51 protein-coding genes are annotated in these 52,347 nt (G+C 63.4%); 22 read left to right on the top strand and 29 right to left on the bottom strand.

All coding sequences use genetic code 11. From position 1 onward, the window contains the following. Positions 1-101: 101 nt before the first annotated feature. From ACE03M_RS14825 to ACE03M_RS14815, 3 genes are all read right to left on the bottom strand, one after another. On the bottom strand, positions 102-1,316 hold the full coding sequence (locus tag ACE03M_RS14825) for an HTTM domain-containing protein (RefSeq protein ID WP_485934780.1): 1,215 nt from the start codon (positions 1,314-1,316) through the stop codon (positions 102-104). Next, positions 1,306-2,097: a DUF5819 family protein gene (locus ACE03M_RS14820; protein WP_485934779.1), complete on the bottom strand. Its 792-nt coding sequence runs from the start codon at positions 2,095-2,097 to the stop codon at positions 1,306-1,308. Before ACE03M_RS14820 ends, ACE03M_RS14825 begins: the two co-directional genes overlap by 11 nt. Before the next feature lie 275 nt (positions 2,098-2,372). After that, positions 2,373-3,548: a CaiB/BaiF CoA transferase family protein gene (locus ACE03M_RS14815; protein ID WP_485934778.1), complete on the bottom strand. Its 1,176-nt coding sequence runs from the start codon at positions 3,546-3,548 to the stop codon at positions 2,373-2,375. A gap of 247 nt (positions 3,549-3,795) precedes the next feature. Between ACE03M_RS14815 and ACE03M_RS14810 the strand changes: the two genes are divergently transcribed. Continuing rightward, the gene (locus ACE03M_RS14810; RefSeq protein WP_485934777.1) at positions 3,796-4,830 is read left to right on the top strand and encodes an agmatine deiminase family protein; all 1,035 of its coding nucleotides are present in this window, start codon (positions 3,796-3,798) and stop codon (positions 4,828-4,830) included. Positions 4,831-5,012: 182 nt separating this feature from the next. Continuing rightward, entirely contained in the window at positions 5,013-5,402 is a 390-nt protein-coding gene (locus ACE03M_RS14805) for a YtxH domain-containing protein (RefSeq protein WP_186293189.1), read from the top strand. Between the two features lie 67 nt (positions 5,403-5,469). On the opposite strand, the gene cls is transcribed toward ACE03M_RS14805, so the two are convergent. Together cls and ACE03M_RS14795 are read right to left on the bottom strand one after the other, a co-directional pair. Continuing rightward, positions 5,470-6,966, bottom strand: a complete 1,497-nt coding sequence (gene cls / locus ACE03M_RS14800) for a cardiolipin synthase (protein ID WP_485934776.1) — start codon at positions 6,964-6,966, stop codon at positions 5,470-5,472. Positions 6,967-7,034: 68 nt separating this feature from the next. Continuing rightward, positions 7,035-7,157 carry a hypothetical protein gene (locus ACE03M_RS14795; protein WP_485934775.1) on the bottom strand — a complete coding sequence of 41 codons (123 nt, stop codon included), beginning with the start codon at positions 7,155-7,157 and terminating at the stop codon, positions 7,035-7,037. 42 nt (positions 7,158-7,199) lie between these two features. On the opposite strand from ACE03M_RS14795, the gene ACE03M_RS14790 reads away from it, so the two are divergent. Next, positions 7,200-7,898, top strand: a complete 699-nt coding sequence (locus ACE03M_RS14790; protein ID WP_485934773.1) for an NUDIX hydrolase — start codon at positions 7,200-7,202, stop codon at positions 7,896-7,898. A gap of 57 nt (positions 7,899-7,955) precedes the next feature. Here the strand turns inward: ACE03M_RS14790 and ACE03M_RS14785 are convergent, their stop codons facing one another. Then, positions 7,956-8,810: an enoyl-CoA hydratase-related protein gene (locus tag ACE03M_RS14785; RefSeq protein ID WP_143923934.1), complete on the bottom strand. Its 855-nt coding sequence runs from the start codon at positions 8,808-8,810 to the stop codon at positions 7,956-7,958. Between the two features lie 32 nt (positions 8,811-8,842). Continuing rightward, positions 8,843-10,102, bottom strand: coding sequence for an MFS transporter (locus ACE03M_RS14780; RefSeq protein ID WP_485934771.1), 1,260 nt, complete (start codon positions 10,100-10,102; stop codon positions 8,843-8,845). Positions 10,103-10,276: 174 nt separating this feature from the next. Between ACE03M_RS14780 and ACE03M_RS14775 the strand changes: the two genes are divergently transcribed. The 4 genes from ACE03M_RS14775 to ACE03M_RS14760 all read left to right on the top strand — a co-directional run bounded on the left by ACE03M_RS14775 (position 10,277) and on the right by ACE03M_RS14760 (position 14,296). Further along, entirely contained in the window at positions 10,277-10,708 is a 432-nt protein-coding gene (locus tag ACE03M_RS14775; protein WP_485934769.1) for a TM2 domain-containing protein, read from the top strand. A 107-nt stretch (positions 10,709-10,815) separates the two neighbouring features. Then, positions 10,816-12,381: an FMN-binding glutamate synthase family protein gene (locus ACE03M_RS14770; RefSeq protein WP_485934768.1), complete on the top strand. Its 1,566-nt coding sequence runs from the start codon at positions 10,816-10,818 to the stop codon at positions 12,379-12,381. Positions 12,382-12,436: 55 nt separating this feature from the next. After that, positions 12,437-13,006: a dienelactone hydrolase family protein gene (locus ACE03M_RS14765; protein WP_485934767.1), complete on the top strand. Its 570-nt coding sequence runs from the start codon at positions 12,437-12,439 to the stop codon at positions 13,004-13,006. Positions 13,007-13,372: 366 nt separating this feature from the next. Beyond that, positions 13,373-14,296, top strand: coding sequence for a hypothetical protein (locus ACE03M_RS14760; protein WP_485934766.1), 924 nt, complete (start codon positions 13,373-13,375; stop codon positions 14,294-14,296). A 124-nt stretch (positions 14,297-14,420) separates the two neighbouring features. Here the strand turns inward: ACE03M_RS14760 and ACE03M_RS14755 are convergent, their stop codons facing one another. Continuing rightward, on the bottom strand, positions 14,421-15,224 hold the full coding sequence (locus ACE03M_RS14755) for a 3-oxoacyl-ACP reductase (RefSeq protein ID WP_222103671.1): 804 nt from the start codon (positions 15,222-15,224) through the stop codon (positions 14,421-14,423). 214 nt (positions 15,225-15,438) lie between these two features. Between ACE03M_RS14755 and ACE03M_RS14750 the strand changes: the two genes are divergently transcribed. The 4 genes from ACE03M_RS14750 to ACE03M_RS14735 all read left to right on the top strand — a co-directional run bounded on the left by ACE03M_RS14750 (position 15,439) and on the right by ACE03M_RS14735 (position 21,464). Further along, a complete protein-coding gene (locus tag ACE03M_RS14750; protein WP_485934764.1) occupies positions 15,439-16,533 on the top strand; it encodes a hypothetical protein in 1,095 nt (364 codons plus the stop codon). A gap of 127 nt (positions 16,534-16,660) precedes the next feature. Then, positions 16,661-17,689: a 3-oxoacyl-ACP synthase III gene (locus ACE03M_RS14745; protein ID WP_485934762.1), complete on the top strand. Its 1,029-nt coding sequence runs from the start codon at positions 16,661-16,663 to the stop codon at positions 17,687-17,689. A gap of 7 nt (positions 17,690-17,696) precedes the next feature. Beyond that, the gene (locus ACE03M_RS14740; protein WP_485934761.1) at positions 17,697-20,471 is read left to right on the top strand and encodes an alpha/beta fold hydrolase; all 2,775 of its coding nucleotides are present in this window, start codon (positions 17,697-17,699) and stop codon (positions 20,469-20,471) included. A gap of 24 nt (positions 20,472-20,495) precedes the next feature. Then, a complete protein-coding gene (locus ACE03M_RS14735) occupies positions 20,496-21,464 on the top strand; it encodes an NAD-dependent epimerase/dehydratase family protein (protein ID WP_485934760.1) in 969 nt (322 codons plus the stop codon). Here ACE03M_RS14735 and ACE03M_RS14730 read toward each other — a convergent pair whose 3' ends face one another. From ACE03M_RS14730 to ACE03M_RS14720, 3 genes are all read right to left on the bottom strand, one after another. Then, positions 21,465-21,680, bottom strand: a complete 216-nt coding sequence (locus ACE03M_RS14730) for a ferredoxin (RefSeq protein WP_143923926.1) — start codon at positions 21,678-21,680, stop codon at positions 21,465-21,467. Positions 21,681-21,742: 62 nt separating this feature from the next. Further along, positions 21,743-22,786, bottom strand: a complete 1,044-nt coding sequence (locus ACE03M_RS14725) for a fatty acid desaturase family protein (protein WP_485934758.1) — start codon at positions 22,784-22,786, stop codon at positions 21,743-21,745. Positions 22,787-22,933: 147 nt separating this feature from the next. Continuing rightward, positions 22,934-23,668, bottom strand: a complete 735-nt coding sequence (locus tag ACE03M_RS14720) for a hypothetical protein (RefSeq protein WP_485934756.1) — start codon at positions 23,666-23,668, stop codon at positions 22,934-22,936. A 261-nt stretch (positions 23,669-23,929) separates the two neighbouring features. Between ACE03M_RS14720 and ACE03M_RS14715 the strand changes: the two genes are divergently transcribed. Then, the gene (locus ACE03M_RS14715) at positions 23,930-25,861 is read left to right on the top strand and encodes an acetate--CoA ligase (protein ID WP_485934755.1); all 1,932 of its coding nucleotides are present in this window, start codon (positions 23,930-23,932) and stop codon (positions 25,859-25,861) included. Positions 25,862-25,889: 28 nt separating this feature from the next. Here the strand turns inward: ACE03M_RS14715 and ACE03M_RS14710 are convergent, their stop codons facing one another. After that, positions 25,890-26,759 (bottom strand): hypothetical protein, encoded by an 870-nt coding sequence (locus ACE03M_RS14710; RefSeq protein WP_485934754.1) that lies wholly within the window; start codon positions 26,757-26,759, stop codon positions 25,890-25,892. A gap of 86 nt (positions 26,760-26,845) precedes the next feature. On the opposite strand from ACE03M_RS14710, the gene ACE03M_RS14705 reads away from it, so the two are divergent. Continuing rightward, positions 26,846-27,520, top strand: a complete 675-nt coding sequence (locus ACE03M_RS14705) for a MarR family winged helix-turn-helix transcriptional regulator (RefSeq protein ID WP_485934753.1) — start codon at positions 26,846-26,848, stop codon at positions 27,518-27,520. A 13-nt stretch (positions 27,521-27,533) separates the two neighbouring features. On the opposite strand, the gene ACE03M_RS14700 is transcribed toward ACE03M_RS14705, so the two are convergent. The 4 genes from ACE03M_RS14700 to ACE03M_RS14685 all read right to left on the bottom strand — a co-directional run bounded on the left by ACE03M_RS14700 (position 27,534) and on the right by ACE03M_RS14685 (position 31,596). Then, positions 27,534-28,055 carry an SRPBCC family protein gene (locus ACE03M_RS14700; RefSeq protein WP_485934752.1) on the bottom strand — a complete coding sequence of 174 codons (522 nt, stop codon included), beginning with the start codon at positions 28,053-28,055 and terminating at the stop codon, positions 27,534-27,536. Positions 28,056-28,185: 130 nt separating this feature from the next. Beyond that, on the bottom strand, positions 28,186-29,655 hold the full coding sequence (locus ACE03M_RS14695) for an LssY C-terminal domain-containing protein (protein ID WP_485934751.1): 1,470 nt from the start codon (positions 29,653-29,655) through the stop codon (positions 28,186-28,188). A gap of 9 nt (positions 29,656-29,664) precedes the next feature. Beyond that, positions 29,665-30,720 carry a MerR family transcriptional regulator gene (locus tag ACE03M_RS14690; RefSeq protein ID WP_485934894.1) on the bottom strand — a complete coding sequence of 352 codons (1,056 nt, stop codon included), beginning with the start codon at positions 30,718-30,720 and terminating at the stop codon, positions 29,665-29,667. A 162-nt stretch (positions 30,721-30,882) separates the two neighbouring features. Continuing rightward, positions 30,883-31,596, bottom strand: a complete 714-nt coding sequence (locus ACE03M_RS14685) for a HEAT repeat domain-containing protein (protein ID WP_485934750.1) — start codon at positions 31,594-31,596, stop codon at positions 30,883-30,885. A gap of 119 nt (positions 31,597-31,715) precedes the next feature. On the opposite strand from ACE03M_RS14685, the gene ACE03M_RS14680 reads away from it, so the two are divergent. Further along, positions 31,716-32,357, top strand: a complete 642-nt coding sequence (locus ACE03M_RS14680; RefSeq protein WP_485934749.1) for a GyrI-like domain-containing protein — start codon at positions 31,716-31,718, stop codon at positions 32,355-32,357. A 15-nt stretch (positions 32,358-32,372) separates the two neighbouring features. Here the strand turns inward: ACE03M_RS14680 and ACE03M_RS14675 are convergent, their stop codons facing one another. After that, positions 32,373-32,597, bottom strand: coding sequence for a hypothetical protein (locus ACE03M_RS14675; protein ID WP_485934748.1), 225 nt, complete (start codon positions 32,595-32,597; stop codon positions 32,373-32,375). Positions 32,598-32,771: 174 nt separating this feature from the next. On the opposite strand from ACE03M_RS14675, the gene ACE03M_RS14670 reads away from it, so the two are divergent. Both ACE03M_RS14670 and ACE03M_RS14665 read left to right on the top strand, forming a co-directional pair. After that, the gene (locus tag ACE03M_RS14670) at positions 32,772-33,359 is read left to right on the top strand and encodes a peptidoglycan-binding protein (protein WP_485934747.1); all 588 of its coding nucleotides are present in this window, start codon (positions 32,772-32,774) and stop codon (positions 33,357-33,359) included. A 39-nt stretch (positions 33,360-33,398) separates the two neighbouring features. Next, positions 33,399-33,758 carry an ArsR/SmtB family transcription factor gene (locus ACE03M_RS14665; protein ID WP_143923918.1) on the top strand — a complete coding sequence of 120 codons (360 nt, stop codon included), beginning with the start codon at positions 33,399-33,401 and terminating at the stop codon, positions 33,756-33,758. Between the two features lie 30 nt (positions 33,759-33,788). On the opposite strand, the gene ACE03M_RS14660 is transcribed toward ACE03M_RS14665, so the two are convergent. The 3 genes from ACE03M_RS14660 to ACE03M_RS14650 are packed head-to-tail and all read right to left on the bottom strand — an operon-like array spanning position 33,789 to position 36,550. Beyond that, the gene (locus ACE03M_RS14660) at positions 33,789-34,766 is read right to left on the bottom strand and encodes a DMT family transporter (RefSeq protein WP_485934746.1); all 978 of its coding nucleotides are present in this window, start codon (positions 34,764-34,766) and stop codon (positions 33,789-33,791) included. Then, positions 34,763-35,968 (bottom strand): pyridoxal phosphate-dependent aminotransferase, encoded by a 1,206-nt coding sequence (locus ACE03M_RS14655; RefSeq protein WP_485934893.1) that lies wholly within the window; start codon positions 35,966-35,968, stop codon positions 34,763-34,765. The genes ACE03M_RS14660 and ACE03M_RS14655 overlap by 4 nt, the downstream gene beginning before the upstream one ends. Before the next feature lie 9 nt (positions 35,969-35,977). Next, on the bottom strand, positions 35,978-36,550 hold the full coding sequence (locus tag ACE03M_RS14650) for a peroxidase-related enzyme (protein ID WP_222103669.1): 573 nt from the start codon (positions 36,548-36,550) through the stop codon (positions 35,978-35,980). A 126-nt stretch (positions 36,551-36,676) separates the two neighbouring features. On the opposite strand from ACE03M_RS14650, the gene ACE03M_RS14645 reads away from it, so the two are divergent. Next, positions 36,677-36,973, top strand: coding sequence for a cupin domain-containing protein (locus ACE03M_RS14645; protein WP_143923914.1), 297 nt, complete (start codon positions 36,677-36,679; stop codon positions 36,971-36,973). A 25-nt stretch (positions 36,974-36,998) separates the two neighbouring features. On the opposite strand, the gene ACE03M_RS14640 is transcribed toward ACE03M_RS14645, so the two are convergent. Further along, positions 36,999-38,477 (bottom strand): glutamate-cysteine ligase family protein, encoded by a 1,479-nt coding sequence (locus ACE03M_RS14640; protein WP_485934744.1) that lies wholly within the window; start codon positions 38,475-38,477, stop codon positions 36,999-37,001. A 136-nt stretch (positions 38,478-38,613) separates the two neighbouring features. Here ACE03M_RS14640 and ACE03M_RS14635 point away from each other — a divergent pair, with 136 nt between their 5' ends. Further along, positions 38,614-39,780, top strand: coding sequence for a M20 family metallopeptidase (locus ACE03M_RS14635; RefSeq protein ID WP_485934742.1), 1,167 nt, complete (start codon positions 38,614-38,616; stop codon positions 39,778-39,780). A gap of 90 nt (positions 39,781-39,870) precedes the next feature. On the opposite strand, the gene ACE03M_RS14630 is transcribed toward ACE03M_RS14635, so the two are convergent. After that, positions 39,871-40,815 carry an FkbM family methyltransferase gene (locus ACE03M_RS14630; protein WP_485934740.1) on the bottom strand — a complete coding sequence of 315 codons (945 nt, stop codon included), beginning with the start codon at positions 40,813-40,815 and terminating at the stop codon, positions 39,871-39,873. Positions 40,816-40,849: 34 nt separating this feature from the next. Then, on the bottom strand, positions 40,850-40,993 hold the full coding sequence (locus ACE03M_RS14625) for a hypothetical protein (RefSeq protein ID WP_485934738.1): 144 nt from the start codon (positions 40,991-40,993) through the stop codon (positions 40,850-40,852). 144 nt (positions 40,994-41,137) lie between these two features. Between ACE03M_RS14625 and menC the strand changes: the two genes are divergently transcribed. Beyond that, entirely contained in the window at positions 41,138-42,262 is a 1,125-nt protein-coding gene (menC, locus tag ACE03M_RS14620) for an o-succinylbenzoate synthase (protein WP_485934737.1), read from the top strand. A 217-nt stretch (positions 42,263-42,479) separates the two neighbouring features. Here the strand turns inward: menC and ACE03M_RS14615 are convergent, their stop codons facing one another. The 4 genes from ACE03M_RS14615 to ACE03M_RS14600 all read right to left on the bottom strand — a co-directional run bounded on the left by ACE03M_RS14615 (position 42,480) and on the right by ACE03M_RS14600 (position 48,110). Further along, entirely contained in the window at positions 42,480-43,388 is a 909-nt protein-coding gene (locus ACE03M_RS14615; protein ID WP_143923909.1) for a cation diffusion facilitator family transporter, read from the bottom strand. Between the two features lie 257 nt (positions 43,389-43,645). Then, positions 43,646-45,418 carry a flotillin family protein gene (locus ACE03M_RS14610; RefSeq protein WP_485934736.1) on the bottom strand — a complete coding sequence of 591 codons (1,773 nt, stop codon included), beginning with the start codon at positions 45,416-45,418 and terminating at the stop codon, positions 43,646-43,648. A gap of 120 nt (positions 45,419-45,538) precedes the next feature. Next, entirely contained in the window at positions 45,539-45,997 is a 459-nt protein-coding gene (locus ACE03M_RS14605) for a DUF3817 domain-containing protein (protein ID WP_485934734.1), read from the bottom strand. Positions 45,998-46,103: 106 nt separating this feature from the next. Further along, the gene (locus tag ACE03M_RS14600) at positions 46,104-48,110 is read right to left on the bottom strand and encodes a M28 family peptidase (protein WP_485934733.1); all 2,007 of its coding nucleotides are present in this window, start codon (positions 48,108-48,110) and stop codon (positions 46,104-46,106) included. 413 nt (positions 48,111-48,523) lie between these two features. Between ACE03M_RS14600 and ACE03M_RS14595 the strand changes: the two genes are divergently transcribed. After that, positions 48,524-49,630, top strand: a complete 1,107-nt coding sequence (locus tag ACE03M_RS14595; protein ID WP_143923942.1) for a VIT1/CCC1 transporter family protein — start codon at positions 48,524-48,526, stop codon at positions 49,628-49,630. A 75-nt stretch (positions 49,631-49,705) separates the two neighbouring features. After that, complete coding sequence (locus tag ACE03M_RS14590) at positions 49,706-50,590, top strand: aminotransferase class IV (RefSeq protein ID WP_143923905.1); 885 nt, start codon at positions 49,706-49,708, stop codon at positions 50,588-50,590. Here the strand turns inward: ACE03M_RS14590 and ACE03M_RS14585 are convergent. Continuing rightward, a complete protein-coding gene (locus tag ACE03M_RS14585; RefSeq protein ID WP_143923904.1) occupies positions 50,577-50,879 on the bottom strand; it encodes a hypothetical protein in 303 nt (100 codons plus the stop codon). The genes ACE03M_RS14590 and ACE03M_RS14585 overlap by 14 nt on opposite strands. Positions 50,880-51,076: 197 nt before the next feature. On the opposite strand from ACE03M_RS14585, the gene ACE03M_RS14580 reads away from it, so the two are divergent. Beyond that, positions 51,077-51,376: a DUF4235 domain-containing protein gene (locus ACE03M_RS14580; protein ID WP_143923903.1), complete on the top strand. Its 300-nt coding sequence runs from the start codon at positions 51,077-51,079 to the stop codon at positions 51,374-51,376. 71 nt (positions 51,377-51,447) lie between these two features. Here the strand turns inward: ACE03M_RS14580 and ACE03M_RS14575 are convergent, their stop codons facing one another. Then, positions 51,448-52,326, bottom strand: coding sequence for a type I 3-dehydroquinate dehydratase (locus tag ACE03M_RS14575; protein ID WP_260848245.1), 879 nt, complete (start codon positions 52,324-52,326; stop codon positions 51,448-51,450). Between the last annotated feature and the right edge of the window lie 21 nt (positions 52,327-52,347).

Genomic DNA, 52,347 nt, shown 5'->3' with positions numbered 1-52,347 from the left:
GAGTGGGTTGCAACCCACTCAGTCTGACTTCGACTGTTGATTCACCAACGTTTCCGCAGACCGCGAGCCTCAGATGCAACGCACTCACGACGCTTACGCGGTCAGCGCGATGACTTCGCCTTCGCGCGTTCCATGCCGTCGGTCGTCGACGCCCACCAGCGCCCCACCAGCCTGTGGAGCTTTTCGAAGCTGCGATCGCGGATGAAGATGGCGTCGACGGCGATCATCGTCAGCGAGAACCAGGGCAGTCCCATCAGCAGGGCGATTCCCAGGTGGAAGGAGAGGATGCCCACCAGGCCGACGATTCGCGTGTAACGGTTGAACAGCATGAACGGGAACGCGCACTGGAACAGGACCGAGGCCCACGAGACGGCGACGACCATCGGCCCCCAGGCCGTGAGCAGGTCCGAGAGCACCGGCCAGGTTCCGAACTGCTGGGTGTGCAGCGGGTTGTACACCGCGAATCCGTGCTGCCAAGCGGCCCCGCCCGCCTTGTACAGTCCACCAGACATGTAGATCGCACAGACTTGGAAGGCCAACACGACGATCGCGAGGTTGTTGGCCATGATGAGGGCCCAGCGGTAGCTGCCGCCGTCGGCCTCGGGGAACTCCGGGTTCTGCTGTCTCTTTCGTCTGGCGTCCAGCGACCACCGCCGTGTGGTGTCGGCGAAGAGCATCGCGATCATGAACATGCGATAGGCGTTGTCGCCCTGATCACCGGCACCGTCGTTGAGCTCGATGAAGCTCACCCACAGGACCAGGTAGAACGGCAGAACGATGCGGGTCCGCCATCCGAGGATGATGACGACGGCGAGAATAGCCAGACCGATGATCATGGCGGTGAACAGCGGCGGGTTGGTCACCGCTCTGTGGAAGAGCGAGAACAGCCAGATGTTCGGGAAGTCGCTCTTGGGTTCTGCGATCTCCCCGTTCCAGGCGCTGCCCACGCCGAAGGCATAGTGCCTGGCATTGAAGTTCGTCAGCAGCAGGCCGAGTCCGGTCACGCCGATGAGGATACGAGTCACCGCGAGGCCGTATGTCGCGTGATAGCGACCGGTCAGCATCTCCTCCAGCCAGTTCCAGCCCCGCGAGATACTCCCAAGGACGCGGGAAGAGATCGGAATAGGCTCGTTCGAATCCGCTGCCGTCTGCGAGGTCGCACCTGATTCAGCCGTCAGGTTCTTGCCAGGCGCTGCAGCCTTCGTCGACGCTGCTGTCTTCGTCTGCGCTGTCTTCCCGGACTGCGATCCGTGCACGCCGATGTCTTCACCTTTGACTTCTTCACCTTTGACGCGGGTGTCTTTGTCACTGCTCATCTGCGCACCTCACTTCGTCGGAGGCACAGAAGTACTTCGCGAACTCCTCATCGGACTGGTGTGGTTCTGTCACCAGTGCTCGCCAGCCGACCGGAACCGGCTGAACGTTCGGCCGTTCGGCACCGTCGTTGTTGCGCTGTGCGAACGGCACAACATTCTGTCTCGACGCCTGGTACTGGACGCGCTGAACGTCCTCGCCCCAGATCGCTTTGGCCACCTGAGTCGCATAGGCGGTGGCCAGGTGCTCGCTCTCCAGATATCCGTCAACGGCGCCGTCGGGATCGTCGTACTCTTCCAACTTCGTCGTCAACCGGTCGACGGAATCAGCACCTTTGAAGTAGTCGAGCTTGACGATCGCCTTCTGGTCGTTGGGCAGGTCCTCCCACGATCCCTTGATGTCGGAGGCGACCCCGATGCCCAATCCGGCCGAGCGTGGCGGGAAGAGCTTGTAGGTCGAATGGTCGAGTTCGACATCGGTGGCGCGGACCCAATCAGTGACCTCTTCTCCACCGTCGGGAGTCTTCACGACCGCGCGAACATCGAAGTAGTAGTCGCCATTGATCGGCTCGGGAGCGAAGACGCTCCATGACTGCCCCCACAACGGAATCATGTACTCGGAGAGGAGGTTCCCCGGGAAGACTTCCCGCGCCGTCGACGACGGAGCTATCCAAAGGAAGCTTGCGAGCAGGTGAAACGCTGTCAGCAGCATGGCCACAACCATCAGCACGCGTTTGACGACCGGCCGCTTGGCGGCCTTCGTCTCAGTCTTGTCTGTGTCCATCTCAGTCCTGGAATCTGGTGCGCCACTTTGCGAAATCCGCCTTGACCAGAACTGGACTGCTCAGGATCTCCCCAGTGGCTAGGGTGCATTCATACAGACTCTAGGGTACGTCAGTGAATCCGGAAGTTCAGCCCGAGCATCCCCTGTGTTTCACGAACCCGACCTGCGCGAACAGCTGTGGGAACGCATAACTGGCATCAACCGGAGCCGGCACACGGGCAGCACTGGGCATGACTCCGGGTATGACCCGGGTAATGACGGTGAAATGACTGCACTCAGCGCTGGCTGCGCAGCCAGTCCTTGACTGCCTCCGTACTCTCCCCCAGCTGCGGGGGCGCGAGATCGTAGCTGGGCGGGGTCTGGGACAGACGGATCGGATTTGCCACCGTCGGGATCACACGTTCCCCGGCCCCCGCCTCGGCGACGGGCTCGAGACCCAGAGAGGTCGCCAGGTCGACGCCCTGGGCGATCGTGTTGATCGGAGCGCACGGCAGACCAGCGGCCGACAGGATGTCGAACCATTCCTGATTCGTCTTCTCGCTCAGCGCAGCGATGAGTTCGGGCTCGAGTTCGGCCCGGTTCTCATTGCGGTCGGAGAAGTTCGCGAAGCGTTCATCCTCGGCCCACTCGGGATGGCCCAACACCGCGGCCAGGGACCGAAACTGGTTGTCGTTGCCCACGGCGATGATGATCTGCCCCTCGGCGGTGGGCATCGGCTGGTAGGGGTACAGGCTCGGGTGGGCGTTGCCCATCGCCTGCGGGACGACACCGCCGGCCACGTACGCTGAGGTCTGGTTCGCCAACCCCGACAGTGCCGAGGACAGAAGATTCGTCTCCACCAGCTGCCCTTCACCGGTGTCCTTGCGGTGGGCGAGCGCGGCGAGGATGCCGACGGTCGTGTGCAAACCGGTGAACACGTCGACGACGGCGACCCCTGCCTTGACCGGGCCCGACTCCTGCGAACCGGTCACGCTCATGAAACCGGACAGTCCCTGGATGAGCAGATCGTAACCGGGCTGCGGGTTGTCCCTGCCGAATCCAGTCACCGAGGCGTAGATGATGCCCGGATTCGCGGCCTTGACGGCGTCGTAGTCGAGCCCGTACTTCGCCAGCCCGCCGGCTTTGAAATTCTCCACCAGAATGTCGGCCCGTCTGGCCAGCTCCTGCGCCAGGCCCAGCTCCTCATCGTCCTTGAAGTCAAGGACCACGGAATGCTTGTTCCGATTCGCCGTGAGGAAATACGTCGCATCTTCGCCTCGCCGAGGTGGCGCCCAGTGCCGTGTATCGTCACCGGTCCTGCCCTCGACCTTGATCACTGTGGCACCGAGGTCGGCAAGCATCATCGTCGCGTAGGGCCCCGCCAGCACCCGCGAGAAGTCGGCAACGACCACTCCCGCCAACGGACCGGTCCCGGACCGACCGAACAATTCCTGCAGATCCTGCTGTTCCACGTGCTGCCTCCCATGGCGCGTTCGAACCCTGATTTCCAGGCGTCCTGTCTTCCACGCCAGACTATACGGACTCCCCCCGCCGCAGACGGGTCCCGGGAGGTACGGAATCCGTTGACCCCCACGAGCCGAACCTCGCTACACTCGGGACAAGCCAACTGCTGTCTGCGGCACCGGGGAGGGTTCACTGCGGTGCGAGGCTCAACCGACCACGAGGCTCAACAGTCAGCCAGACTCGAAGGGATGAACGATGACGTTTCACATGCCCGCGGAAACCGCTGCCCATGACCGCATCTGGATGGCATTCCCATCTTCCGGCTATGCCTTGGGCGACACCGAGGACGAGGCCGAAGCCGCACGCCGCACCTGGGCCGCGGTGGCGCGTGCCACCAGCGAGTTCACTCCGGTGACCGTCGTCGTCTCGACCTCGCAGACGGACAATGCCCGCCGCCACCTCGGCGAGGGGATCAGCCATCCGATCACTGTGGTCAATGCCGAACTCGACGATGCGTGGATGCGCGATATCGGACCGAGCTTCGTCGTCGACGACAACGGTGCACTGCACGCGGTGGACTGGGTGTTCAACGGCTGGGGTGCCCAGGAGTGGGCAAAGTGGGATCACGATCAGCACATCGGGCGCTTCGTCGCGAACCAGGCAGGCGTCCCGATCGTGGATTCCCAGCTGCGCAATGAGGGCGGCGGCATCCACGTCGACGGACAGGGCACCGTGTTGGCCACACGCAGCGTGCAGTTGGATCCGGGCCGCAATCCCGACCTGACCGAGGCCGAGGTGGAAGCCGAATTCGCCCGTACCATCGGGGCGAAGAAGGTCATCTGGCTCGACCACGGCCTCTACCGCGACAACCAGACCTTCGGCACGCGCGGCCATGTCGACATCGTCGCGGCCATGCCCAGCCCGGGCGTCATCCTCATCCACGATCAGCGCAATCCCGAGCACCCGGACTTCGAATTCAGTCAACAGCTCAAGACCCGATTCACCGCCGAGACCACTGCCGAAGGCCAGCCTTTCCACGTCGTGCCGATTCCGGCCCCCGAGGTGCTGCGCGATGATGACGACTGGGTCGACTACTCCTACGTCAACCATTTGGTCACCAATGACGGGGTCATCGCCTGCACCTTCGACGATCCGATGGACGCCGAAGCGGTCGCCGTCCTGGAGAAGGTGTACCCAGGGCGCAAGGTCGTCGGCGTCGATGCACGCGAACTCTACGCCCGCGGCGGTGGGATCCACTGCATCACCCAGCAGCAGCCCACGGTGGACTGAACGCCGTAGAGCTGTATCTTCTCCACAAATCTGAGACGATGTCCTTTCACTGTGGAACCATCGGCAGTATAAGGTGGTGAACCAGGGCACTGTGCCGATGCGCACGATCGTCGATCGTCGTCGGTCTGCGCACTCACACGTGTTGCATGCAGTCACGGCAAGCTGAGAAGGAGAGCAGGAAAATGAAGAAGCGATTGATTCTCCTGGCAGGTCTGGGAGTCGGATACGTGCTCGGATCACGCACCGGACGTCAGAGCTACGAAAAGCTTAAGGCCCAGGCACAGGATCTCTGGGCCGACCCGCGAGTGCAGGACACCGTCGAGAAGGCCAACCAGTCGATCCGCGACAAGTCACCGGCCGTCGCCGATGCCGTGCAGACAGCAGCCGACAAGGTCAACTCCGCCGCAGGAGCCGGTGCGGCAGGAGCAGGTGCAGGCGCCGCGGGCAGCAAGTCGGCTGGGACCCCAGGTGCCACGTCCACCGGCACCCCTGAGGTCAAGGACGATGTCGTCGCAGACCCCATGCGCGATCTCGATGACGAAGGCCCATCCGGACTCTCCGAAGACACCTGAGGCTCTGAGAAGACAACGCTCCCGCACACTGATCGGTGTGCGGGAGCGTTGTCATATCCGGTGCAGTTCAGAGCAGCGAGCTCGTGAGCCTGGCGACGTTCTCCACATACTTGTGCAGCAGCGGCCGACCGTTCCAGCGTTCGGCGTCGAGCTCGACGGAGTTCGGCGCGTACCGCTGCGCTTCGAGGTCGTACATCCGCTGGGTGAACTCCTTGTCGACGATGAACATAGTGACCTCCATGTTCATCGCGAACGATCGCTCATCCATGTTCGAGGATCCGATGATCGAGACTTCATCGTCGATCATGAGGAACTTCGAATGCAGAACGGTCGGGGCGTGGTACAGGAAGATCCGGACACCGGCTCGCACCAGATCAGCGTAATAGGACTGCTGGGCCCGTTGCGTCACCCAATGGTCGCTCGTCTCCCCCACATACAGGCGCACGTCGACCCCGGACCGGGCCTCTGTCGTGAGCGCGTGCATGAGCGATTCGTCGGGCACGAAGTACGGTGAGCAGACGACGACGCTGCGGTTCGCGTTGTAGATGAGGTGGTTGAACAGACGCAGATTGTTCTCGTCTTCGAACCCTGGTCCCGACGGCACCACCTGCGCCTGGATGCCGCCGTTCTGCGGTGCCCGGGGTTCCTCCTGCGAGGCTTCGTCGAAGAGTTCCCCCGTCTCCGAATACCAGTCCGTGATGAAGACCGCATTGAGTTCATCGACGACTGGGCCGCTGCACTTCAGCGACAAGTCCATCCATTGGAAGCCCTTCCGCCGGTTGCGTCGCTTGTTATAGGACCGGTCGATGATGTTCTGCGACCCGGTGAAGGCGACCTCGCCGTCGACGACGAGGATCTTCCGGTGGTTGCGCAGATCGGGTCGCTGGTATTCGCCCTTCCAGGGACGGATCGGCAGGGCTCGGCGCCACGCCACTCCCGATGAGTTGAGCCGCTTGACCAGATCCGAATAGCCGGGATATCCCAGTGACCCCAGATGGTCGATGAGGATTTTCACCTGAACCCCGCGCTCGTGCGCGGCCAGCAGCGATTCGAAGAGCCGCCTCGTCGTGTCATCGATGGCGACGATGTAGAACTCGAAGTGAACGAACCGGGTGGCCGCATCGATCTGGTCGGCCATCGCCTCCATGCAGGCATGGTTGTCGATCTGCAGGTCGAAGGCGTTGCCGTGCGTCATCGGCAGCGCGCCCAGTTCGAAGTTCAGCTGCGCTGCGGTGCTCAGCGGTTCGGTCATTTGGGCGGAGTCGCCGATGATCGCCCGATCATCGGTCTGGTCCCGAAAGATGTCGTTGACGAGCACCTGCTTGTCCCGCCGCCTCTTCGGCAGCTTCGCTGAGCCGAGCAGCAGGAACGCGAGAATTCCGACGTAGGGGATGAGGAAGATTGCGAGCAGCCAGCCGAGCGCGACTGATGGTCTGCGGTTGTGCGGAATCCAGCCCAGCGCAACGATGCGGATAATCATGTCGATCGCCAGAAGTGTGAAAATCAGCCAGTTTGGCCACGCCTGATCGATTGAGAAGAAAAGATAGTTCTCCAATCCGGTCATGTCCTTACTCTTCCGGTCTGCGGGCCGTCAACGCCGGGTGCCGCGCTCAGACTCTCAGGCACCAGAGCTCAAGCTGCCTTGAGAAATTCGCCGTCGGCCTCGTCTGGCACCATCGTATCCTGCCGCATGATTCCCAAGGAGATCGCCCTGCGGCCCACCCCGCCTCCGCCGAGGACAACAGTCACAGTCATAATGGAAGGTGACGACCAGACACAGAGGCGAAGGTGCTGACAGTGATTCGAGATATCTCCCCCGAGGGGTCCGACCGTTCGGACCTCGCCGATTCCTCCAGCCGCGGACCTGATGTGCCCGACCCTTCGGCCGTGCCGATCAAGCCCGCCGTCAGCGTGCTCATGATCCGCGACGGTGCCACCGGGCTCGAGGTCTTCGTCCAGCACCGGGTGTCGACGATGGACTTCGCCGCCGGCGTCGTCGTCTTCCCCGGCGGCCGCGTCGATCCCATCGATGAGCAGACCGCAGCCTCCATCGCAGTCCCCGATCCGCAGAGTCATCAGGCAGCGTGGAAGGACTCCACCATCGCCGAGGTGGCCGATGGTTGGCGCATCCTGCTCGCCACCGCTGTGCGTGAGGTCGAAGAGGAGACAGGAGCCGTGCTCGACCCGGCAGGGCTGAAGCCGTGGGCGAACTGGGTGACCCCGGCAGGGCGCCCGAAGCGATTCGACACCTACTTCTACGCGCTTTCGGCCGGCGACCTTGAGTCGGCCCGTCATCAGACCACCGAGGCGCATTCGAGTGAATGGATGTCGGTGGCTCAGATCCTGACCGCCGAAGCCGAGGAGCGTCTTAAGCTGATGCGCCCAACACTCGTGCTCATGCGCGAGCTCGACACGTTCGACACCGTCGCCGAGGTGGTCGGATCCGAACGGAGCATCGACCCGGTCCGCCCGGAGTTCCCCGGCAGACACGGCTGAGCCGCGCCAGCCCGTCGCGGGTGAGCAGTCCGCACATCACAACTGCCTCGCTGCGCCTCAGCCCTTCGTCCGATTGGCCATGCGCGCCAGTCGTTCCGTGACGACCTCGCGCTGCTCGTCGGTGCCGATGAGGGAGGCCAGCGCCTCCTGCTCCGCATCGAGACCCGTGGCCAAGTCGGCCTCATAGGAGAGGTCGACGAGCTTCTTCGCCCACACGAGTGCCGAACGTGATTTCCCCGCGATGTCGGCGGCAAGTTCGAGAGCTCGCTCTACCGGGTCCTCGGCCAGCTCTTCGACGAGACCGATCCGCAGCGCCTCCTCGGCGCCGATTGCCTCGCCTGTGGCGATGAGCTTCTTCGCCGTTCCGGGCCCGACCAGGCGCGGCAGCAGCTGGGTCCCGCACATGTCCGGGATGATCCCCCATTTGATCTCCATCAGCGAAAGCTGGACGTCGGGTCCGGCGATGCGGATGTCCGTGCCCAGCGCGATCTGCATCCCGCCGCCGAGCGCCGGACCCCTGAGCCCGGCGATGACCGGAACCTCGATCAGGGACCACACGTGCACTGCCTTCTGCGCCAGTGCCCGAGCGGACCCGAGCCGCTCACCGACGTCGACGGCGCCTTCGGTCGATGACTCGGATCCCGCACCCGCCTCGGCGGAGGTCGTCGCGGTGCCTTCCTCCGCGAGCCTGGACATCTCGGTGAAGTCCAGGCCAGCACTGAATGCCCGCCCGCGACCGGAGAGCACGACGGCCCTGACCTCAGTCGATTCCCTGAGCGCGAGGCCGACCTCGACGAGGTCCTCGAACACCTCTCTGGTCAGTGAGTTGAGCTTCTCGGCGCGGTCGATCTCCACATGGGCGACCCCCCGGTCGATCGTATAGGTGACGTTCGAATGTGCTGCGTGGGGCATGAAGTCCTCCGGTTCCAAAGCTGAACGAATGATCAGCTGCGTTTCTTGAACCCTATCGAAGCCCCGGTCAACGTCAAGATCAGAACGGCGAACAATGAGGTCATGCACATGACGACCACGCCCGGCCACGCGAAATCGGTGAACAGAACCGCCGACAGCCAGGCGCCCAGGCTGGTGCCCAGATAGTAGACGGTGAGGTAGATGGCCGCCGATCGGGTGGAGTCGACACCGGGCCGTGAGGCGCTGGCTGACGCGGATGCGCCCGTGTGGCCGAGGAAGAAACCGCCGGTGAGCAGGGACATGCCGATGACGATCACCGGCAGATTGTCGACGAGAGTGAGTCCGGCGCCGACAAGCGCTGTGACCATGCCGATCAGCGTCAACGAGGTGCGCGAGAGTTTCGTGACCAACCGACCGTAATACGTGGTGACGACGGTGCCGACGAGGTAGATGAGGAAGAACAGTGCGACCGCACCTTCGCTCAGTCGCCAGGGATCGTGCTGCAGCCGAGTGCCGAGCATCGTGAAGGACCCGCCGAAGACGATCATGCACAGGAAGCCGGTGAGGTAGATCCGCCACAGCCCCGATCCCAGCGGAATGATCGCCCGCCGAGGCGGCTGTGCGGTCTCCGCTGTCTCCGACGGTTCCGGCGTGGTCGCCGACTCCAGCTCGGTCGCCGACGATTCGCGGGCGGCGATCACTCGTGAGGTGGTGAAGAGATCGTGGCGGAGCAGCCAGACCACGATGAGCCCGAAGACCAGAGAGACTGCCGCGGTGAACGCCAGGCCGCCGTGCCAGCCGAGGCCCTCCGCGGCAAGACCGGTCAGGAGCCGGGAGGCGAGTCCGCCGATCGTGTTGCCGGCGATGTAGACGCCGATCGCGCCGGGCAGTGCCTTCGCCGGCAGCCGCAGCGAAAGATAGGCCATTGCGGTGGCAGGCACCGAGGCGATCGCCACGCCTTGGAGGAAGCGGACGGCGATGAGCAGTTCGGGGCTCGGCATGAACGGCAGGATGAGCGCGAGGATTGCGGCCAGGACCACGCCGCCGGCGATCTGCCTGGCATGCCCGATGCGCGGGGCGAGCATGGAGAACGGGATGAGGAAGACGGCCATGGCAACATTGGTGGCAGAGACCGTCAGGCTCGCGGTGGGAGCGTCGATGCCGTAGGCGCCGCGGATGGCGGGGAGCAGTCCCTGCGTCTCATAGAGCACGAGGAAGACCGAAACTCCGGCCAAGAACACCGCCACGATGGTTCGCCGAGTACTCGTCGCGCTCGGCTCACCAGTACTCATAGACCCAACGCTATGCCGATACTGGGGAAAACCCCAATGCGCGAACACTCACCCGTTTCCTAGGCTGTACTCAGGTCCCCCACCTGACGTCCATCCCCCGGTTCTCCGCGGCACGTCGATCACATCACGTCGATCGCTCCACGGAGAGCGGCGACGCAAGAGAAGGAGAACACCGTGTCCGTGTCGCCTCTGGTCCCCGAACTGCCCTCCATCGGCCCCTTCGATTCCCTTGACTCCCTTGAACGTCCGGGTTCCGTGAAACGACCGAACTCCGACAATGAGGCCGAGCACAACCATGCCAACCGCTCCTTCTTCGTCACCTGGCTCCTATCGCTCCTGCTGGGATTCCTCGGTGCCGACCGCCTCTACACGGGACGTTTCCTCACCGGCGGGCTCAAGCTGGTCAGCCTCGGCGGACTGGGCCTGTGGTGGGTCATCGACCTCGTCATCGTCATGGCCGGCGGACTTCGCTACGACAACCGCCCCCTCCGCGGTTACGACTCCTGGAAGGAAGTCGCGTGGATTGCCACAGGGTTCCTGCTCATCATCGGCTACTCCCTCCAGCTCGATGAACTGGTCCAGGCGCTGCTCACACGACTGTTCTGAGTCAGACGCTCGGAAATTTAGCCCACCCTTTCCTGAAATCCCCGTGTTCTCGGTTTAGGCTCGCATCAAGCACAGACCGAAGAAGTTCAAGGAAAGGTCGGTACCCCATGGTCAGCCAGCTCGGAGGAGACTCAACAGGGAAGCGCGTGGCTCAGGCCGCTGCCGCCGTCTCAGCGCTCGGCCTCGGCGCCCTCGCCGCCTGGGATGTGACCCAGAAGAAGCATTCGATCCTCCGCAACTATCCGGTCGCCGGTCACGCACGGTATCTGCTCGAGTCGATTCGCCCAGAGATCCAGCAGTACTTCATCGAGCGGAACTGGGATGGCCGTCCGTACAATCGCAACACTCGCGCAATAATCTACGAACGCGCCAAAGGCAAGCACTCCGAAAGCGCCTTCGGCACTGAACGCGACGTCAATCGCACGGGCTACGAGGCCCTCATGCACTCCACGGTTCCGATCACGAACTCCCCGACTCCCCCGCGGATCCGTGTCGGCGGTGCGGAATGCACACAGCCCTATGACATCTCGCTCCTCAACGTCTCGGCCATGAGCTTCGGATCGCTGAGCGACAATGCGGTGCGCTCGCTCAACAAAGGCGCCGCCCTGGGTGGGTTCGCCCAGGACACCGGAGAAGGCTCGATCACGCCCTACCACCAGGAGTTCGGCGGCGACCTGATCTGGGAGATCGGCACCGGCTACTTCGGCTGCCGAACCCCCGAGGGCGAATTCGCTCCGGATGTCTTCGCACAGAAGGCACAGGACCCACAGGTCAAGATGGTCTCACTCAAGCTTTCCCAGGGCGCCAAGCCCGGCCTCGGCGGCGTCCTGCCCGGCCCGAAGGTCACCGAGGAGATCTCAGAGATCCGCGGCATCCCCGTCGGCAAGACCTGTGTCAGCCCGCCGAACCACACCGTGTTCTCGACGCCGATTGAGCTCCTGGCGTTCATCGAGCAGATGCGAAAGCTCTCCGGCGGCAAGCCTGCTGGTTTCAAGCTCTGTGTGGGTTCGCGCACCGAATTCCTCGGCATCTGCAAGGCAATGCTCGAGACCGGCATCACTCCCGATTTCATCATCGTCGACGGCTCTGAGGGCGGCACGGGAGCGGCACCGCTCGAATTCGAGAACCACGTCGGCCTGCCCCTGACACAGGGCCTGATGATCGTGCACAACGCGCTCATGGGTGCGGGACTGCGTGATCGCATCAAGATCGGTGCGGCAGGGAAGATCGCGGCCGGCTCCGACATCGTCAAGCGACTCATCCAGGGTGCCGACTTCACGATGGCAGCTCGCGCCATGATGATGGCCGTCGGCTGCATTCAGGCTCAGGTCTGCCACACAGGCAAGTGTCCCGTCGGCGTGGCCACGCAGGATCCCCGTCGAGCTCGCGCCATCGATGTTCCCGACAAGTCGACCCGCGTGAAGAACTACCACGACGGCACTGTCACCGAGGCCGTGCGCCTGATGGCTTCGATGGGCGTGGCCCATCCTGATGAGTTGGAACCGACGATGCTGCGCCGCAATGTCTCGGAGTCTGAGTCGTGGTCCTACGCTCGGCTCTACGACTGGCTCAAGCCCGGCGAACTGCTCAACGGCGCTCCTGATGACTGGGCTGCCGACTGGGAGACGGCACAGGCTAACTCCTTCGCCATCCCGCACGGCCGCAGCCGCTGAGTCATACCTCGAGCCTCGGCAGAGCTGTATTCAACTGAGATAACAGGAGATCGCCATGGCAGCCCTCGTTCTGCTCCATTCCGCACTGGGCAAGACTCCCGGCATCGAAGCGATCGCCGATCGCTACAGAGCCGCCGGGCACACCGTGCTCGCCCCTGATGTCTACGAGGGACGCACATTCACCACCGCCGAGGCCGGGGTCGGCCACTCACAGGACGTCGGGTTCTCTCAGCTCGTCGATCGGGCTGCCGCGGCCTGTGCTGACCTGACTGGTGAGATCGTCTTCGCCGGGCTCTCCCTCGGTGCCAGCATCGCCCAGCAGTTGGGCAAGAACGACGCGCGGGCACGCGGCGCGCTCCTCTTCCACGGTGGCGGCTTCCCCAAGCCCACCCGATGGCAGGAGAATGTGCCCGTCCAGATCCATTTCTCAGTCGATGACGAGTGGAGAGACGCAGCGGCGCCACAGACTCTGTTGGAGTCGGCTGCCCGAGCGGGGGCACAGGCGGAGTATTTCCTCTACCCGGGCGGGAGTCACCTCTTCAGCGATCCGCTGGTCGCTGACTTCCGAGAGGACAGCGCGCAGCTGCTCCTCGACCGAAGTCTGGCGTTCCTCGACCGATCCTGAGCCCGGCTCGCCTCAGCCCATCACCAGGCCATTGTCGACGACGAGGTTCTGACCCGTCACCGCTGGTTCTCACCTCAACGAAGGCCCAAGCCACCAAGACAACCGCCCACCAATCCCCTCTCTCACCCAACAAACGTCGAAAGCGGACCGTGGCGCCGAGAGCCGAGCGCACCGACCAAAGCCGACTCCCTGAAGTCGCCCGACGGCGCTCCGGTCTGCTCTCGACGACTTCCCGGCTATAAATGGAGCGGGATCTGTGGATGTGTTGACGTCTTTTTGTGTTGTTTAATTGCGTTTGATGTGGTTTGATGCCATTATCTTTAAATGGTTCAGGTTTACATCAAGCAGAACCTGCTCAGATTCGGCTTGACCGACGACGATGTCCGCCGAGCGCAGCAGTGTTGCCTGCGAAGAATTCGGCGCGGGCACTATGCCGTGGTCAGCCCCTGCAATTCACCGCAACATGCCGTTCTCCACTCGCCTGGCGCTGCCGAGCCGATCTCTTATCCCAAGACTTTTGGCGACATCCGAGACCGGACCGAAAATCTCAAGCCATTGATTCGTTCGCGACTGCTCGAGCTCCATTCCGGTGATGTCTACTCCCACATCTCTGCCGCACTGATTCACGGCATTCGCCCGCCGTTCCCTGCAACCGACCAGGCCGAGATCATCCGCACCGGATACCACGAAAACTTCCCCACATTGCGCATCTATGACCGCACGGTTCCCCTGACGGACCGGATCACCGTCGGCGATTTTGCGGTCACAGGTCTGTCGCGCACACTTTCCGACATCGCCCATGACTACCCGCTGGAGATTTCGGTTCCGATGATTTCCGAGGCCCTTCGGGTCGGCAACATCAGCAAGCCCGAGCTTCTCGAGCAGATGAAGATTCGGCGAAGAGGGTGCAGAGTTGCGCAACAAGGCCTCGCACTGTCCGATCCGCTGCACGAATCCCAGGGCGAGTCACTCTGTGCAGTGAAGTTCCACAGATTCTCGATTGCATATATGTTCCCGCAGGTAGCGGTGCACGATCGCACTGGGAAATTTCTCGGCAGATGCGACTTCAAGCACGCACGACTTCCGCTGATCGTGGAGTTCCACGGTCTGGGCAAGTACTACCTCAATGAGAATGGACCAGATCGAGCAAGCAAGGACAACCACGCTCGGCACATGCGGCTCGCCAATGCCGGGTTCGCGGTATTCAATTTGGTCTGGGCCGACCTCTTCCGCAGCGACATGTTTTCTGCCATCAAGAAACACATTGCCGAAAGCCGACCGCGCCGTTGAGGGCCGACTCCCTGAAGTCGCCCGCCGCCGCTGGAGTCGGCTCTCAACGTTAGGGTCGGCCCTCGCCGGCGGGATCGGCTCCGGCGACGATTCAGCTGAATGTGTTGGGATTGCCGTTGGCGCCTCAGCCCATCACCAGGCCATTGTCGACGACGAGGTTCTGACCCGTCACCGCTCGTGAGGCCGGTGATGCGAAGAACACCACCGCCGAGGCGAATTCCTCCGGAGTCGTCACATGTCCCAGCGGAGTCTGGGCCGCAATCTGGTCGAAGACCTCTTCCGGAGTCGCCGAGGAGGCATCGGTGGTGCGCAGCAGCCCACCGGAGACCATATTCACCCTGACTCCCGCTGGCCCGAGGTCCTTGGCGAAGGTCCTCGTCAAGGACAGCAGGGCTGCCTTCGCTGCGGTGTAGTCATGGTAGGGCACAACGGGGTTCTGCACGAGGTTCGATCCGATGTTGATGACCCGTCCCGAGCCGATTTCGCGGAATCCGCTCATTGCCGCCTGGACAGTGTTGAGCGCCGCTCCGACGGCTCCACGGAACTGGTCGGTGAAATCGGAGAAGTCGATTTCGTCTGCCGGCTGCCGTTCCTCGCCGTTGAAGGAGAAGTCGACAAGTGCGTTGTTGACCACCGTCGACACGGGCGCCCCGAACTCGGCGTGTGCAGCTGCGAGCATGGCGTCGACTGCGCGCGAGTCGGTGACATCGGCCTCGATGGCCACTGCACGACCACCGCGAGCACGGATGGCCTCGGCGAGCTCCTCCGCGGCCTCGGCAGAGTAGCGATAGTTGATGACGAGCGCCGATCCCTCATGAGCAAAGGCCTTCGCGATGGATGATCCGACCCCGCGGCCGGCCCCGGTGACCAGGACGATCTGCTGGTCCAAGGGCATGGCCGATGTCGTGAATGCCTGGGCGTTGCTCATCGCGATTCTCCTTCGAATGCTGGGCGGTCCTCGGCGGTGCCGAGGTCATATCCGGTGGTGATCTCACCCTACCCGCGCGTTGGGGCACCGATGCCATTCTCGGGTGCGTCTTCGCCGGTCTCCGGGTGTGTTGCGGCGCTCAAACGTGATTACCTGGCCGATCCTCCTTAGACTGAGCACACGACCATCGTTGTCCATCCCCAGGAAGTCCCTCATGAGCGAGCTCGGAGCCAGCATCTCAATCGGAGTCCTCGCAGCACTCGTCGTTCTCATTATCTACCTGATCGCGTCGCGTATCGGGCGATGGCAGCCGGCTCCGCAGCGTCGATCCCAGGGCGGACAGGCGCCGCAGCAGCCTGGGTACGGCCCCGGTGGCTACGGTCAGCAGGGATACGCGCCGGGCGCGCGACCGCGAGGCGGCACCTACGACCAGTCGACGCGTGCCTACAATCAGCCGACGCAGGCCTACGATCAAACGACCCGCGCCTATCCCCAGCAACCCGAGCGCGTCTACGGTATGAGCGAGGACGAGACTCGTGTGCTTCCCGCGACAGGGGCCGACACCGATTCGCGGGCCACGAAGGCGGAGCTCAGAGACAACATCGGCCAGTCGGGGCAGATGGTCGAGACGAACCGTCGCGCGGCCACCTCCTCGAACGGTGACACTCTGGCGGTGTTCACGTATATCTTCGGCGCTGCCCTCATCGCCGTCATCGCGTTCGTGTTCTTCAACAATCTCCTCCTCCCCGCTACGGTCGGCGCACTGGCCGGCGCGATCATCTGTGTGGCGTTGGCATCGACCTACACGCTGAAGTCCCTCGATTTCTGGCCGGACAATTCGACGATCACGATCATCAATCTCCTCGTGGCTCTTGCCGCCTCCGTCGCCATGTTCATCGGCGCCGAGCAGACCGAACGCGACGGATTCACGCTGGGCCGCATCACCGATTCCTTCGCCGCATTGCCCTTCAGCGAAGGATTCACCGGTTTCGCCACCGCCATCGCCGATCGCGTCGTCGAGTTCTTCCGCGAATTCGGGTTCATGGGCTTCATCTTCCTGATCCTCATGGGCGTCGGCTGCATCATCGTCTTCACTCTGGCGGCCAAGTCACTCATCGACGTCATGGACTGGCGCATCTTCGTCCAATTCGGACGCTTCGTCACCGACCGTCCCATGTCCCATTCGCGTGCCGTTCGCTTTCAGTCTTCGAAGGTTTCGCACACCGTGACGTCGATCATTCTGGCCGGGATCGCGGTCCTCTGCGCGACCGGAATGGCCTATGACGGATTCACCTGGTTCACTCGCTGAGAAACAATTCAGCTTGAGGGATATAAGATAGTCTCCGGACTTCCCCGTCGTGGCGCGCTTCAGGAGTGCGTCGCATCGGCCTTCAGCAGACGACGACGAACGACCCGCAAAGGGATGAGAACCTCAATTGGCGAATGGCAACGCAACATTCCGGCACTCGAACGTGGCGCTTCTCGGCCTGACTGAGATCCTCGCCCCGAACGAAGTGACCTCTCAAGAATTCGACGAGCGCCTCGCCGATACCCTGTCCATGCTCAACCTGCCGACCGGGCTGCTGCAGCGCGTCGCGGGAGTCTACGCGCGACGCAACTGGGATCAGCCGAATCAGTTCGCCGACGGTGCGATCGCCGCTGGCAAGAAGGCCCTCGCCGAGGCTGGGGTCTCCCCCGACTCGATCGGACTGATGGTCAACACCTCGGTCACGCGTGAGCACCTCGAGCCCTCTGTGGCCGTCGGCGTGCACGCCGGCATCGGCCTGGGCACGCAGGCGATGAACTTCGACATCGCCAACGCCTGCCTGGGCTTCGTCAACGGAATGACCCTGGCCGCGAACATGATCGACGCCGGCCAGATCGAATACGCTCTCGTCGTCGCCGGCGAGGATGCCTCCCGCGTCCAAGAGGCCACACTGCGCCGACTGACGCGCCCCGGCATCAACCGCGAGGAGTACCTCAACGAGTTCGCCTCCCTGACACTGGGATCCGGTGCCTCCGCCGCCGTCCTCGGGCCAGCCGACAAGCACCCGGAAGGCCACCGCATCCTCGGCGGCATCACCCGCGCCGCGACCCAGCACCACGAACTGTGCGTGGGCGATCACAACGGAATGTTCACCGACACCAAGGGTCTGCTGGCCGGCGGCATGGAACTCGTCGTCGCCGCGTGGGAAGAAGCCCACGAGGATGGCTGGAACTGGCGCGACATGGACCGCTACGTCATGCACCAGGTCTCCGACGTGCACGTCAACTCGATCACGAAGGCCGCGAACCTCGATCCCGATCGGATTCCGGTCACCTATCCCGAACTCGGCAATGTGGGACCTGCTTCCCTGCCGATCACGCTCAGCCGCGAGGCATCACACCTCAAACCCGGCGACCGCATCCTATGCATGGGTGTCGGGTCGGGACTCAACACCGCAATGACCGAAATCGAGTGGTAGAGGTTCGATGATAATTCCTGCACGGCCGGCTCAGGCTCCCCCGAAGCTGCCCGAGTGGGACCCCGCCTGGTCCCGAATCGTCGAGGCCAAGACATCCGACGGGCCGCATTCCTTCCATGTCCTCGACACCCTTGAGGTGCTGCGCGCCGAAGGGCTTGAACCCAGCGGCACGATCCTTGCCCTGCACGGCAATCCGACCTGGTCGTACCTGTGGCGACACCTTGCCCAGGCGACGGTGGACGCTGCCCGTTCCGGCGGACGAGTGTGGCGGCTCGTCGCCCCCGACCAGCTCGACATGGGCTTCTCGGAGCGGCTGGCGCATGAGTCTCTGCCGACTCCCCACGGCACCCAGGTGCGCCGGATGTCCCAGCGCATCGATGACTTCGATGCCGTCGTCACGTCTCTTCTCGCCGAGGTGGCCGGCAGTTCCGCACCCCACAACGAGGCGGCAGGCGCCGCGAGCGCCGCACCCGACGACGCAGCCTCGTCGGCCGATCATCCGATCGTGACGATCGGTCATGACTGGGGCGGCGTGCTGTCCCTGGGGTGGGCGGCACGCAACACCGACCTGGTCTCCGCGTCGATCAGCTTGAACACGGCCGTCCACCAGCCCGAGGATGCCCCGATACCGGCACCGCTGCGGGCAACCTTGGCCGGACCCATGCTGCCGACCGCCACCGTGGTCACCGACGGATTCCTGCGGGTGACGATGGGCCTCGGCGATCTCGACCCGGAGATCAAAGACGCCTTCCGCTCCCCTTATGCGAACGCCTCACAGCGCCACGGGATCGGCGGCTTCGTCGCCGACATCCCCGTCAACGAGAACCACCCGTCCTACTCGGAGCTGCAGCGCGTCGGTGCCGATATCGCGGCCTACGAGCACCCTGCTCTCCTGGTGTGGGGACCGAAGGACCCGGTCTTCCTCGAACGCTATCTGCGTGACCTGCGTCAGCGCCTGCCCCAGGCCGACGTGCACCGCTTCGAACTGGGCTCCCACCTAGTCAGCGAAGACTACGACGTGGCAGGCGTCGTCATCGACTGGCTGAAGACACAGTTCCCCGTCGGCGATGCTGGAGCAGACGCCGCCTCCGGCACAACTGCTGCCGAGAACACGTCTGCGGCAGCCCCTGCGCGTGGAGTCACCGCGATCCTCGACGCACGCCACGACGACGAATCCATCGCCTCGGTGGACTTCGCACAGAATCCTGCGCAGCAGATCACCTGGCGTCATCTCTGGCACGTGACGACGAGCATCGCAGGCGGCCTGCTCGAACTCGGCGTGCGCCCCGGAGATCGGGTCTCCATGCTCGTCCCGCCCGGCAACAACCTCACTGCGGCCCTCTACGCGTGCCTGAAGATCGGTGCCGTCGCGGTCGTCGCCGATGCCGGACTGGGGCCGAAGGGCATGACCCGGGCGACCACCTCGGCGGATCCGCAGTGGATCATCGGGGAACTGCCTGGACTCGGCCTCGCCCGTGCCTTCAACTGGCCCGGCCGGCGCATCTCCGTGTCCCCTCTGGGACCGGTGCAGGCCAAACTGTTCAAGGTCGAGACCAGCCTGACCGCGCTTTCGCGCACCACACACCACGCGCAGCTGCCCACACCGGCAGCCACCGACGATGCCGCGATCCTCTTCACCTCCGGATCGACGGGACCGGCCAAGGGCGTGCGCTACACCCATGGCGACATCTCCGCCCTTGCAGCAGTCCTGACCCGAGTCTTCGACGTACACGAAGGCACCGGCCTGGTCGCCGGCTTCCCACCCTTCGCTCTCCTGGGACCGGCCATCGGGGCTACCTCGGTGACTCCGGACATGTCCGTAACCAAACCGAAGACACTGACGGCCAGCGCCATCTCCGATGCGATCATCGCCGGTCATTCCACGATGGTCTTCGCCTCACCCGCTGCGTACAAGAATGTCGCCGCCACCGCCTCTGACCTGGATGAGGAGCAGAGGGCCGCATGTGCACGGGTCGAGCTCGTGCTCTCGGCTGGGGCTCCCGTACCGCTTGATCTGATGGATTCCATCGCCGAGGTGTTCCCGAACGCGAGCATCCACTCGCCGTATGGGATGACCGAGGGCCTCCTACTGACCGACATCGACCGCGCCGGTGTCACCGCGGCGGCTGCCACGTCCAATCTCGGCGTGTGCGTGGGCCGACCCATCGACGGCGTCGAGCTGGCACTGGCTGCGATCGACGACTCTGGTTCGTCTGCAGACACGCTGGAACAAGGCGTTGAGGCACAGGGCCACCTGGGCGAGTTCGTCGTCAGCGCCGCCCACATCAAGTCCGGCTACGACAATCTCTGGGCGACCACCGCTGCCTCGGCTCGGGATGACCTCGACGGTCGGACCTGGCACCGGACGAACGACATCGGCCACATCGACGCCGAGGGCCGAGTCTGGCTCGAAGGCCGTCTGCAGCATGTGGTCACCACACCTCGCGGGCCGGTGGGCCCCGGTGGTCTCGAGGCGCTCATCGATTCCGACGAGCAGGTCAGGCGCAGTTCGATCGTGGGCATCGGCCCGACCGGGACACAGTCTCTGGTGGCCGTCCTCGATGCCGAAGGCACCGATCTCTCCCCTGGCCTGGCACCGTTGGACCTGACGTCGAGACTGCGGGAGCTGGTTGCCGAGGTCCTCGGACACGACCTCACCGCGGTGCTCGTCGCTCCTGCGTTCCCGACCGACATCCGTCACAATTCGAAGATCGACCGATCCCGGTTGGCCACCTGGGCCGATCACGTCCTATCCGGCGGTTCGGTGCGTACCAAGGTCTGAATCCCGACCGTCTGAGGAGTCCTCATGAAGATCACCGTCACCGGGGCCTCCGGGCTCCTGGGTTCGTCCGTCGCTCGCGCACTGATGGCAGGCGGCCACCAGGTCACGACTCTGCAGCGTCGCCCCTCCTCGGTGGCTGGCGTCCATGATGTCATCGGGTCGGTCACCGATCCGAGCAGTGTCACCGAAGCCCTCACCGGCGCCGAGGCTGTTGTGCACTTGGCGGCGAAGGTGTCAATGATGGGCGACCCCAGTGAGTTCGAGGCCGTGAACATCGGCGGCACGCGCACCCTCGTCGATGCTGCGCTGGCAGCGGGTGTGAAGCGGATGGTGCATATCTCCTCACCGTCTGTGGCCCACACCGGTGATTCGATCATCGGCGCAGGAGCCGGTCCGGCCTCACCTGAGCAGGCGCACGGTGAGTATGCGCGAACCAAGGCCGCCGGTGAACTCATCGCCCTGGACGCCGACTCCGAGGACTTCAAGGTCCTCGTCCTGCGCCCACACCTCATGTGGGGGCCAGGCGACACCCAACTGACGGAACGCGTCATCGATCGCGCACGGGCCGGCCGGATGCCGGTGCTGGGGTCGGGTGCACCACTCGTCGACGCCCTGTTCGTCGACAATGCGGTCGAGGCAATCGTTGCCGCCGTCGACGCCGTCACGTCCACGCACGGTGAATCGCTGGTGGTGACGAACGGTCAGCCGCGCCCCATCGGGGAGCTCATGTCACGCATCGCCATCGCCGGCGGCGCCGGGGTGCCGAAACTGCGCGTTCCCGTGGGTCCCGCGCTGGCGGCCGGATCCATTGTGGAGAAGGTGTGGGATCTGGGCGAGCATGACGATGAACCTCCCCTGACGAGGTTCTTGGCCGAACAGCTGTCGACTGCGCACTGGTTCGACCAGCGCCGCACCCAGGAGGTTCTGGGGTGGACACCGCGAGTCAGCATCGAAGAGGGACTGAAGATCCTGGCAGACCACTACCGGGGTTGATCAGCGAGGTGGTATCTGGTGTCTGTCGATCTGGATCGCCTTGGATGGGCACAGGAATTCTGCTTCATCGGCAGCCTCCCATTCCGATTCGGGCGGGGCGGAGTCATTGAGATGGGCGAAACCGCCGTTGCCCTCCGGGTTGGAGAAGACCTCGGGGGCGACGAACCCGCAATTGCCTGAAGCAACGCACATGCTCGCATGAAGAGTGATCTTCATCGGAACTTTCCTCTCGTGGCCTGCGGCGTTCGTGTCTGTTCGGTCGGAGCTCGGCAGGAGCCTCAGCCCCGATAGCGTCGCACAAGAGGACACGTATAGGGGTCCTGACCCTTCACACCGACCTGACTGAGATAGGCGATCACCGTGGCCGCAGCCTCGGTGAGAGTTCTCTCCGTATACGGTATGTCGTGCTTGGCGCAATGCTCACGGACGATCTTCTGCATCACGGGAAGACTGGGACGCGGAGCCGCCGGGAACAGGTGGTGTTCGATCTGGAACTGCAGGCCGCCCAGCAGAAACCGTGCCACCGGCCCGTCTTTGATGTTCCGGGACATGACAACCTGACTGCGCAGGAAATCAATATGCATGCCCTTTTCCACAGTGGGCATTCCGATGTGATTGAGCGCGAAGGCACCGCCCAGCAGGATTCCGAAGAATCCGACCTGGACCCCGAAGAACGCGCACGCCATTCCGAACGGCAGCACCAGAAAGAGCAACGTCAAGTAGGCACCGAATCGGATCGCGATCAGCACGATCTCCGTCACCCGGTGCGGCACGTTCGGGGCAGTGAGTAGAGTCTTCAATGACGCAAAGTGAAGATTCGCCCCTTCCAGAAACAGAAGCGGAACGAAGAAGGCACCCTGATGACTGGCAAGGAAGGCACCGAACCCCCTCCTCCGGCCGGCCGCATTGGGAGTCATGGCAATCAGGTTGGACTCGATGTCCGGGTCCTCACCCTCCTGATTGGGGTAGGCATGATGCGTATTGTGCTTGGCCATCCACCAGCTGAAGCTCAGTCCCATGAACAGTCCGGCGATGATGCGCGACGTCCACTCGTTGAGCTCCCTGGACGCGAAGACCTCACGATGAGCGGCCTCATGCGAGAGGAAGCCGAGCTGCCCCATGACCATTCCGATCAGGCCGGCAGTGATCAGCTGAAACCAGGTGGCGCCGAAGATGACGACGGCGGCGAGCAGAACCGCCAGCGCCAGCAGCCAGATGATGATTCTGGTGAGATAGAAGCCCCGGCGTCGTCGCAGCAGGCCGGAATCGTGGATTGTCCCGCTCAGCTGTCGATACGATTCGACATATCGTTCAACCGCCATGGCCGCCCTCCTCGTCCAGAAAAGGCCGACGGGCTGCACCTCGTTGCGCCCGTCGTGGAGATCCGTGCGCTGTCTCTAGATTTTAGATCGGTCGACTGCCCACATCAACGGGCGATCGCGTCGCACTGCGAAATCTGGGAAACCTCTTCAGTACTTCGAGGTTCCGTCATTCGCAGAAGGGTCGTCGGTATCATCGACGCTCTCGAGTTTGTCAGCCGGTGCGGGCTCCGAACCGTTCAGCGCATCGACGGAGATTCCCGGTTCGCCGGTCGGAGGGTTCTCCAATGACGACCCCGCCGTCTCTGCATCGACTTCATCCTCTGTCCGATCCCTCGGCTCATTGACCGTCGACTCATCGTGCCTGAGACTATCGGGCTCTTCTGACCTGCCGACCTCTGGGACTTGCGACCCGCTGTCGTTTGACCCGTTGCCGTTATGGTCGCTGCTGCGTTCGGTGTCTTTGGGTTCGGCTTCGATCGAGGACTCGTCTGCATCCGGTGACACCTCAGCCTTCTTCGCCACTGCTTCGTTCGCCGCGGGTGGTATCGGTGGGACCTTCGGCTCCGTGGAAGAGGCTTTCGCCTTCGCCCCTGATCCTTCGTCATCATCGATGCTCACGCCCGCATCGGCAGCCAATCGAGCACGCCTTTCGGCGCGTGCATTCGCGCGCTCCTCCTCGCTCATCGCGGGCGTCGCGGGAGCTGTGTCCCTGTGGCTCGGCTTGACGACTTCCCAAATCAGGAGGACGACCACCATAGTGATGCCGACTATGGCACCCATCAGCAGCGAACCCCACGGACGGGGCATGGAGAAGAGGTCGGCAAAGAAGTTGATGCCGAACAGGACGCCGATTCCGATGATCAGAGCAACGAGGTATCTCATGTCTCCATTGTGCCTTGTCTGCGAACACAATCAGGCGAAGTCGGCAGATATCTGTCGTGAGCAGTCTGAGCTCAGCCAATTGCTGTGGCGACCGTGCAGTTGGCCGGCCTGTCCGAACCACCACCGGACGCAGATCGGTCGGGCCCGCTGCGGAGGCGGGGCTGCCCTAACCTCCAAACGGCTCCCGCACAACCATCGCGGTCCCCACAATCGCCTGACCCCGCGCCCCCTGGCCGCTGTGCCATGGGTCACAATGGAACCATGAACACCATCGCACAGGACCAGTCCCCCAGCTACGACGATGTCATCGCTCGCATCGATGCCGATCCTGAAGAGTTCTGGCTCGACCAGGCCAAGCGACACATCGACTGGGTCACCGAACCGACTCGCGCCGTCGACGACGCGAACGCCCCCATCTACCGCTGGTTCCCAGACGGCGAGCTCAATGTGTGCTTCAACGCCGTCGACCGCCATGTAGCGGCCGGACGCGGAGATCAGGCGGCCATCATCTACGACTCGCCGGTCACCGACACAATTCGCACGATCACATACTCAGAACTCCTCGATGAGGTCTCCCGTTTCGCCAGGGCGCTGTCCGACAAGGGCGTGGTCAAGGGCGATCGGGTCATCATCTACATGCCGATGGTCCCCGAGGCCGCCGTCGCCATGCTCGCCTGTGCCCGCATCGGAGCGATCCACTCGGTGGTCTTCGGCGGGTTCGCCCCCAACGAGCTGGCTGTTCGCATCGACGACACCTCTCCGAAGGCCGTCATCTCCACCTCATGCGGGGTCGAGAAGAGTCGCATCCTCGAGTACAAGCCCATGGTTGACGAAGCGATCGACATCGCCGAGAACAAACCTGAGTTCACCGTCATCGTCCAACGAGACGAGCACCGCTGCGAGATGGGCGAGAACGATCTCGACTACGCCGAACTGCTCGCGAACACTCCCGAGGGCATTGAACCGGTCACCGTCAAGGCCACCGATGAACTCTACGTCCTCTACACCTCCGGCACGACGGGCAAACCGAAGGGCATCGTGCGTGATTCCGGAGGCTACGCGGTGGCATCTGCGTTCTCGATGCCCAATGTCTTCGGACTCAATCCCGGCGACACGATGTTCACCGCATCCGACGTCGGCTGGGTCGTCGGCCACACCTACATCGTCTACGCGCCGCTGCTGGCCGGAGTCACTTCGGTCCTGTTCGAGGGCAAACCGATCGGCACACCCGATGCGGGCACCTTCTTCCGCATCATCGAAGACCACGGGGTCAACGTTCACTTCACGGCGCCGACGGCCATGCGCGTCGTCCGCAAGGAAGATCCGAACGGCGAGCTCATCAAGAAGTACGACCTCTCCAGCCTGCGGGCCTCATTCCTCGCCGGTGAACGCCTCGACCCGGGCACCTATGAGTGGACGACGAAGATCCTCGCCGAGGCGACCGGTCGGGACATTCCCGTCGTCGACAACTGGTGGCAGACGGAGACCGGCTGGCCGATCGCGGCCAATCCGCTCGGACTCACTCAGTTCCCCCTCAAAGCCGGGTCCCCGACGAAGCCGGTGCCGGGCTTCCAGGTCGAAGTCCTCGATCCAACCGGTCAGCCGAAGCCGGCCGGCGAGGAGGGCCTCATCGTTATGAAGCTGCCCCTGCCGCCGGGGACGATGGCCACCGTCTGGGGCGATGACTCCAGATTCGTGTCCTCGTATCTGTCCGCGTTCGACGGCTACTACCTCACCGGCGACTCGGGCTACCTCGACGAAGACGGATACGTCTTCGTCATGGGCCGCACCGACGATGTCATCAACGTCGCAGGCCACCGGCTGTCCACGGGCATGATCGAGGCCGTCATCGCCTCCCATCCTGCGGTCACGGAGACCGCCGTGATCGGCGTTCACGATGATACGAAGGGACAGAACCCGCGCGCACTGGTCGTTCTCGGTGATTCCGCCGAGGCGACCGATCCTGATGCGGTCATCGCCGAACTCGTGGCGCTGGTGCGCAAGGAGATCGGCCCCGTCGCCGCCTTCAAACAGGTCGATATCGTCTCTGCTCTGCCGAAGACTCGGTCGGGGAAGATCCTGCGCAAGACGATGCGCGAGATCGCCGACGGCGTTGACTCCCCGGCCGTGCCCTCGACGATTGAGGACCCTGCAGTGCTCGAGGCATTGGAGTCGGTGCTCCAGCGCGGCTGAGCACTGACTCCCCTGAGTCCTTGAACGTTCAGGACCGGACACCGCGCTTGTAACCTGCTGCGAATCCGTGGTCGAAGGCAGCCCCGACCATCCTGCCCATGCCTCGGCGTCGGCTGCCAGCGCGGTGGTCATGTCCGCGGTGGCCGTGTCCACAGTGGTCACGGGCTTGATAGTCACGAACATCGTGGTCACGACCTCGGTGATCACGACCTCGGTGGTCGGCGCCGCGAGTGCCTGGTCCACACTCTTCATGACCGCGGTGGTGGACGAAACGGCCTTCGTCTGCGATGCCTTCACCCCATTCCTCGCGTGAGTCCCAGCCACCACGCGAGGCCCACTCATGACGCTGGCCCCGGTCGCGGCGAGGACCGAATCCATGTCCGCGCCCGGGTCCGAACTTGGGCCCGAACTCGGGTCCGAACTCGGGTCCGAATTTTGGCCCGAAGCCGCGCCGACCGGCGAATTCTCGGCGATCATTCCATTCATCGCCTGCGCCCCTTGCGTCCCTGCCGAGCGCGTCAACGATTTTGCCCAGATTCTCTGTCAGAGATTCAAGCTCCTCATCCGACAGCGCCTCGTCGATCACCGCATCGACCTGTTCACGGATCGCCTGGCCGCGGCTTCCCAACTCCCCCGCAGCAGCCGCAGCAAGGACCTTTCGGCGCAGCAGGCGGCTCGCCTGCTTGAGAAGGTCCGACAACTCCGGGGTCTCGGCACGCATGTCGGAATCGCCACTCTCGGCAGGGCCGGCCTCGTCGAATTCGTGTCCATCATTCATATTCATGCTCTCCTGACTGGGAATATCACTTCGATCACCTGCACGGTCCTCGCGACCTTCTGGGCCGCTGCCGGTGTTGGCGTTGTTGTCATTCTGTTCGCTGTTGCTGTGCAAGTTCATGTCGTCTCCTTTGTTTGTCATCTGACATGTACATGTAGCATGACATGCATTTAGAGTGCATGTCAATCAACATGTAAAATCGGAGCATGAGCAATCAGGGAGACAGCGATCAGGGCACGGACAATGCCAGTCAGAGGATCGCCGAGGCGCTGACACGCCTGCAGTGGAGGCGCGGCCCCGGCGGTGGCCCGCGCGGATTCAGACCGCCAGGCGGTGCGGCTGGTTTCGGTGGCCATCCCGGGTTCGGCGGTCCAGGACGGGGCGACTTCCCGTTCGGTCGCGGCCGCCATCCCCACAGCAGCGGGGATGAGCGTCCCCCACAGAGCCAGCACGATCGACACGAAGAGGACGCACGCGAGGATGGCGGTGATCGCGGTCGGCATGAGGACGAACACGACTGGAAGGGGAGATTCGGCGCCCACTTCGGCGGGCGAGCGCAGCTGCGACTGCTCATCGCCCTTGCTCAGGCCGACCGATCGCTTGGCGTCAGTGCGATCGGCGAGTCCATCGGCGTCGACCAGCCTCGCGCCTCCCGCCTCGTGTCACAGGGCGTCGAACTGGGGCTGCTCCAACGTGAAGCCGATCCCGATGATGCCCGTCGCACTCTCATCGCGCTGACGGAGAAGGGTCGCGCGATCTCGAACAGGTTCCGGGGAGCCCAACGTGAGAGTGTCGATCTGGCCCTTGACGGGTTCACCGATGAGGAGCGTGCACTCCTGGCTCAGCTGCTCTCACGCTTGGCAGATGCGTGGCCTCGGTGAGGAGCTTCTCGCTTCAGCTTTCGGCGAGTGTCTTGAGCCTCTCAAGCGACGCCAGGAGATTCTCGGACGTCGTCGACTGCGCACGAGGCAGTCGCAGGGGGTCTCTCAATTCGGTCCAGTCATAGGTTTGGCGAACCAGGCTTGAGCGTTCTCCTGTTGCTTCGATCTCCCATGTCCACTTCTGGCCGAACGGTTCACCACCGACTTCGGAGGGCTTCCAGGCGATGAGCCTGCCCTCCTCGAAGGCCACGATATGGTTCTCTCGATCCACACCTTTGGTCAAAGTAGTGATGAAGGATCCGCTGGCGCTGGTCGGTCGCTGACCTTGGGCGGCTGTGCCCAGATTGTCGTTGCCGTCCCATTCGGGCTGGCGGACAGGGTCCGCGATGAGGTCGAAGACCTCCGAGGCGGGTGCTGCGATCTCGATTTCCGCACTGACTACCTTAAGCGCCGGGTCAATCGTGTCGAAGATCTTGGCGTCGGGGGCAGCCTTCCCCTCAGTGGTAGCAGGTGAGTTGGATGTCGGTTCGGTCATGGGGTTCCGCCTCTTCGCTGGTGTCCGGTTCCGACGGCAGCTTCGCCCCGCCGTCATGCAGTCGCCGTCAGGATACACAGCTTTCTGCTCGGTCCAGGTATTTCCGTGCCGGCGAATCCGGAACTGGCGCTCAGTCCTCGAGTGCCTGCTCCTGACGTTCGGCTCGCAGCTCCGCGGTGCTGAAACGAGTGAAGAGCCGCGAGGAATCGCTGGACAGCGACAGCAGCACGGCGACTTGCATGGCGATCGTCGTCAGAGCGTACATGTTGGTCGCGAGGTCGCGGTCTCCCGTGAAGTAGTTCGTCATCGACACGATCACGGACACCGTGGAAAGAGTCAGGATCCACAGTCGCGCCCGATTGCTGCCGCGGAAAACGGAGATGCTCGCGATCACCTGCAGGCATCCGATGAGGAGGCTGAGTCCGATGAGAACTCCTGCCACGATCCGTGTTGCCGTTTCATCGGCGAGGGTTTCGATGTCTTCGCTGTAGTCAACGACCTCGGTGCGCAGTCCATCCCAGTCGAGCACTGTGCCCAGCACATCCCACGCCTGAAAGATGAGCAGGACCAGGACGAGGGCGGCACCGACGACCGTCTGCAGCGGCCGCTTGTGCCACAGGGTCTTCGTCACTTCTCGGACCGACCGTGCGTCGGAATAGATCTGAGTCGCATCGAGGGCGAGTTCGAGTCGGTCAGGAGTATCTGTTTCGTCGGCGGCCACCTCGGTGACTTCGATGATCGGCAGATCCCCGTCCGTGATGATCGCGTCCCCACCGCCGTTGCGTGAATGATAACCAGTCGAGAAGTCCTGAATGTGCTGGACGACGATCGCCTCGTCGGCCGAAGCCACCGTGTCGACGATGTAGTCACGTTCGACATCGGTGTTCTCTTCGATCTTGTGGGTGAACTGCAGTGTGAATAGTGAGATCCCGACGCTCTTGTCATAGGTGCCCGCCGCCAACCAGTCCGCCTGATGCCCACCGGGCAGCATCCAACCGGCGGGACACTTCCAGAACCGCACATGGTGACGCTGGCCGGGGTCGCCGTCGACCTCCTGCTGATAGGCGAAGTCCTGGCGCCTGCCGAACAGCAGCAGGGGCGAGACCGGCGCCTTGGGATAGCTTCGCCGCGTCAGAGTTGACCTGATGATCTCCCAGGTTGAGGCTGGTGTGATGCCATCGGCAAGAATCCAGCCCGCGGCCTTCATCGCGTGATGGATCTGCGTTTCATCACCGCGCCATGCGAGGTTGACCGGGTCACCGAGCAGTCCGTCCGAGGTCCGTGCCCGACCGATGAAATAGTTCGGGACGTAGATCTGAGAGAGGATGCGATGCAGCCGTGGAAGCGCCAGGTACGAGACCACTCCCCAGAACACGAGGAGGGTCAGCACCTGCCACCACCCGAGCGAGAACCCCTCGAGCAGGATCAGCATCGCCAACCACGTTGATGAAGCACCCCCGAAGAGGAAGAAGAGATAATCGAGAACCCCGGTGACGGTGAAACGATGGCGCCGGAATGCGAACGGCTGCCTCTGCCGTCGCTTCAACGAGGCATCCGAGCGGTCGGGCCCAGGTTCGGGCGTCGTTATTCCGGAGGTCATGGGACAAGTTTAATGATCGCGGCGGCGATTCAGGGTCGCAGTCGCCGTCGCCGCAACCTCAAGATTCTCGTCGGTGCTGAGTTCGGCAATGAAATCATCGACCTCGGCACCTGGAATCTCAATGAGGACCTGCAGCACTCGGAACCGCATAGTCGCCTCTGGCGACCGCGCATGCCGCCGCAGATCCGACATGATCCGCGCCGCGACCTCAGCACGCTCCCCTTCTTCCGGAGCGTCGTTGACGAAGGCAGCGAGTGCCTCGGCGGCCTCGATGTCTTTGGGGCCCTCCATCGCGATTTCGAGCAGGTCCGCGACTGCAGCGAGATCCCCCATCTGCCCCAGAACTAGAGCGGCGCCGCTGCGCACTTGAAAATCAGTGTCTCCGAGGCCGGAGTGCAGCGCCTCGGTGATGGCCGCCTCAGCGACGGGCCCGAGCTCGTCCTTCGCTGTATTGCGACGAATCTCGTCGAGCGCTAAAAGCGCGTTGCGACGAACGTCGACGGAGAGGTCGTCCATTCCCTTCGCCAGATAGCGGACCGCTTCGGGCCCCGACTGGACCAGGGCCCAGCGCATGGCCCCGGCAGCGTTGAGCACAGGTTCGTTGAGAACGGCTGCCGACAGGGACTCCACGGGCACAGTTCCGTCGACGCCGCTGCCCAGTGCCGCCTTATGCCGCTGGATGACGTCGCCGGATTCCAGCGAACGCAGGAGATCGATGGTCAGCAGCAGTGCCTCCCCATCGGCATGGTGGAGACGGTCGATGCGCTCAAGATGGGAGAGCAGCTCCTGTTCGGCTGCGATGCGTCGCCTCGACGTCTCGACCAGCTCGCGAATCAGTCGACGCGGATCGAACGCAGGATCATCGAGGAGGGTCCCGATCTCTGCCAGCGACATTCCGAGCTTGCGCAGCCCTTCGATGTGGAAGATGCGTCCGATATCGGCCGCGGAATACTCCCGGTACCCGCTCGAGGTGCGCCCACTGGGATCGATGAGCCCCAAGGATTCATAGTGCCGCAGCATGCGGGCGCTCACGCCTGACCGTCTGGCCACCTCGCCGATCAGCATCAGCACCCCTCTCCCTCTTCCACTATAGACAGCTCACGCTGTCGCGGCTGCGCCATCAGCGCATCCAGTTCATGAGAAAGGAGCCCGAGGTGCCACACGCAGCACTGCGCGAGCTTGCCCCGCCCGGCAGTGCCGCCTCGGTCGACCCTTCCCGAAATCGACCTATGCTGACGCCTCGGACCCCAGTGCGACCACGCGCTTGGCTTCACCCAAGGCGTGAGCGAAGCCGGCATCCGGGTCGGTGAACATATCCCGAGTCGCCATGGCGTGTGCCCGCACTGTTTCTTCCTCTGCCTGCAGTCTTCCATCGAGCACTGACACGAGATCCTCACCCAGAGAGACGATGGCTCGGCTGAGGCTCTTCTGTGTTTCCATGTCACCCTTCCCAAGCTGTGTGACCAGGGACAACGCCAAGCGCTCTCGATCATCACCGGGGACAAGTGTCGCTGCGGCCCTCCACGCACTGCGGGCCACCTCGGTGTCGGCATGAGCGATCAGCCTCTCTCCGATAGCTCCCGGGTCCATGGCCTCCCAGCCGCGGGGATCACCGATCTTCGACAATGTGTGCAGCGCCTGACTCTGGGCCTGAGGCACATCGGAGCTCAGCTCGACGATGAGCAGCGGCACAGTCGCCTCGGCGGGCATCCGAGTGATCGCCCAGGTGAGCATGTCGCGAACGAAGAAGTCCGGTTCGACTCTGCACCGCTGGATGAGAACGCCGAGGTGCCGGTCCTCGGCAGTGGTCCCGACGGACAGCGCCGCCTGCAGTCGCTGCTGCGGGTTCGACGACCATAAGGCCGCGATGACGGGCTCACGTTCCGCCCGGGGCTGCGACTCAGACAGGATCGTCGAATCTGCTGTGTGTGGATTGGTCATTGTGTCCACCTCCTGGGAACCAGTGAAGTCCCTGACATAGTGTCAAGGTCAAGCCCCCGGTCTGCATCAGCCGCGCCTCGTAGAATCAGATCATCAGTGCCGCCGGATCGGAATGTGACATGGACAAGATCGACGTCAAGAAGTCGATGCCCAGCTATCGTGCCAGACACGGATCCTTCGAACTCGTGGAGGTGCCGCCGTTGCAGTACCTCATGCTCGACGGACACGGAGACCCGAACTCTTCACCCGACTTCGCTTCGGCCGTCGCGACGCTCTATCCGCTGGCATATTCACTGAAGTTCTTCAGCAGGAACGAGCTGGGCCGCGACTACGTCATCCCACCGCTCGAGGGGCTGTGGTGGGCGGAGGACATGTCGACCTTCACATCTGCACGCGACAAAACCCAATGGGACTTCACGCTCATGCTCCTGGTGCCCGATTGGCTGAACCGGTCCCATCTCGATCACGCGATCGCTGTGGCGACAGGACGCAGGCCACTTCCTCGCCTCGACGACGTCCGCTTCGACATTCTTCGGGAGGGCACATGCATGCAGACCCTGCACATCGGACCCTTCGACGACGAGGCCGCTGTGCTCGACCACATGCATTCAGCTGCGATCCCGGCTGCAGGATTCGAGATGACGGGCAGACACCACGAGATCTACCTCAGCGATCTGCGCAGAAGCGCCCCGGAGAAGTTGCGCACGATTCTGCGTCAGCCAGTGCAGACCCCGCCTCTCGGCAACCATGCCGACGAGTGAACTTCCCCGACACCCTCACTCGCCGTTGGACCAATGCCCGCGGGAGGCCGGGGCACTGCTCGGTGCGCCGGCCTCACCCGTGTCCGCGCCTGAATCCTCACCCGACCTGTCGAGGCCGGCGCCTACCAGGACCACCGCGACGACTGCGACGGCAACGACCACCATGATGACTACCGCAATCACACCCACCAGGCACCCGAAGAGTCGAGATCTCGGGTTGCGTCGTCTCACGAAGATCATGGTCCGATCTTAGACTGCACACTGGTCGGTTCGCCCTGAGGAAATGACGCAGAGTCGGAACATGAGGCATCGTCGCCGACACACACCAAAAAATTCACTTCCGTGACCTTCCTGTGACAAAAGGCACGGCGTGGACACATGCATCCCTCAGTTTGTTGCATTATCGTTATATTCATGGCTGGAACGACTCGACACCGCAAGGGCTCTCGGTCCGTGCTTCGTGGTGCCCTGATCGGTTTCGGGGCAGTGGTGGCAGCATTGGTCCTTGCCGCCGTCGTCATCATCAACTCACCTGTCTCGTTCGGCTCGACTACGATCAGGCAGATGCAGATGGCTTCAGTGAATCAACTGACCGAACAGCAGATCGACAATGCCCGACTGATCATCGGCATCGGTCGCGGCGGCGACTTCGATGACCGTGCAATCAGAATCGCTCTCATGACCGCACTCCAGGAATCCTCGCTGCGGAACCTCGAATCTGGTGACCGCGATTCGATCGGTCTGTTCCAGCAGCGCCCTTCGCAGGGTTGGGGTGAACCAGAGCGCCTCAACGACCCCATCTTCGCCACGAAGTCCTTCTACGGAATCAACCCGGACATCGAGAACCCGGGACTCGTGCAGATCGAAGATTGGCATACGATGGCCCCCACCGAGGCGGCACAGGCCGTCCAACGGTCCGCCTTACCTGACGCCTATGAGCAGTGGGAGTCTCTGGCCGACGATCTCATCGGCAGTCAGGACGACGTCGAAGCCCTGAGCTGAACGGTGAGTTCGCCGCAGAATTTCCGGTAATCTCTATCCATGGCCTCCACTTCAGATTCCACCCCGGTCAATGCCGCAGTCAAGCAGCTCCTGCGCAACCCCGAGGGCAATCTCGAAGCCATCTCAGAGACCGCAGACCTATTCAAGGCACTGGCCACACCGTCGAGGCTGAAGATGCTGTTGGTCCTCGCCCACGGTGAGGCGACAGTCACGCACATCGTTGAGTCCACCGAGCTTTCACAGCCCCTGGTCTCCCAACACCTGAAGTTCCTGCGCGGCCTCCACCTCGTCGGGGTCAACCGAATCGGCCGCGAAGCCTACTACTCACTCAAGGACGACCACGTCGCTCACATCATCCTCGATGCCCTGGCCCACACCGTCGAAGGTCACGAGCACTGAACTCATCGATCGTCGGGCCTCGCTCCGGCGTCAGCGTCGTCTGCGCAGCGCCTCCGGGCCACCACCGACGACCCAGACGATCACAACGACCAGCACCGCACCGATCCACTGTGCCGACTGCAGCCGTTCTCCGGCGATGACCGAGCCCAGGACCACGGCCGACAGCGGTTGGAGCAACATGAGAGCGGCGGTCCGCGACACCGACACCAGCGGGCTCGAGATGCTCAGCAGCACCCATGACAGAGCCTGGCCGAAGACGGCCAGCGCCACCATCCACGCCCACCCGTCCCAGCCCAGGTCGAAGTCGAGCCCGCCGAGCGCGACACCGGCGATCGCCGTCATCACTCCCGCAGCAATGGTGCCCACCGCCACGGGTGCGACCACGAAGTTCGGTGCCGCCTTCCGACAGTGGTGGATGCCGAAGATGTAGACGCCGTAGAGAATTCCGGAGAGCACTCCGAAGATCGCGCCGCGCACCGGGTTCGCCGCTCCCTCGTCGGCGCCGAAGATGCCTCCGGTCAGCAGCATGCCGATGATCATGATGGGAATGCACGTGATGAAGAGCCACCCGGGCCGCGTTCCTCCGAAGACCCATACCAGTGCCGGGAACACGATGACCTGAACGCTGATGAGGACAGTGGAGACGCCGACTCCAGCATCGAGGACGCTCTGGGCCCACAGCACGTAGTCGATGCCCAGTGCCGCACCCGAGGCAGCTGCGACGATGAGTGCCCTGGACGGCAAGAGCCCATAGCGTCGGAGCTCGATGATCGCCAATGGCGCCAGGACGATGACAGCGATCCAGCAGCGCAGAAATGCCGCGGTCGGGGCACTCGCCTCGGCAAGGATGACGAACAGACCGGCCGAGCCCAGGAGCAGTGCAGACACGATGACGCCCAGTGTCGGCAGCCCCGAGGGCGACGGCTCTGAGGCGGCTGGTGAGCCCGAGGACGCAGGCGGCTGCCCGGGCGGTTCCGCGCCATGGGCCGCGGCCGAGTTCGGAGTCATCGCATGAAGTCGAGGATCCGGTCGAGCGCCTCGGCGGTCTTGTCCGCACCGACAGCCAGCGACAGCCGCACCGAGCGCGACCCGTTGAGGGAGTCGAAGTCATCACCCGGAGCCAAGGCGACTCCGGTGGTCTCGAGGAGCGCCTGGCACCAATCGGTCGCGGTGACGATGGCGGCGTTCGACCGCTGCAGGATCTCGTCGATGCGGGCATACATGTAGAACGCCCCATCGGGCGGGGCCATATCGGAGAACCCGAGGTCAGCAGTGGCGTCGAGAACGTGCTTGCGGGCACGGGCGAAGGATTCGACCGCCGCCTCGCATTCGGCATAGGACTCCTCCGTGAAGGCCGCCACGGCCGCATATTGGGCGGGAACCGGGGCACACAGCGACAGATTCCCTGTCACGTTCTGCGCAGCGTGAGTGAGCTCTTCGGGCAGGATCGCCCAGCCGAGTCGCCACCCGGTCATCGCCCAGTACTTCGAGAACGAAGAGATGACGATGGCACTGTCATCATGGGCCAACGCGGTCTCACCACGCGTACCGATGTAGCTGATGCCGTGATAGATCTCGTCGGAGATCACCTGCACACCGTGTTCGGCGCACCAGGAGATGAGTTCGCCGAGGTGCTCGCCCGAGATCATCGTCCCCGTCGGATTCGCCGGCGAGGCGAGCATGAGTCCCTTGAGCGGGGCCTTCGCATGTGCCTGCTCGAGGAGTTCCACGGTCGGTTGGAAGCCATGGTCTCCACCGCAGTCGAGTTCGACGATCTCGCAGTTCAATGCGGCGAGGATGTTCTTATATGCGCCGTATCCCGGGCGGGCGAGTGCGACTCTGTCACCTGCGTCGAAGCAGGTCAGGAAGGCCGTTTGGAAAGCACCGGAGGAACCCGTGGTGATGGCGATGCGTTTTGTGGGCACCTCGACGCCGTACCAGTCACGGTAGTGCCCGGCGATGGCTGTGCGCAGTTCGGGGATGCCGAAGATCGGTGAGTAGCCGAGGTTCGTACCGTCGGTGACCACCTCGGCGGCTCTCCTGCGCACCGGCCCCGGTGCACCTTGGGTCGGTTCGCCCAGGCACATGGCGATGGTGTCCTGGCCTTGGCGCGACATCTCCTGGACCTTGGCCACGATATTCATGGCGGCGAAGGGCTGGACGAGTCCGGCCCGGTCAGAGACGCGGGATGCGTTCGTGTGAGTGCTCATTGTCATTCGTCACTTCCTCTCACGCGGGACGCGTCCCATGAGGTAGAACTCGGGGTTGGGCATCATTCCGCCCACGTGTGCCATGCGGTTGGACAGGCCGAAGAATCCGGTGATGGCACCGATGTCCCAGGCATCCTCGTCGTCGAATCCGTGTTCGGCCAGGGCTGCGAAGTCAGTGTCGCCGAGTGCCCAGGGCTGTGTGCAGACCGTCATTGCGAAGTCGAGCATCGCCATCTGACGGTCGGTGATGTCGGCCTGCCGGTAGTTGACGGCCACTTGGTCTGCGACCAGGGGCTTCTTCTCCATGATGCGCAGCACGGCTCCGTGGGCGACGACGCAGTAGAGGCAGTTGTTGACCGCCGAGGTGGCCGTGACGATCATCTCCCGGTCTCCTTTGGTCAGGTTCCCGGTCTCCTTCTCCATGAGAGCGTCGTAGTAGGCGAAGAATGCACGGAACTCGGCCGGCCGCCGGGCCAGGGAGAGGAAGACATTGGGCACGAAGCCCGATTTCTCTGACACGGCCAGGATGGTTTCGCGGATATCGTCTTCGACATCGTCGATGTCAGCGTAGGGGTATCGCATACTGCTCATGCTAACCGCCAGGTCGGTTCCTGCGTGCCCCGGGTCACGTACAGGGCTGGGTTGCTGTTGTGCTGAAGGCTAGGGTGAGGAGCAGACCATCAGCGACGACCAGAAGGAGTGTCAATCATGAGCGATGAGAATACCGGTTCGACGGGTGAGATCCAGCTCGACAACGGAGTCTTCCGCGTGACCAGGTGGACGATCCAGCCTGATGGGGTCATCCCGATGCACAAACATGAGTATGAGTACGTCGTCATTCCGATGGTCACCGATGCGATGCACGTGCGGAACTCGGATGGCACGTCGATCGTCGCTGACCTCGAAGCAGGAGTCAGCTACACACGCGCCGCAGGGTCCGAACATGAGGTCTCGAATCCCAACGGGACCGACGACATCGTCTTCGTCGAGGTCGAACGCCTCTGATGCAGCGAAGTCGAACGTCTCTGACTCAGACTGGCACGTCCCAGGTATGGACTGGGTCGCCGGAGGCCTGGTTCGCCACGTAGGCGTCCATCATCTGCTTGAGTCCTTCGCGGCGCTCCGGTGAGTCCGGCGCACTGTTCGAGGCCAAGCGGTCAAGCATCTTCAGCTGCCAGGTCGCACCGTTGGTCCGCTTCTCGGCCCGGCCTTCGATGATCGACATGTATTCTTCGATGACGTCCTTGTCGATGCCCAATCTGCTTAGTCCCCTGCGCGCCTGCGGAATGAGAACATCGAGGACGAGGTCCGCGACATCGATGTGGCCGATCTTCGGCCAGGTCACGCGCGCATGTATGCCGTCCTTGGCGCAGGCGAAGAAGTTCTCCTCCGCCTCGCTGAAGGACATCCGCGACCACACGGGGCGGTTCTCTCCGACGAGGAATTCGGCCAGACCGTAGTAGAAAGCGGCATCGGCGACCATGTCGACGGGCGTCGGTCCGGCTGGGAGCAGTCGGTTCTCCACACGGATGTGAGCTCCGGAGTCCGAGGAGTCGTAGATGGGTCGGTTCCAGCGCCACACGGTGCCGTTGTGCAGGTTGAGTTCGTAGAGCTTCGGAGCATCGGCCGAACTGAACTCGACGAAGTCCTTGATCTCGGGCAGCAGCGGTGGGAAGTAGCGGACGTTCTCTTCGAAGAGGTCGAAGACACTGGTGATCCAGCGCTCCCCGAACCAGACTCGGGGCCGAACTCCCTGATTGACGAGTTCCGGGGTGCGCGTATCGATGGACTGGGTGAACACCGGGATCCGGGATTCGTGCCAGAGCTTGCGACCGACGAACAGCGGGGAGTTCGCACTCATCGCGACCTGGGCTGCTGCGATCGCCTGGGAGGCGTTCCACGCCTCGGCGAACTTGTTGGGTGCGACCTGCAGGTGCAGCTGCATCGAGGTGCAGGATGCTTCCGGGGCGATATCGGAGAATTCGTGCTTGTACGTCTCCTCGCCGTCGAGTTCGATGCGGACGTACTCACCCCGAGCATCGACGATCGAGTTGCTCAGCGCCTCGTAGCGATTCTCTTCAGTGATCCATGTCTCTTCGGTGAGGAACTGGGTGCTCAGGGTCGGCAGAGTCCCGATCGATGCGACCTTCAGCCCTTCCGCCTCGGCGGCCTCCTGGGCTTTGCCCAGCCGGTGCGCCACGCCCGCTTCCAGAGTCTTCAGTCCACGACCGGCCACTTGCAGCACCGGGTGATTGAGCTCGAGGTTGAACCCGCCGATCTCCGACTGGTACTCATCGTCGAGGCGCTCGAGGACCTTCGTGTTGTTCAGGCTCGGCTGATTGTCCGAGTCAACGAGGTTGAGTTCGAGCTCCAGACCGATCGTGCCCGCGGACTTGAACTCCGCATGGCGCAGATACGTGTCGAAGAGCTCGAGGTTCTCCGCGAGCTTCTCCCGATACAGCGTGCGTTCTTCCGGCGTGTACCGCTTGGAATTGACTGCCTCACCCATGGGACAAGCAAACCACAGACTGGCACGGTTTGCGCGTGTGCGAAATCCGACTTTTCTCAGCTCGGATATGGCTGAGTCACGTCGCATCATGCGGACGCCGCAACCGCCCTTGCAGGCCACATCGTAGAATCGGCGCATGACCACCTCACTGTCTTCAGATCTCCAGTCCGCTGACCTCGTATCGAAGGCCACCGACCGCCTCCCCCTCATCCTCGATGACATCCGACGCGTCATCACGAAGGAGACGCCTTCGCACGACAAGGAAGCCGTGGCCGCAGGGGCCCAGGACTTCGTCGAACTGCTGCGCGAACGACTCGGGGCCACCGCTGAGGTCATCACCGTCGATGACACCGCCCATGTGCGCCTGCGCTTCGGTTCGGGCCCGGCCCGCGTCGTCCTCCTCAACCATCAGGACACGGTGTGGCCGCACGGGACCTTGGCCCGCAAGCCCTTCTCCACCGATGAGGGGGTTCTGCGCGGGCCGGGCAGCTTCGACATGCTCACCGGGGCGATCATGAGCATCCACGCGAGCGCGATTCTGCGCGAGCACCTCGGCGAGGGCGCCCTTGAGGGACTGTCGATTCTGGTCACCGGCGATGAGGAGATCGGGTCGATCTCCTCGTCCGAACTCATTCGCGCCGAGGCGGCCGAGGCGAAGGCTGTGTATGTGATGGAGGCGAGCGCCGGCGGTGCGCTCAAGCTCGAGCGCAAGGGCACGAGCAACTACACTCTCGTATTCACGGGCAAGGCCTCTCACGCCGGGCTCGAACCGGAGAAGGGGATCAACGCGGGCATGGCGCTGGCCCTGCACATGCCCCTTGTCGCAGATCTTGCCGATGCTTCGGCGGGCACCTCTGTGGTCCCGACCGTGATCAGTGCGGGCACCACCTCGAACACGGTTCCCGCCGAGGCGCGCGTTGATGTGGATGTACGTGCTCGCACGGCCGCCGAACTCGATCGAGTCGATGCAGCCATGCGTGAACTCGCCACCCGCCCGCAGCTGGAAGGCTCGTCGATCGAGGTCATCGGCGGAATCAACCGTCCGCCGTTCGAACGTGAGCAGTCGGCTGAACTCTTCGATCGTGCCACTGCCCTGGCCGCTGAACTCGGCCTGCCCACTCCGGAGGGCGTGTCCGTGGGCGGCGCTTCGGACGGCAACTTCACTGCCGGTGACGGCATTGCGACACTTGACGGCCTGGGCGCCGTGGGCGATGGCGCGCATGCGGAGCACGAGCACGCGGTCATCGCTGAGATCGCCCCGCGCACAGCTCTGCTCGCGGCCCTCATCGCCGATCAGCTCTGATACTGACTCCTCTGGTCAGCTCCAGGTCTGCAGCGAGCCGGAACACGCAGGGTTGAAGCGAGCCTCAGCGCGCTGCGCTGACTCGGTCAGTCACCTGACCGGATAGCCCGCGACCCGCATGTCCTCCGGGTTCTTCGTGCTGAAGAGCCAGTCGCGGAAATGCGGGTCGGGGACGATCTCGTCATAGGCGCTGAGGTGATCGTCGCCGACAAGGTAGTAGTGGTAGTCGAAGCGGTCGAGGATGCGCATCAGCTGCTCGGGCTGCGCTCGGTCGTCGAGAACCTCGCACAGGATGTCCGGCTGCAGTGTGCCCAACAGTTCCCGACCGTTGTCGAGGACGTCGTTCTCTGCACCTTCCACATCGATCTTCACGGTCACCTGCGGACGGCCGGGCGGCAGATCCGGGAGGAGCTCGTCGAGCGAGGTGAAGCGCACCTGCGCACCGGAGTCGAAGTCCATGCCAGTCCCATAGAACGACGGCAATGCCGATCCTCCGTCGCCGGTGGGCACCTGCATCGTGGTGTCGGGCTTGCCGACGCCCGTCGGATGAACAGTCACCCGTTCACCGAGGTGATTGCGCGCGACGTTCTTCTCCAACCCGGTGACGACGGCGGGGATGATCTCGAACGAGTGGGCGACCGCAGTCTGATTCGCGGCCAGCACCGCCATCGTGAAGACCCCGGTGTAGGCGCCGATGTCGAGGAACACGTCCGCGTCGCGCGACAGTTCGACCATGAGGTCGAGCGCGAAGGCGTCCTCTGCCTCCGTCCGGCGGCCCTTGCCCCAGTAAAACTCCTTGGCGATCTCGCAACGGAACGGATCGACGAGGTAGAAGCCTGCGCCTCCGGCACGCCCGCGGACCTCGGTGAGTCCGATCGGTGCGGGCAGCCTGCCGACCTTGATGCCGTTGATGTGGGGCGCCACCGTCCTCAGCATCGGGTGGAGATACGGCTGCGCAAGTGCAGCCTTGACTGGCAGTTTGAGTCCGAACCACTTCTGCTTCCGGCCCTTGAGCGACCGCAGGTAGTCGTTCACGTAGCTCTCCCTTGAGTTGAGCGGGATCTTTGACTCACAGTACCAATGTCGGACGCACGCGCTCCAGCGGCAGACCGGCGCGTGGGACGGATGGTGCGAGCACGCCGGTGACCACAAGGAATCCTGTCGGAGTATTCCGAAGGAGACTCATGTCAGTCTCGCCGCTGGAATCGACCATTCTGGTCCATCGAAATCGCCGCGGTCCGCGCTTCGCATGTCCACTTCTGTCCCATACTCCAATGCCCGCCGAGGCGGTCCTGCGAGTGGTTATAGGCTGGGTCATAGGATCATCAGCCCCGAACACAAAGAAGGTGCATGGCGCATGAAACTCAAGTCAATCACTCTCCACCAGGTGTCCATTCCCCTCGTCACCCCCTTCGAGACCTCATTCATGCGGGAGACGGAGAAGGACTGCTACCTCGTCGAGGCCACCTTCGACACCCCGAAGGGTGAGATCACGGGCTGGGGTGAGTCGGTGGCGATGATCTCCCCGCTCTACTCTTCTGAGTACGTGGCTTCGGGCATCGATGTGACGAAGCGGTGGCTGGCTCCGATCCTCTTCGACGTCGACGATCTGACTGCGGAGACCGTGTCCTGGCACCTGCGTCACGTGATCGGTCACCCGATGGCGAAGTCGGCGCTGGAGATGGCGGTCATCGAGGCCCAGCTCAAACTCAATGACCAGTCCTTCAAGACCTACCTGGGCGGCGTCGTCGACTCCGTCCCCTCCGGAGTCTCCGTGGGCATCCAGGATTCTGTCGAAGAGACGGTCAGAGTCATCGGCGGGTATCTGGACGAGGGATACGCCCGCATCAAACTCAAGATCAAGCCGGGTAAGGATATTGCCCCGATCGCCGCGGTGCGCAAGGCCTTCGGCGACGACTTCGGCTTCCAGGTCGATGCCAACGCCGCCTACACCCTCGTCGATGCCTCCCACCTGCGCAGACTCGACGATTACGGCCTCCTCCTCATCGAACAGCCCTTGGGAGAAGCCGACATCCGCCAGCACGGCGAGCTCGCGAAGCTGATGGAGACTCCGATGTGTCTGGACGAATCGATCGATTCCGCTGAAGCCGCCGCCGATGCGATCTCCATGGGCGCGGCAGCCGTCATCAACATCAAGCCCGGACGCGTGGGCGGCTTCATCGAGGCGAAGAAGATCCATGATCTCTGCGCCGCACATGGTGTGGCAGTCTGGCACGGCGGAATGGTCGAGACCGGTTTGGGCCGTGCCGCCAATGCAGCATTGGCATCACTGCCCGGCTTCACCTTGCCCGGAGACATCTCCGGATCGAATCGCTTCTTCCACGAGGACATCACCGAAGAGATCGTCATGTACGACGGCAAGGTCGACGTGCCCACCGGCGTCGGCTTCGGCGTGTCGATCGACCCCGCGAGGCTCGAGAAGTTCCGCACCGATTCGCTGCAGATCCTGCCGCAGAGCTGAGCCGCTGGGTAGAGTCCAACGGTTGGTAACTTCTGATCGAAAGAATCGGGCGGATTCGACCAGAAGTTACCAACTGTTGTTCCTCGCGGCGGCCGATCACCGCAATGAGCGACAACGGCAGCTGGGGCCAGCGGATGCAGTGGGGAGGAGTGGCTCCGACACTCGGGCGTACGACTGCTAACGTCAGGGTCTGCGTCTCCGGCAGGGGCCATCAGCCTCAGGTGTGGGTGTGCGTCTCCTGGGCCGCGTCCTTCGCCCTGTCGAACTGGAACGTCGAGTGTTCGATCGCGACCTTGAAGTGCTCAGCCAGGCACTCCTGGAGCGCGATGAGTATTCGCGGGGCATGACCGTCGTAGAAGCATTCGTCGGCGAGGACCACGTGGGCGGTGAGCACGGGGAGGTTCGAATCGATGCGCGTCACGTGAAGGTCGTGGACCTCTTGGACGTGCTCGACTCCTTCAATGTGCATCTTGACCCTGTCGAGGTCGAGTTCCCTGGGGGCGACTTCAAGCAGGATCGATCCGGTCTCCTTCAGGATGGAGAAGGCTCGTGGGACGATCAGCGCGGCGATGAACAGGGCTGCCACGGCATCGGCGCGGGTCCAGTCGAAGAGCCAGATGGAGACGGCGGCGAGGATGACGGCGACGGATCCCAACGCATCGGCGATGACCTCGAGGAACGCGGCCTTGAGGTTGAGCGACTGCTCTTTGGAGGAACTGAGGATGATGATCGACACGATGTTGCCGAGAAGTCCGACGACGCCGAAGAACATCAGTTCCGGGCCCGGCACCTCCGGAGGGACGAAGAAGCGACGGATGCCCTCGATGAGACTGTAGACGCCGAGCCCCAGCAGCAGAGTCGCCTGCGCTCCGGCGGCAAGCACCTCGGCTCGGCGAAACCCCCAGGTCTTCTGACCCTTCGGCGGCTTGCGGACCAGGGTGGCGGCGAAGAGTGCGATCCCGATGCCGATGAGGTCGACGGAATTATGTCCGGTGTCGATGAGCAGCGCCAGACTGCCCGTCATGATCGAGCCGATCACCTGGAAGACGAAGATCAACAGGACGATGCCGAAGACGATCGCCAAGCGTCGACGCGATCCTGAGCTGTGCGAGTGATCATGAGCCATGGAAACCTCCTTCATGGTCACATTAACATATGCGCATGTCTTTATGAATGAGTGCGTCATCCCTCGAACTCAGCGCGTACCGGTGCCCGCTGCCCGTCCCGCTCCAACTTCAAACTGCCGCCGAGGCGGGCCCGCGCAGCAGACCCGGACGCAGAAAGCGTACGTGCCCGGCATCTGCTGCCAAGCACGTACGCATCAGTTCCGCACACTGCCCGAGGGTCACCGCCGGGCAGTGTGAATGCCGATCACGGCACAGACTATTTCCTGTCGGGACCGCCCGTCCCGTCCGAATCGCCGTCACGACCGTCGCGTCGGCGCAGCGCCTCGGCGATGTAGGACTGCACGTCGATTCCAGTGGCCTTCTTCACGTCATCGCCGATGTGCGTGAGGTCGAGCTCACCGTTCTCGTCGAGGTAGTCCTTCGGGTCGAAATTCCCACTCGACCATGCACTGGGATCTCCCGAACCAGTGGGCTTCGGCCCCCCGCGACCCGAGCGATCTCCGCGACCTGAGCGATCCCCGCGACCCGGCTGGCCGCCGTGGCCCTCGGAGATCTCGCCTTCGACGACCTGATCGTTGTCGTCGGCTCCACCGCCTGCAGAACCCGAACCGGCGAAATCACCCGCATCGTCGAATCCGGTCGAGTCATCCCTGCCCCAGCCGGTCGCGGACTTCGATCCGCCCTGGTTCTGGGCCTTGCTGACCAGATCGCTGAGGTCGATGCCGGTGGTGCCGCGCACGACCTCGAGCACCTGAGCGAGGTTGTTCGATACCGAGTTCGCGAGCTTGGACTCACCATCGGTGGACACGATCGAGAGGTCCTTGATGTTCGCGTAGGGCGCGACGAGCTCGCCGGCGATGGTCGGCAGAACTTCGAGGACCTTCGACAGCACGGCGGCATCGTTGAACTTCTTGTAGGCCTCAGCCTGAGCCTGGAGGGCTCCAGCTTCTGCCTCACCGCGCGCCCTGATCGCATCGGCCTGAGCCTCGCCCTCGAGGCGAATGGCCTCAGCGTCCTTCGAACGACGATGCAGCTCGGCGGCTGCCTCGGCTCGGCCCTGGGCTTCGACATCGTAGGCTCGCGCGTCAGCTTCTGCCTGCTGGCGGTACCGCTCCGCATCGGCAGGACGCCTGACCTCGGCATCGAGCTGTTCGGCACGCAACTCTGCGGCTTCCTTCGCGACGATTCGGTCGCGTTCGAGCAGCTTCTGCTTCTCCGCCGCGTTCGCCAGCGGACCGGCGTTATCGGCACCCGCCTGACGCTGATCGGCTTCTTCTTTCAGCGCCGCACGCCGCAGCGCGAGCTGCTGCTGCTGTTCGGCGATTGCCTGATCTGTCAGAGCCTGCTGCTTCTGGGTTGACTCGTTCTGCAGCGCCTGCTCGACGGCCGAGGCGCGACTGGCGTTCGCCTCGGCGATGGCGGCATTCTTCGCGACCTCCGCCGCCTGCGGGCGACCCCAGTCCTTCAGGTAGCTGCCCTCGTCCTCGACCGCAGAGATCTGGAATGTGTCGATGACCAGACCCTGGTTGTTCATCGAGTGCGCTGATTCCTCCTGCACCTGCGAGGCGAAGGAAGCGCGATCCTGAATGATCTGCTCAACAGTCAGCGTACCGACGACGGCACGCAGCGTACCGGAGAGGATCTCTGTGCTGTAGGGCTCGATCTGATCCTGCTGATCGAGGAAGCGCTGTGCTGCCTTGCGCACGTCTTCCTCGGTGCCACCCACCTTGACCTGCGCAACTCCGTGCAGGCGCAATGCGATGCCGTTCATCGAGATGCCGTCGATCGCGACGGCGATCTGACGTGAGGACAGCGACAGGATGAATGCCTTCTGCACGATCGGATAGACCACTGAGCGCCCACCGATGATGATGCGACCGGTACCGCCCGAACTGCTGGCATTGCGGCCGGTGATGATGAGGGCCTCAGACGGGGAGGCGATCTTGATCGAGCGCATGATCACGAAGAACGCGATCAGGGCGATGATGACTATGACACCGATGACTACGGCGCCCAGGATGAAATCCACTTGAGCCTTTCCGAGATTCTGGATTGGAAGGGACCAGGCGCAGTGGGTCCACAGCGCCCGTTGTGTTCATCCTATGCGAGTCTGCATGTCCTGGACAGGCCCGCCGAGGCTACGCGTCGTTCACTTGCCCCATTCGCCGGGAGGACCGAGGAACAGCAGTCCGCTGAAGATGATGATGACGAAGATGATTCCCACACCGATGGCCAGGAATGGTGAGCGGATCGCCCAGGAGGTGAGCTGCTCGAACCAGTTCCGCGGGGTACGACCGTTCGCGCCCAGCCCCCAGTCACCCTCCAGGGCCCCAGTCTTTTCCACGGATCGTTCGAAGGGAATCGTGGCGTAGGGAATGATGGCCGAGGCCAGGCCTGTGGCGATGCGCTTCTTGCTCCACATCTGCGAGGTGCCGACGCCGATCACGGCGATGACGAAGCAGATGAAGACGAACCCATGGATGCCGCCGCCGATGCGCACCCCGATCTCGGTGATATGGGTGTATTTGAGGATCATGCCGATGATGAGCAGTGTCCAGGTGATGGTCTCTGCAATTGCGAAGGTCTTGAAGAAGAGTTTGGGAGTCACGAACCAATTCTGCCTGACCAAGATGAGCGGGTGCTGAAGGCTGTGAATGGGCACGCGGGCCGGTGAACTTTTTCAGTCACCGGCCCGCGTGGCATTCGGGGGATGCTCAGGCCTTGCGGCGGCGAGCTCCCATTGTCATGATCACGCCGAGCGCCATAAGTGCGCCGGCCGAGATCACCAGGGGCAGGGCTTCATTGCCTGTGCGCGGCAGGTCTCCGCCGCCGTCACCGGCGCCCGGGCCGTCGCCGTCCTCGGCGAGGACCTCGAAGGAACCGGACAGCGGGTCACCGCCGTCGCAGTCGACCGTGACGTCGTACTGTCCGACGTAGGTTGCGGCCTTGGACTCGTCGAGACCGCGTACGCCGAACTTGGCCACGGAATCGGCATCTGCCGTCGCAGCCTGCTCGAATTTCTCGATCTCGCCGTTCTGCGGCTCCACGGTCATCGTGGCAGTGGTGTCCGGGGTGCAGCCGGCGGCTGCCACCTGGACACCCTTCTCACCGACGAAGTCAGCCTGGTCGATCGTTGTCGGATTGATGCTCAGACTCCGCTCGCCCGGGGTCTGCGTCGGATCATCCGTCGGCGTCTCGGTAGGAGTCTCCGTCGGTGGAGTGGTCGGCGGATCGGTCGGGTCCGGCGCATCACTGAGATCGTAGGCGAGCGTGTGCACCGAATAGCCGATGGCCGGCGCGAAGATATCGAGAGACTCTTGGTTCACGTTCTCGATCGTGTCCGTGGGCTGATGGTAGTTGGTGTCGTGCTTGTCACCAACGGTTCCGCCGAACCATTCAGCTTCCTGCTCAGTCTTCGTTCCATCCGCACCGGAGAACAGGCCGCTGGCTGGGATGCCGTTGTCGATGAAAGCCTGGTAGTCCGAACGGCCCGAGAAGTCGGTTCCGACGTTGGGCTGATCATTATCGGCGAAGTAGTCGGTGAAGATCTTCTCGAGTTCCGCCGATCCTTCGGGCACATTGACGCCGTCCGGGATCGGCACATCGGAGCCGTCCGAATCCAAGGTGCCGACGATGTAGTTGTCGGAGCCGATCATGTCGAAGTTCATGTACGACTTGACCTTCGAGAGCTCGGCGTCGCCGAGGCTTTCGACGTAGTGGGTCGAACCGACGAGTCCAACCTCTTCCGCGGCCCACCAGCCGAAGCGGATGGCGTTGTCGGCTTCGGTCGGCTGCTTGGCCAGAGCCTCGGCGCTGGCCAGAAGTGCAGCTGAGCCGGACCCGTTGTCATTGACTCCCGGACCCTCGCGGACACCGTCGAGGTGAGCGCCGAACATCTGGACGTTGTCGTGGTCGCCGGCCTTGGTCTCAGCGACGACGTTCCAGGTCGTCGAGGTGGTGTATTCGGTTTCGAGGGTGAAGTCCGCCAGCAGCGGCTCTTCCTCGGAGGCGCCTTCGATCTTGGTCAGCAGATCGTTGCCGACGTTGTAGCTGACGCCGACTGTGGGCGCTCCATTCTCGACGCGTTCGCCGAGGGTTGCGTTGAGTGCCTCATCGGGGGCAGAGGTGTCGTTGTTGTAGAGGATGACCGCTGCGGCTCCGGCATCCGTGGCCGCCTGGGTCTTCTCTCCGAAGGAACAGGTGCCGCGGGCGACGAGGACGAGTGCGCCCTCGGCGCTGTCATCGAAGTCGCTGGCCTCGCAGCCGAGCTGACCGCCGGCCAGGTCGCTGTAGTCATCGTCGACCGGCAGCGCCACCGACAGATCGGTCAGCGGTTCTTCGGTGCCCTCGGTGTAGCTGGCCGGGGTGACCTCGACCTCCTCGCCGTCAACACTGACGGCGACCTCGCCGAACGTCTGGTCGTCGACCTCGAAGGCCTGTCGTTCGACGTCAAAGGCACCTGTTGCCTCAAGCGTCTGTTCGACGTATTCAACCGACTCCTCATAGCCGGGAGTGCCCAAGGCGCGGAACCCCTCATCGGCGTGGGAGGTCGAGATATCGGAGATCTTCTGCAGATGATCCATGACGGCGTCGCCGGTGACGCCCATATCGGTGTGCTCGGTCGGCCCCGCGTTCCCCGCCGCCAGTGCCGGACTGAATCCGCCGAGAGCCAGACCGGTGGCGGCGGTGACCGCCAACCATGTTTTGGTACGCAACTTCATAGAGTTCCTTTCGCTCCTCAGGTGCCAGACGAACCATGATTGCTTTTCGCACACGTTCGCGAGCGGGCATCTCTGACCGCGTCCGGTCAGAGACCGAACGTCACCCATGGGGTAATCGCAGCACACGAATAGCTGAACACGAACCTGATGCGCCGCTGCTGGCAGAAGTTCGCAACAGCAGCGGTGGCAACCGGTCGAGCTCAAGGGGAAGCTTGATTCTCACGTTTCGCAATGTCTTCGCCATTGGTAACGAAATACATACATCTATAACGAAACGGTGACACAACTCACATTGAGCTTTAATCTAGTCCATCCCCTGGACCTTTGAGGTAACGAATCGATAACAACCAATACTTCATCGATTGCGCAAGTATTGAATTCAAATGCCTACTCAAAGTAGAATCAGACCAGTGATAAACAACGAATCGACAACCCCCGACGCCGCCTATAAGCCCGATCGCCGGACGATCAGACGCTGGCAGCGATATCTTGCGAACGAGCGGCTCGAGGAGCGCGTCTACCGCAACCTGGCCGAGCGTCGCACCGGCGAAGACCGGGAGATACTCCTCGCTCTGGCCACCGCCGAATCCCGGCATCAGGAACACTGGATCGACCTCCTCGGCGAGCATGCGCAGAAGAAGCGGGCCCCCGATCTGGTCACCCTGAGCCTTGCGTTCCTGGGTCGAATGTTCGGGTCGGTCTTCGTTCTCGCTCTGGCGCAGCAGTCGGAGACGAGTTCACCCTATGACGACGACGAGGCGGCATCGGCAGAGATGGCCGCCGACGAGCGGATCCACGCCGAGGTTGTGCGCGCTCTCGCCGCCCGCTCCCGGGCCCGGCTGTCGGGCAATTTCCGGGCCGCAGTCTTCGGCGCCAATGACGGGCTCGTGTCGAACCTCGCGCTCGTCCTCGGTGTCGGCGCCGCCGGGGTGGGCAACCACGTCATTCTGCTCACCGGCGTCTCCGGCCTGCTCGCAGGGGCTCTGTCCATGGCGGCCGGGGAGTACATCTCCGTGCGGTCCCAGCGCGAGCTGCTCGATGCATCGACACCTGATCCTGAATCGCGCCACGCACTGGCAGATCTCAACATCGATGCCAACGAGCTCGCTCTCGTCTTCCGCGCCAGGGGCATGGACTCCCCCGAAGCCGATGCTCGAGCACATCGGACGATCGCCGCAGCCAAGAACAAGAACGCGGCTCCTCAGCTGCCCAGCCTCGACTCCGGCGTCGACCGCAACGAGCTGGGCACCGGCTTGGGGGCATCGCTGTCGAGCTTCGCCTTCTTCTCCTCGGGCGCCCTCATCCCGATCCTGCCCTACATCTTCGGCATGTCCGGCCTGCCCGCCGTGTTCCTCTCCGCCGGCCTCGTCGGCATCGCACTCCTCTTCACCGGCGGCACAGTCGGCCTGCTCTCCGGAACCGCTCCGGGACCACGCGCCCTGAGACAGCTTGCGGTGGGATTCGGTGCAGCGGCCGTGACATACGCTCTCGGCCTCCTGTTCGGCGTCAGCGCAGGCTGACCACGGCTTCTGCTGCGCACAGGCTGAGCGCAGCAGCCTCTCGGCGCAGGTTTTCCGAGAACCTAGACTGTCTGTATGACCGATACCCTTGTCCTGATCGACCCTGCCGCGTCCACCGTCGAGGTAGCCGATCTCGGCGACCCGCAGCTCCCTGTCACGGACCTGTCGGCCCATCGTGGCGACGGCATCTTCGAGACCGTTCTCGTGCGCATCGACCGCGGCGTGACCGTGGTGTCTCGTGATCGCCATTTCGCACGATTCTGCGCGTCCGCCTCGGCGCTGGGTCTGCCCGATCCGGAACCGGAGCTATGGGACCGCAGTCTCGACACCGTGATCGCCGAGGTGCGTGCAGCTGCTCCGAGCCTCACCGAGTTCGGGGTCCGCTACGCGCTTTCACGCGGAACCCAGAATCCAGACGGAAGCCAGAGCCCACGAGGGTGGGCCTTCAACGTTCCCGTCGACGAGAAGATCACGCGAGCACGCGCACAGGGCATCTCCGCCGTCAGCCTCGATCGCGGCTACGACGCCTACTTGGGAAGCAAGGCACCTTGGTTGCTCATCGGCGCGAAGACCTTGTCCTATGCGGTCAACCAGGCCGCCGGAAGATACGCAGCGGAGCAGGGCGCAGACGAGGCCCTGTTCGTCTCCCACGATGGAGTCGTCCTCGAGGGACCGACGTCCAACCTCATCATTCGCCGAGGCGACCGCCTTCTCACACCGAATCCGGAGGCAGGTCTGCTCTCGGGGACGACGCAGCGCCTGATCTTCGACCATGCGGGAGAGCTCGGGCTCAGTGCCGAATATGCAGACTTCGGCCTGGGCGACGTCATCGAGGCAGATGGTGCCTGGTATGTGTCCTCGATGCGCACAGCCGTGTCACTCAATCAGCTGGACGGGAACCCGATCCCGCGAGACGAGGTACTGACAACGCAGCTTCAGAGACTGATCATGGCCGGCTGACGCCGTCGGCCGAATCCGCTGCCGACTGCCTCGGTGCGTGCCGGTTCACTGCGGAACGTCCTGCTTCAAGTCGGCTCGTGTCGGGACGGCCTGTCTCGGAACGATTCGATGCGGAACGAGGAGACGGCACGACCACCGTCAGGACCAGCGCGAGGATGCATGCCCCGCAGCCGGCGAACCACAGGATCCAGAAGATGTCGGCGAGCAGCGGGAAGAGCCCCAGAATGAAACTCAGCGCGCCGAAGGCGAACAGCCCGGTGATGACCGCGACTTTCCATCTGCTGAGCATTCCAGCTCCTCTCGTGCACTGAAGCTTCAATCTATCGCTCGCATGCGCGCGCCACATCCCTCGAAAGTATGAAGTTCTGCCTCATGCTTATGAATGGGTCTCCTGCGCTAGTGTGGTCACGTACGGATTCGCACCCCAGCGACATCTGCGCGGCGCATCATCGCCGCAGGCACAACGTCTAACGAAAGGACACGAGCATGGGAAAGCTCGCATGGCAGGTCATCGGCGTCGGAGCGCCCATCGTGGCAGCATTCGCGGCTCGAAAGGCGTTGACCTTCACTTGGGAGAAGGCGACCAAACGACCAGCACCGAACAACCCCGTCGATGACGAGATTTCGATGTCCGAGGCTCTGGCCTGGACCATCGTCTCCGGCGTCGGCGTCGCAGTGGCACAGCTCGTCGTGCAGCGCATCGCCGCCAGCACCGTGCGCAACAGCTTCGGCGACGAGGCTCTGCCCAAGAAGTTCCGCAAGCAGATCGAAGAAGGCGTCGACTGACCAGGCGGCTCCGTTGAATAATCAGCATCGCTGATCGTTCGACCGGCTGATGGGTCGGAGCCGCTGAGCGGTCAGCCGTAGAGTTCGGCGATCACCCTGGCCAGATCCGCAACGGCGATCTGGCCGGGTGCCGACGCCTCCCCCAGCTGCGCGAACGTTGCGCAGCTTCCGAAGTCCGCGCCCATGACCCGACTGGTTCTGCCCAGCTGACCCATCGAGATTCCGAGCACGGGAACCTCAAGGGTCTCCGCCGCTCGCGCGGTGGCCCCCAGCAGCTCTGCGACGTCCGCCCTGCTCGCCGGCATCATCGCTATCTTCGCCACATCTGCCCCGGCCGCACCCATCCTCGTGAATGTGTTTGCCAACGCCTCCGCCGAGTCCGTTCCGGCGAAGTTGTGGTGCGAGGCCACCACCGGGAGGTCCTCGCCATGCGCCATGTCGATGAGTTCCGCGGCACCACGGCGATCGATTTCGACATCGAGTGCCCACGTGACACCCGCACTCGGTTCCCTCGGTCCGGATCGTACGGATCGACCAGACGTTCCGGCAATCCCGGTGATGAGTGTCGTGAGGATCTCCGTATAGACCTCTTCGCTCACTTCAGCGTTCCCGCCTTCGAACCCTGTCCGCAGCGTGATGAGAACCGGAAGCCCCGCCGCAGTCACATGCGGCGCCAAGCCCAGGACCGCCTCGGCGAGTTTCTGGGGAGCAATCGGGACGGCCCCGTGGCTGCTCTCATCCGCGACACAGTCGATCACGGGATCGATGCGCCATTCGATGACGTCGACGACTCCCGTGTCGGCGATGGCCCTGCACTGTCCTAGGATCTCTTCGGGCACGGTTGCCTGGACGGGAACGATGATGGCCGGGCGCCGCGAGTCAGCAGCCGTGGACGAATCGACAGCAGCCCGGTGACCTGCGGCATCATTGAGGAACGGCAATTGCTTCATGGCCCAAGCCTAGGTGCTTGG

It is taken from the genome of Brevibacterium sp. AGC70 (genome assembly GCF_057334195.1).
This window is presented reverse-complemented; position numbering and strand designations above follow the sequence as displayed.

Bases quoted from the DNA above. Each gene is read 5' to 3' on its own strand.
- ACE03M_RS14575 (WP_260848245.1), bottom strand. From the start codon at position 52,326: ATGAAGCAATTGCCGTTCCTCAATGATGCCGCAGGTCACCGGGCTGCT.
- ACE03M_RS14680 (WP_485934749.1), top strand. From the start codon at position 31,716: ATGGACAAGATCGACGTCAAGAAGTCGATGCCCAGCTATCGTGCCAGA.
- ACE03M_RS14720 (WP_485934756.1), bottom strand. From the start codon at position 23,668: ATGAGATACCTCGTTGCTCTGATCATCGGAATCGGCGTCCTGTTCGGC.
- ACE03M_RS14645 (WP_143923914.1), top strand. From the start codon at position 36,677: ATGAGCGATGAGAATACCGGTTCGACGGGTGAGATCCAGCTCGACAAC.
- ACE03M_RS14675 (WP_485934748.1), bottom strand. From the start codon at position 32,597: ATGATCTTCGTGAGACGACGCAACCCGAGATCTCGACTCTTCGGGTGC.
- menC (WP_485934737.1), top strand. From the start codon at position 41,138: ATGAAACTCAAGTCAATCACTCTCCACCAGGTGTCCATTCCCCTCGTC.
- ACE03M_RS14615 (WP_143923909.1), bottom strand. From the start codon at position 43,388: ATGGCTCATGATCACTCGCACAGCTCAGGATCGCGTCGACGCTTGGCG.
- ACE03M_RS14705 (WP_485934753.1), top strand. From the start codon at position 26,846: ATGAGCAATCAGGGAGACAGCGATCAGGGCACGGACAATGCCAGTCAG.
- ACE03M_RS14750 (WP_485934764.1), top strand. From the start codon at position 15,439: ATGAGCGAGCTCGGAGCCAGCATCTCAATCGGAGTCCTCGCAGCACTC.
- ACE03M_RS14755 (WP_222103671.1), bottom strand. From the start codon at position 15,224: ATGAGCAACGCCCAGGCATTCACGACATCGGCCATGCCCTTGGACCAG.
- ACE03M_RS14795 (WP_485934775.1), bottom strand. From the start codon at position 7,157: ATGACTGTGACTGTTGTCCTCGGCGGAGGCGGGGTGGGCCGCAGGGCG.
- ACE03M_RS14640 (WP_485934744.1), bottom strand. From the start codon at position 38,477: ATGGGTGAGGCAGTCAATTCCAAGCGGTACACGCCGGAAGAACGCACG.
- ACE03M_RS14590 (WP_143923905.1), top strand. From the start codon at position 49,706: ATGACCGATACCCTTGTCCTGATCGACCCTGCCGCGTCCACCGTCGAG.
- ACE03M_RS14685 (WP_485934750.1), bottom strand. From the start codon at position 31,596: ATGACCAATCCACACACAGCAGATTCGACGATCCTGTCTGAGTCGCAG.
- ACE03M_RS14740 (WP_485934761.1), top strand. From the start codon at position 17,697: ATGATAATTCCTGCACGGCCGGCTCAGGCTCCCCCGAAGCTGCCCGAG.
- ACE03M_RS14625 (WP_485934738.1), bottom strand. From the start codon at position 40,993: ATGGTCGATTCCAGCGGCGAGACTGACATGAGTCTCCTTCGGAATACT.
- cls (WP_485934776.1), bottom strand. From the start codon at position 6,966: ATGACCGGATTGGAGAACTATCTTTTCTTCTCAATCGATCAGGCGTGG.
- ACE03M_RS14635 (WP_485934742.1), top strand. From the start codon at position 38,614: ATGACCACCTCACTGTCTTCAGATCTCCAGTCCGCTGACCTCGTATCG.
- ACE03M_RS14695 (WP_485934751.1), bottom strand. From the start codon at position 29,655: ATGACCTCCGGAATAACGACGCCCGAACCTGGGCCCGACCGCTCGGAT.
- ACE03M_RS14765 (WP_485934767.1), top strand. From the start codon at position 12,437: ATGGCAGCCCTCGTTCTGCTCCATTCCGCACTGGGCAAGACTCCCGGC.
- ACE03M_RS14715 (WP_485934755.1), top strand. From the start codon at position 23,930: ATGAACACCATCGCACAGGACCAGTCCCCCAGCTACGACGATGTCATC.
- ACE03M_RS14650 (WP_222103669.1), bottom strand. From the start codon at position 36,550: ATGCGATACCCCTACGCTGACATCGACGATGTCGAAGACGATATCCGC.
- ACE03M_RS14665 (WP_143923918.1), top strand. From the start codon at position 33,399: ATGGCCTCCACTTCAGATTCCACCCCGGTCAATGCCGCAGTCAAGCAG.
- ACE03M_RS14710 (WP_485934754.1), bottom strand. From the start codon at position 26,759: ATGAACTTGCACAGCAACAGCGAACAGAATGACAACAACGCCAACACC.
- ACE03M_RS14825 (WP_485934780.1), bottom strand. From the start codon at position 1,316: ATGAGCAGTGACAAAGACACCCGCGTCAAAGGTGAAGAAGTCAAAGGT.
- ACE03M_RS14730 (WP_143923926.1), bottom strand. From the start codon at position 21,680: ATGAAGATCACTCTTCATGCGAGCATGTGCGTTGCTTCAGGCAATTGC.
- ACE03M_RS14780 (WP_485934771.1), bottom strand. From the start codon at position 10,102: ATGAGTACTGGTGAGCCGAGCGCGACGAGTACTCGGCGAACCATCGTG.
- ACE03M_RS14785 (WP_143923934.1), bottom strand. From the start codon at position 8,810: ATGCCCCACGCAGCACATTCGAACGTCACCTATACGATCGACCGGGGG.
- ACE03M_RS14810 (WP_485934777.1), top strand. From the start codon at position 3,796: ATGACGTTTCACATGCCCGCGGAAACCGCTGCCCATGACCGCATCTGG.
- ACE03M_RS14700 (WP_485934752.1), bottom strand. From the start codon at position 28,055: ATGACCGAACCGACATCCAACTCACCTGCTACCACTGAGGGGAAGGCT.
- ACE03M_RS14580 (WP_143923903.1), top strand. From the start codon at position 51,077: ATGGGAAAGCTCGCATGGCAGGTCATCGGCGTCGGAGCGCCCATCGTG.
- ACE03M_RS14690 (WP_485934894.1), bottom strand. From the start codon at position 30,720: ATGCTGATCGGCGAGGTGGCCAGACGGTCAGGCGTGAGCGCCCGCATG.
- ACE03M_RS14670 (WP_485934747.1), top strand. From the start codon at position 32,772: ATGGCTGGAACGACTCGACACCGCAAGGGCTCTCGGTCCGTGCTTCGT.
- ACE03M_RS14585 (WP_143923904.1), bottom strand. From the start codon at position 50,879: ATGCTCAGCAGATGGAAAGTCGCGGTCATCACCGGGCTGTTCGCCTTC.
- ACE03M_RS14660 (WP_485934746.1), bottom strand. From the start codon at position 34,766: ATGACTCCGAACTCGGCCGCGGCCCATGGCGCGGAACCGCCCGGGCAG.
- ACE03M_RS14655 (WP_485934893.1), bottom strand. From the start codon at position 35,968: ATGAGCACTCACACGAACGCATCCCGCGTCTCTGACCGGGCCGGACTC.
- ACE03M_RS14770 (WP_485934768.1), top strand. From the start codon at position 10,816: ATGGTCAGCCAGCTCGGAGGAGACTCAACAGGGAAGCGCGTGGCTCAG.
- ACE03M_RS14820 (WP_485934779.1), bottom strand. From the start codon at position 2,097: ATGGACACAGACAAGACTGAGACGAAGGCCGCCAAGCGGCCGGTCGTC.
- ACE03M_RS14805 (WP_186293189.1), top strand. From the start codon at position 5,013: ATGAAGAAGCGATTGATTCTCCTGGCAGGTCTGGGAGTCGGATACGTG.
- ACE03M_RS14725 (WP_485934758.1), bottom strand. From the start codon at position 22,786: ATGGCGGTTGAACGATATGTCGAATCGTATCGACAGCTGAGCGGGACA.
- ACE03M_RS14735 (WP_485934760.1), top strand. From the start codon at position 20,496: ATGAAGATCACCGTCACCGGGGCCTCCGGGCTCCTGGGTTCGTCCGTC.
- ACE03M_RS14600 (WP_485934733.1), bottom strand. From the start codon at position 48,110: ATGAAGTTGCGTACCAAAACATGGTTGGCGGTCACCGCCGCCACCGGT.